Origin of the sequence: Salinimicrobium sp. 3283s, from assembly GCF_039602225.1 — a bacterium.
GTDB lineage: Bacteria > Bacteroidota > Bacteroidia > Flavobacteriales > Flavobacteriaceae > Salinimicrobium > Salinimicrobium profundisediminis.
Genome location: NZ_CP143631.1, coordinates 1,268,773 through 1,325,920, shown reverse-complemented (window position 1 = coordinate 1,325,920; position 57,148 = coordinate 1,268,773). Strand labels below are relative to the sequence as shown.

The window sequence follows — 57,148 nt, the reverse complement described above, 5'->3', positions numbered from 1 at the left end:
GCCAGTAATGCAAAATATATTTTTTTCATAGTTATTATCCTACAGATCCTTCCAGGGAGATCTCCAGTAATTTTTGAGCTTCAACCGCAAATTCCATTGGAAGTTTGTTTAGTACTTCTTTGCTAAATCCGTTTACAATAAGGGCTATCGCTTTTTCGGTATCAATTCCTCTCTGGTTACAGTAGAAAATCTGGTCTTCCCCTATTTTACTTGTTGTAGCCTCGTGTTCAACTTTTGCTGTCTTGTTCTTCGCTTCAATATATGGAAAGGTGTGGGCTCCACATTTATTCCCCATTAGCAAAGAGTCACACTGAGAGAAGTTTCGGGCATTTTCAGCCTTACTGTTTATCTGCACGAGTCCGCGGTAGCTGTTCTGGCTTCTTCCGGCCGAGATCCCTTTAGAAATAATTGTACTCCTGGTATTCTTTCCAATATGGATCATTTTAGTTCCTGTATCGGCCTGCTGAAAATCATTGGTAACCGCGATAGAGTAGAATTCTCCTACCGAATTATCTCCCTTCAGTATACAACTTGGGTATTTCCATGTCACAGCCGATCCGGTTTCTACTTGCGTCCAGCTTATCTTGGCGTTCTTTTCACAAATTCCGCGTTTGGTCACGAAGTTATAAACTCCACCTTTTCCTTCTTTATCCCCTGGATACCAGTTCTGCACGGTTGAGTACTTGATTTCGGCATCATCTAAAGCGATAAGCTCCACAACTGCAGCGTGCAATTGATTCTCATCCCTTGATGGCGCAGTACAACCTTCCAGGTAACTCACATAACTACCTTCATCGGCAACCACAAGAGTTCTTTCAAACTGCCCTGTTCCGGCCTGGTTTATTCTGAAGTAGGTAGACAATTCCATAGGGCACCGCACTCCTTTTGGAATATAACAGAAAGAACCATCACTAAATACTGCGGAATTCAATGCAGCATAGAAATTGTCTTTTTGAGGCACTACAGTACCAAGGTATTTTTTCACTAATTCGGGATGCTCCTGAATGGCTTCACTTATAGAACAAAATATGATCCCTTTTTCGGCCAGTGTTTTTTTGAAGGTCGTGGTTACAGAAACAGAATCCATTACCACATCTACTGCTACCCCTGCAAGTTTTTTCTGCTCATCAAGAGAGATTCCAAGCCTTTTAAAGGTATCCAGCAATTCGGGGTCAACTTCATCAAGACTGTCATATTTTGGCTTTTTTGAAGGCGCAGAATAATAAGAAATGTCCTGAAAGTTGGGTTTTTTATAATGCACATTAGCCCATTCTGGCTCGATCATTTCCTGCCAGGCCCTAAAAGCTTCAAGGCGCCAGTTGGTCATCCATTCCGGCTCATTTTTTTTGAGGGAGATTGCCCGCACAATGTCTTCATTGAGTCCCACAGGAAAAGTTTCAGATTCAATGTCGGTGTAGAATCCGTACTTATACTCTTTATTGTCGAGCTCCTTTTTTAAATCATCTTCTGTATATGCCATCTTTCTGAGTTCCTGGTTTAAGGTTTGAAGTTCAAGGTTCTACCCTTTGAACTTTGTTCCTTTTAATTCGCTTTTTTGCAGATAGTTAATAAAAGAGCTTATCTGCTTGCTCAATAAAATCAATTTAGTGTAGAGGAGGTCGAATTCCTCTTTGGGAAGGTAATTTCTGTCAAGAGCACGATGTAATTGAGATCGTGTTTCTCCACAAGAAGCTTTCGCTATGGCCAGAAATTGAATAAATTCTCTATTACCATTCCTTTCAAATCCTTCAGCAATGTTATCCATAACAGATCCTGAAGGGCCGTTCACTTGGTCGTAAAGTTTATAATCAGATTTCAGGTCGGAATTTTGTCTAATCTTAAAGATGTCATTGCATATACCGCGTGCACTTTTCCAAATCTCCAGATCTTCAAAATTCTTTACTGTGCCCATCAACCTTAAACTTTAAACCTTGAACTATGAACCTACAGCGAGAATGATTCTCCACATCCGCAAGTGCGCTGGGCATTGGGATTGTTGAATACGAATCCTTTACCGTTGAGGCCGCCCGAATATTCAAGGATAGTTCCCGCCAGGTACAACACGCTCTTTTTATCGACAACAATTTTAATATCGTTGTCTTCAAAAAGCTTGTCACCTTCTGCCTTTGAATGATCGAATTTAAGATCATAGGACAGGCCCGAACATCCACCGCTCTTCACGCCCACCCGAACAAAATCCTGCATGGCATCAAAACCTTCTTCCTGCATAAGGGCGGTTATTCTCTTTTTGGCGTTTTCACTTACCTTTATCATCGCTATAAAGATTAATTCTAAATTAAATGCAAATATAATACAAACAATAGGTTTTACCATGGCAAATGCTATCAGAAAAAAGAATTCGGGCATTGGCATCGGCTATTTGCCAAACTTCTCTAATTTCTTCGGGTTATTTGTGTAACTTTTTCATTTTCAGAATTGAAGAAAAAAATTTTTAATTCTTCACCTGCCAAAAATGGCTTTTTGAAGACATCTTTCTTTAAATGAACATTTAAGCCTTAATTTTGCCAAAACTCATTTAACAGGATTATGTTTGAAAACAGTAACGAAAGCAGAACAAGCCTTTCAGAATATGGTGAATTTGGACTTATTGATCACCTAACCCGAAACTTTGGGGTCACCCCCGAAAACACTATTAAAGGCATTGGGGATGATGCGGCAGTGCTCGATTTTAAAGATGAGAAAGTAGTGGTTACTACCGATTTTCTTGTGGAAGGTGTGCATTTTGACCTGGCTTACATGCCGCTGAAGCATTTAGGCTACAAGGCGGTAATGGTCAATTTGTCCGACTTGTATGCGATGAACGCAAAGGCCCGTCAAATAACCATTTCTATTGCTGTTTCTAATCGTTTTCCTGTAGAAGCTCTTGAAGAACTTTATTCGGGCATTGAGCTCGCGGCAAAACTCTACAAAGTAGACGTGGTGGGAGGGGATACTACTTCTTCAAATTCGGGGATGGTGATTAGCGTTACCGCGCTGGGTGCTGCAAAGGAAGAAGAGGTGGTGTACAGGAGTGGAGCCAAAGAAAATGATCTTTTGGTGGTTACAGGAGATCTTGGTGCCGCATATATGGGCTTGCAGGTACTCGAAAGGGAAAAGCAGGTCTTTAAAGTGAACCCTAATTCACAGCCCGATCTTGATCCTTATACTTACCTCATTGAACGCCAGCTTAAACCTGAAGCCCGTCAGGACATCCCGCCTTTGTTTAAAGCGCTTGACCTTCAGCCGACTTCAATGATAGATATTAGCGATGGTCTTTCTTCTGAAACCATTCATTTGTGTAAAAACTCCGGAACAGGAGTTAATTTATTTGAAGAGAAAATTCCGTTAGATCCGGCGGTGATTTCTGTATGTGAAGAATTTCAGCTAGACAGTACCACTATTGCTTTAAGTGGTGGCGAAGATTATGAGCTGCTGTTTACTATAGATCAAAAAGACTACGACAAGATTAAGGGGAATCCTAATTTTACGGTGATTGGGCATATGACTCAACAAAGTGAAGGTATGCATCTGGTTACCCGTGCCAACCAAAAGATAGCGTTGATTGCCCGGGGCTGGAATGCCATGAATAAAGAGGACTAAGAAGCCCTGGAAAGGTTTTTTTCAGTAAAAATTTTTCTCGAACGTCTGCGTTTGTGGATCTTTGCAATATAAGCGTTGGTTTCCCGGAATTTAGGAGTGAGTTTAGCAATAAAGCCGTGGGCGGTATCGGTCATTTCCAGTCCGCAACGGGTGCATTTGTACTCTTTGATATGATCGGTTATCCTTTGTGAAACCGTAAAGTTATGGCTAAAAACTGCGCATATCCAGGCATTGGGAGAAAACAAACGAGGGATTTTATTTTCCATTTATAGGGTTTTTCAGCGTAATTTCAAAGTAGGAATGTAATAAAACTTTCCTAAAAATCAGTTAAATACCTCAATTTTTCGATGAAATGCACAATTTCCTGAATTGTTCTCTATTCTCGATGTAAGAAAGATGGCCTCCCGAAAACTGGAAAAATTTGCAGCCACAGCCTTCGGCAAGATTTCTTAATTCAGAAATGTTAACCAGGGGATCTTCGCTGCCGGCTACGATTATTTTTTGTCCGCTGTAATTTTTAAGAACTTCAATTTTTTCTGAACGTATTTTCATGCCTTTTAGAGCTGCAGTGATCCCTTCTGTTGGAAAACCCATAGCTTTATCTTTGAGTTCGTCAATCTCTTCGGAAAATGATGCTGTATTGCGGGGTGATAACAGGTTGTTGATAGCCATTGTGATGTATGCCTTTTTATTTCGCTGTACCAGTTCAACAGAGCGGTCCCTGATCTCTTTTTTCTCTTCGCTATCGGCCTGCGGGGTTGAATTGAGTAGCATAAGATCCTGAACCATTTCAGGATGTTGCTCCAGGAATGCCAGGGCCACATAACCGCCCATAGAATGACCTATAATATTGCCCTTTTTGACACCTGTGGCTTGCAGTACGGCATAGACAGCTTCAGCCATCAATTCCATGCTGTGAACTTCAGAAATAACGCCCGATTTTCCATGCCCCGGCAGGTCAATGCAAATAATTCTGCCGTATTTCGAGAACCCGGGCAGGAAGTCTTCCCAGATTTCCGAAGATTCTAAAAATCCGTGCAGCAGTACAGTTGTTTCACCTTCTCCCACTATTGAATAATGGATCTCCGTTTCCTGAAATTTTATCTTCATCTTATTGAAGTTTATAGCTATTGGCGTTTAATTTATATATTTAAAAAGCCACGAATTCACTGGTTATCTGTGCATTCGTGGCTTTGAATCATAATTTGCAACGTGGGATTTTAAGAGTTCATGATCTCTTCAATCTCATCGGCTTCTATCGGGATGTTGCGCATAAGGTTGAAAGGTTCTCCTTTTTCCTGGATCACCACATCGTCTTCAAGACGAATTCCGAAGCCTTCATCTGGGATATAAATTCCGGGTTCTACGGTAAAGACCATGTTTGCCTGCATGGGCTCGTAAAGTAATCCGTAGTCATGCGTGTCAAGTCCGATATTATGAGAAGTACCGTGCATGAAGTATTTCTTGTATGCCGGCCATTCAGGATCTTCATTTTGAACATCGGCTTTGTCGAGTAACCCGAGGCCCAGTAATTCTGATGTCATGAGCTTGCCAACTTCCTTGTGGTATTCGGCCCAATCGGTGCCGGGAACAAGCATTTTAGTGGCATCGTTCTTCACGCGGTTTACGGCGTTGTAAACTTCTTTCTGGCGTTTGGTGTACCTTCCGGAAACCGGGATAGTCCTGGTAAGGTCGCTGGCATAATTGGCATATTCGGCACCTGTGTCCAGAAGAATCAGTTCCCCTTCTTTACACTGCTGGTTGTTTTCGATGTAGTGGAGCACATTAGCGTTATTTCCGCTGGCAATAATTGGGGTGTAGGCGAAACCTTTAGAGCGGTTGCGAATCATCTCGTGCCAGTATTCGGCTTCAATCTCATATTCCCAAACCCCCGGTTTTACGAAATTAAGCACCCTGCGGAAGGCTTTTTCAGTAATATCACAGGCCGTTTGCATCAGTTCAAGCTCAATAGGATCTTTAACCGAACGCAGCCGTTGCAGGATTGGGTTACTTTTTGCCACCTGGTGAGCAGGAAATTGCTGTTTACACCATTTTATAAACCTGGCTTCGCGGGTTTCTGTCTCCACATTTGCCCGGTAATGTTCGTTGGTATTGAAATACACAGTGTCACATTGGGTCATTACTTCAAAGAATACTTTTTCAAAATCTTTGAGCCAAAAGACATTTTTGATACCTGATACTTCAAAAGCCTTTTCTTTGGTAAGCTTCTCACCTTCCCACACTGCAATGTGATCATTGGTTTCGGTGAGGAAGAGCATTTCCCGGTGCTTTTCTGAAGGCGCATCGGGAAAAATCACAAGTATGCTTTTGTCCTGGTCTACCCCGCTAAGGTAGAAAAGGTCTCTGGCCTGCTGGAAGGGCATGGTGCTGTCTGCCCCAATTGGGTAAATGTCGTTGGAGTTGAAAACAGCAAGGCTTTTAGGTTGCATCTTTTCAGCAAAATTCTTCCTGTTTTTTATGAATAGTTTGCGGTCTATTTGGTGATATTTCATGGGTATTATTTAGTGTGTGCAACAAATTTAAAAAATTTAAACCGAGAAGCGGTCGAAAACACGGCCGACTCGTTGATTTGATCAATTCATTTTAGGTCCAAATTGCTTATAGTGTTAAAAAAACGTTTGAGTTCCTGTCGCTGTAGTAGGGTTTTGGGTGGTCATTCCTTTAAAGAACAATCTTTTGCAGCTTCTTTATATTTGTTCTAAATAAAGCGTAATTGGAGGTGAATGTTTGCTAATGAAGTGAAAGAGCGTATTTTTGCTTTTACTTTATTAAAAATAATCACATATTTTATGGCAAAATCTGCGCTATTAAAGTCATCGCTTGCTAAAAAGTACTGGATGGCTTTCACAGGCCTGTTTCTATGTTTATTCCTGGTGGGCCACCTTGCGGGAAACCTGCAGCTGTTGGCTACGGGAGAGGGTGCGAGAGATCAATTCAATGAATACGCGCTTTTTATGACCACCAATCCTATTGTTAGGGTGCTGTCTATAGTAACTTTTGCGAGTATACTTTTTCACGTCATTGATGGGATCGTTCTTACAGTAAATAACCGCAAAGCACGCCCTCAGGGTTACGCGAGCTTTAAACCGGCTACAAACTCAAAATGGTCTTCAAGAAACATGGGAGTTCTTGGAACAGTGATCCTTGCGTTCATCGTGATCCACTTAATCAACTTTTGGGGAGAAATGAAATTTGGAGGTTTGGATGACACTGTTTATCAAACTGCCAATGGGGAGACTGTGAAAGACCTTTACACGCTTACGATCAGGACCTTTCAGGATGCTGAAATGGGTCTTATCTGGGCTATCATTTACCTTATTTCCATGATTGCCATCGGTTTCCACCTTTATCACGGGTTTGGCAGCGGATTCCAGTCTTTGGGAGTAAATCACCCCAAGTACAACAATTTTGTGCGGAAGACCGGAGTGGCCTTTTCTATTATAGTGCCACTGTTGTTCGCTATCATTCCGTTTTACATCTATTTTGTACTCGAAAAAATATAAGCTATGGGAGTATTAGATTCTAAAGTACCACAGGGGCCGTTGGCCGATAAGTGGGTCAATCATAAAAATAAAATCAATCTTGTCAATCCCGCCAACAAACGGAATATTGACATCATTGTAGTTGGTACAGGTCTTGCCGGGGGTAGCGCAGCCGCTACTTTAGCAGAGCTGGGATATAACGTAAAGACATTTTGCTATCAGGATTCTCCACGCCGTGCGCACTCTATTGCCGCACAGGGAGGAATTAACGCAGCAAAGAACTATCAGGGAGATGGGGATTCAGATTACCGTCTTTTCTACGATACTGTTAAAGGAGGAGATTACCGTGCCCGGGAATCGAACGTTTATCGTTTGGCTGAAGTTTCCGGTAACATTATCGACCAGTGTGTAGCTCAGGGGGTTCCCTTTGCACGTGAATACGGTGGATTGCTCGATAACCGCTCTTTTGGTGGGGTACTGGTTTCCCGTACCTTTTACGCAAAAGGTCAAACTGGGCAGCAGTTACTTTTAGGGTGCTATTCGGCCATGAACCGTCAAATTAACCGCGGAAAAATTAAATCTTACACCCGTCATGAAATGCTTGATGTGGTGCTTGTAGATGGAAAAGCCCGTGGTATCATTGCCCGTGACCTGGTGACCGGCGAAATTGAAAGACACAGTGCACATGCTGTGGTAATTGCTTCAGGAGGATATGGTAACGTGTTTTATCTCTCTACCAATGCGATGGGAAGTAACGTTACTGCCGCCTGGAAAGTGCACAAAAAAGGAGCTTTCTTTGCCAACCCTTGTTTCACGCAAATCCACCCAACCTGTATTCCGGTTTCCGGAGATCATCAGTCTAAATTAACCCTAATGTCTGAATCCCTTCGGAATGATGGTAGGATATGGGTTCCGAAGAAACTGGAAGATGCAAAGGCCATTAGGGAAGGAAGGCTGAAGCCCACCCAACTGGCCGAAGAAGATCGCGATTACTACCTGGAAAGACGTTACCCTGCGTTTGGTAACCTGGTACCTCGTGATGTGGCTTCCAGAGCTGCAAAAGAGCGTTGTGATGCCGGGTTTGGAGTAAATAAAACAGGAGAAGCTGTTTACCTTGACTTTAGTGCTGCTTTTATGCGCTACGGAAGAGAGGCGGTTTCTACACAAAAAATAGAGAATGCTTCCGAAGAGCAGATACGGGAGCTTGGAAAAGCTGTGGTTGAAGCTAAATATGGAAACCTTTTCCAAATGTACGAGAAGATCGTAGACGAGAATCCGTACGAAACCCCAATGAAGATCTATCCTGCCGTTCACTATACCATGGGTGGTCTTTGGGTAGATTATAACTTACAAACTACAGTTCCCGGACTTTATGCTGCTGGGGAAGCCAACTTCTCCGATCACGGTGCTAACCGTCTTGGAGCTTCGGCTTTGATGCAGGGACTTGCCGATGGGTATTTTGTGCTTCCATACACCATGGGGGATTATCTCGCCAACGACATTAGAACCGGAAGAATCCCAACCGATTCTCCCGAGTTTGATGAAGCCGAGAGAAAGATCCGTGAGCAACTTGAGCGTTTCGTGAATACGAAAGGAACAAAGTCTGTTGACTATTTCCACAAGCGTCTTGGAAAGATCATGTGGGATAAAGTTGGTATGTCTAGAAATGCAACAGGATTGAAAGAGGCTATTTCAGAAATTAAAGCTTTGAGAGAAGAATTCTGGAAAGATGTACGTGTTCCGGGAATCGTTGACGGCATGAACCCCGAGCTTGAAAAAGCCGGAAGGGTAGCCGATTTCCTTGAGCTGGGAGAGCTTTTTGCCAAAGATGCACTTCACAGGGAAGAATCTTGCGGAGGTCACTTTAGGGAAGAATTCCAAACCGAAGAGGGGGAAGCCCTTCGTGATGATGAGAACTTTATGTATGTAGCCGCCTGGGAATACACGGGAGAACCTGCAGATGCAGTTTTACATAAAGAAGACCTGGTCTACGAAAATATTGAAGTTAAAACGAGAAGCTATAAATAATTTGAAAATTTGAAAATGAGGGAATTTGAAAATTAACTCATCATCAAATCTTCAAATCTTCAAATTAAAAATATGAATCTTACACTAAAAATATGGCGTCAAAAAGATGCCACTTCAAAAGGGGCAATCCAAACCTACCAATTGGGAGGCGTGGAACCCGATATGTCTTTTCTGGAGATGCTCGATGTTCTAAACCAGGAGTTGATTGACAAAGGAGAAGAGCCGGTGGTCTTTGATCACGATTGCCGTGAAGGGATCTGCGGAACCTGTAGCTTGCAAATCAATGGAGAACCTCATGGGCCAGACAGGGGTGTTACTACCTGCCAGTTGCACATGAGAATGTTCAAAGATGGAGATACCATCACTATTGAACCATTCCGTGCAAAGGCCTTTCCTGTGATCAAAGATTTGGTTGTAGACCGTTCTTCTTTTGAAAGAATTCAGCAGGCAGGAGGATATGTCTCTGTAAATACTTCAGGAAATACCCAGGATGCCAATTCTATTCCTGTTCCAAAAGACCAGGCAGATGCTGCATTCTATGCGGCAACCTGTATTGGGTGCGGGGCCTGTGTGGCAGCATGTAAAAATGCGAGTGCCATGTTATTCACTTCGGCCAAGGTAAGCCAGATGGCTTTATTGCCCCAGGGAGAAGTAGAGGCCGATCGTCGTGTACTGGCCATGGTAGAGCAAATGGACAAAGAAGGTTTTGGTAACTGTACCAATACCGGTGCCTGTGAAATAGAATGCCCAAAAGGGATCTCTCTTGAGAACATTGCCCGTATGAACAGGGAGTACTTGAGAGCCAGCGTAAAATAGCATTTTTGACACCTTATATTTCTGAAGATCCCGGGCTTTGCAGTTCGGGATTTTTTTTGGAACTTATTGAAAAAACTAATGGCAGGAGTCAGCAATATATCTTCCAAACTTCCGAAGCACGAAACCAGTATTTTTTCTGTGATGTCAAAAATGGCATTTGAACATGATGCTGTCAACCTCTCGCAGGGTTATCCCAATTTTGAAACCGACAGGCAGCTCAAAGAGCTTGTTTATAAAGCCATGCTCGATGGGTATAACCAATATGCGCCGCTTGCAGGAATTACGCCTCTCCGGGAACAGATTGCCGATAAGATCGAGAGCCTGCACGGCAAAAAGTATGATAAAAATACAGAGATTTCAGTAACCGATGGGGCCACCCAGGCTTTATTCCTTGCAATTACAGCCTTTGTAAACCCCGGAGATGAAGTTATAGTGCTTAAACCGGCTTATGATTCTTACGAACCTGCTATTAAGCTGAATGGTGGCATTCCCGTGCTGGTGCAGCTCGAAGGAAAAGAATATAAGCTCAATATTGGTAAGATCAAACAGAAGATCACTCCTAAGACCCGTATGCTCATTATCAATACGCCCCACAATCCCAGCGGAAATGTTTTCAGTAACGAAGAAATGCAACAGCTGGAAGCTCTTTTAGAGGGTACAGATATTATTCTTTTGAGTGATGAGGTCTATGAACATATTATTTTTGATGAAGCTAAACATTACAGTGCCTCAGCTTTTACTAACCTCTCAAAAAGGGCAATTATCTGTGCCTCTTTTGGAAAGACTTTTCACAACACCGGCTGGAAGATGGGATATTGCGTAGCACCCGAAGAACTTATGGCCGAAATATGGAAGGTGATGGAAGTTAATGTCTTCTGCGTACATCATCCTACCCAGAGAGCTTTCGCCGAGTACCTCAAAACTCCTCAACATTACCTCGGACTCAGAGATTTTTATCAGGAGAAAAGAGACAAATTTCTGCGCCTCATTAAAGACACGGCTTTTAAAGCTGTTCCTTCAAAAGGGACTTACTTTCAGCTTCTGGATTATTCAGAAATAACAAATGAGCCCGACGTGGATTTCTCCCGCAGGCTCATTAAGGAATTTGGTATTGCAAGTATTCCGGTTTCAGTGTTTAACAAAGGGAAACAAGATCACCGGCAGTTGAGGTTCTGCTTTGCCAAGACCGAAGGCACACTGGTAGAGGCAGCAGAAATCCTCAAAAAGGTCAAATAGTGCTTACTCTTCCTGGTGTTTTCTAAGGCTGTCGTTTATATAAGACCGCACAATTTCTGTAGTGACCCCAAAAACAACATGGGCAATTAGCTCATGTGCCTGTGTCTTAAAGGGCACTTTTTCGGGGCTCTCGTCAAGGCCCATAAGCGGCAGGCTTGTTTCATGGGTTGACGCCCATGTAGTGGCACCTAAAATTGCACCGTCAAGCATGTTCATCTCGTCTTTGTCTCTTTTTCCGTAGCCATAAATTGCACCCACGGTGGCTCCCAGGGGCAGGTTGACCAGTTGTTCCACAATGCCTTCATTTTCGAGCTTTATAGGAGAGCCTATAAGTTTTGTTGAGAACTTATCCATCACCTTGATCTGAGCCGATCGCTGGTCGATCTTTCGTACCTCGAGGAAGCGTTCTACGCCTGCTTTTACAGCAGTTCCTACAAGTCCGGCCACAAAACCCGCAAGGATTCCGCGTGAGGTGTTCGATGGGAATGAATCTTTTTCAAAAAATGATTGTAAACTCATAGCTTTAATTTTTTTCAATTTAAAACTATTCAACTTCGCCCGTCAATGCAACCATTTAACATGTATTTAGCAGGGAAAAAAGCATTTTTTATACCTTTACATATGGCAGAAATTTTAAACACCGCACTCCTTCAGGCGAACCTGGAATGGGAGAAAATCGAAGACAATAAAGCCCTTTTTGAGAGGAAAATAAAAGAACTTCCGCAGGAAACCGATCTTATAATCCTGCCCGAAATGTTCTCTACCGGCTTCTCTATGAATGCCGAAAATCTTGCTGAACCCGACAAAGGCCCCACCTTTAAGTGGATGCAAAAAATGGCTTCAGAAAAAGATGCAGCTGTTACCGGTAGCCTTATCATTTCTGACGGAGGCAATTTCTACAACCGCCTGTATTTTGTTTATCCTAATGGTGCTTCTCAAAAATATGATAAGCGGCATACCTTCACTCTGGCCAAAGAGGACGAAACTTATGCGTCTGGAAGTGAAAGGTTTATTGTTGAGTACAAAGGCTGGAAGATTTGTCCGCTGGTGTGTTACGACCTTCGTTTTCCCGTGTGGTCCCGCAATACCGAAGATTATGACTTACTTATTTATGTGGCCAACTGGCCTGCAGCCCGGGTTGTAGCCTGGGATGCTCTTTTAAAAGCCCGGGCCATTGAAAATATGAGCTACTGTATTGGTCTTAACCGGGTAGGCCGGGATGGGAGCGAACTTAATTACGTGGGGCACTCTGCTGTTTACAACTGCCTTGGAGAAAAGGTCTCTTCAAGCCTGCAGGAAACTGAATTTACAGAGCTTGTAAAGCTCAATAAGCAGGATTTAAAAGACATCCGTTCCCAGCTGAAGTTCTTACAGGACAGAGACCGTTTTACTATTACAGATCTGGAGGAGGAATAATTGCTACAGGACTGGCATCAAAGGTATAGTTGTCATCCCAGTTTGCCCTTACGTTTATAGGCTCGGGGTAATACACTACAGTTTCGGGCTGCTTCCTTTTTAAGAAGCTTCCTGTATCCCAAATGTTATTTTCATTGCGGTCGTAGATGAGCCTTAGCAGGTAATTTCCCGGTTTAAGGTTGTTGAAGTTGATCACATTAGTGCCGGTAGAATATTCTTCGGCGATGACTTCCCCTTTTTCTGTCGTGACCTGCACGATAACAGGAAAAGCTTCAACTCCTGTGAGGTTGATAATAAGATTTCCGCGATCGGCCAGGGCAGGTGTTCCTGTCTGGGCCGTGATGGTGTCGCTCTGCCTTCCGAAGAAATCTGTAAAAGCACCCGGCAGTGCCGTGAGTTGGTATTTTTGTTTTTCAGATTTTTCAAAAGAAAGTCTGTACACATTATTCCATCTGTCATAAGTTCCTGTGAAGGGCACCGCGATACTGTCGCTCCTGGTAAGGTTAATCAGGGAGTCTTTCACCTCTTCGAGGGGCACCGTGGGTATTATTTTTATATCTTCCTGAAAACCTAGCGTCGACTGGGGTTCTACACTAAAAAGCAAGGTGTCCCGTTTTGCCTTTCGCAGCCGGGCAATAACTGTGTCGCTCACCCGTGGGGTTTCCACAAGGAATTTTAACGTGTCGCGTTCTGCAAAAGGTTTGTACCAGTAATGCAGCGTATCGGTCACAGGATCTTTAGTGATCCTGTCTTCAAAATTGGTAGGTACATCAAATGGTGTAATTGAAATACTGTCGGCCACTACTAATCCTGTATATCCAAAAATAAGGTGCTGTTGAGCCTTTACCTGGGGCCTTTCAAATTTTCCTTCAAGTATTTCGGAAAACAGCGTAAGGTCGAATTCTTCATCTGTGGGAATCGTGATGTATTCATCTGCAAATGCCACCTTGTCTGTACGTGGTTCAAAAGTGTAATTGTTGTTCACATCGCGCATAGCCACCAGTTGATAAGTGCCCTGTTTAAGATTGTTTAGCTGAAAAGTGGTTGCACTGTCAAGGGTGTTGGTAACATATCGGGGCACCCGGGTGTAGATCACAGAATCTGAATAAGTAGAATCTACTTCATAAAGCATCACCGAGATAAATGGGTCGGGCGCCCGAAGAATTGCATCCTTCACGCTGCCTCGCAGGGAAAGGGAATCAATATAAGGCCCCGTAGAAAAGGCGTAGGTGAAAAAACTAAGCGGGTTAGACTCATTGTTGTCTGTAATGCTTCTTCCGAAGTTAATAGTATAGGTAGTGCGGGGTTCTAAAGTGTCATTAATTTTTATGCGGATAGATTTGCTGGCCGTTCCCAAAGGAGTGATCTCGGGCCGCGGATCCATTGGCGGCGAAATAATTATTTGTTGCTGCGGGTTTGACAGCTTAATGTATTCATTAAAATGTATCCTTATTTCATCGGAATTAAAACTGGTGGTAAAATTCTCCGGCTTTGCCCTCACATATCTGGGAGGCTCCATATCACGCGGGCCGCCATCGGGCGTACCTCTTTTTGCACAGGCCGCAAAGGCGATAATAATGGTAAGGATGAGCAGGAAGTTTACACCGGCACGTTTCATAAAACGAAATTTGTTACAAAGAAACAATTTATTCTTTTAATCCTGAAGCCGCTAATGCGTAACGGCCATGGTGGCTATGCTAATTCTCACATTGGGAACCTGGAGCAGTTTATGAGCACAGGCCTCAAGAGTGGCACCGGTGGTAACCAGGTCATCTACCAGCAGCACGTGGGCATTTTGAAGGGAAGAAGGGTTTTGTACAACCAGGGTTTCATCTATTGTGCCCCAGCGGGCAATCCTCTTTTTTATGGTTTGTGTTTCTGTGGAGGAGATCTTGAGTAGCAGGTCATCACGATAAGGGATTTCAAGTGATCTGGCAATTTCCCGGCCAAAACCCTCTACCTGGTTAAAGCCTCTTATTTTAAGTTTTTTGCGGTGGAGTGGTACAGGAATGACCATGGTAGTTTGCTGCCATTGCGGTAATTCCTTGAGTTCATTCCCCAGCCATGCACCCAAATAGGGGCCAATTTCTTCATGGCCGCGATACTTCAGGTTGTGAATAAGCTTTTGCACCACACCTTTCTTTTCAAATAACAGGAGGGAAGTGGCATTTTCAACAGGTATCCTTCCGTAGAAAATCTTTTCAACCACATTGTCTTTTTCCAGGTGATGATTGGTCACCGGTAAGCTGTGAAGGCAGGACGTACAGAGGATATACTCATTAGCCCGCAGGCCAGATTCACATCCATAACAGAGTTTGGGATAAAGAAGGTTAAGGAAATCGTGAAACATTTGTTAACAAATTGGTCTTAGCCTGATTAAAACTCCTAAATTTACAAAACTAAACCGTTAAAAATCATTTGTTATGTCAGACCAGAAGAGTAATAATGCCTTAAAGATCCTTACCGGGGTTTTGGCAGTCGCTTTGGTTGCACTGGGTATTTATACCATTAAATTTTATAATGACGAGAAAGAGAACCGGGAATTGTTACAGCAGGAAAAAGCTGTGATAGAAGGAGAGCTTAACGATTTAATTGTGAAATACGATGAGGCAATCGCTGAAAATGAAGGTCTTGATTCTGAGTTAAATGCAGCGAGAAACAGGATATTAGCCCTGCGCGATTCTGTACAGGTTATGGAAGCCAACCTGGCACTTATCTCACGCTACCGTCGTGAAGTGAGCAATCTTAAAGCCGAAAAGGAACAATTGTTTAGAGTGGTAGACAGTTTGAGCAATCAAAACCAGCGGCTTATTACTGAAATTGACAGTACCAATAACATGCTGCTGGAGAGAACAAGAATTTCTGATTCGCTTCAGGTTCAAACTCAGACTATGGCCTCAAAGATAGATAAGGCTGCTCAACTGAAGTTAAGTAACTTGAGAGGGGAAGGTGTTATTGAAAGAAACAGCGGCAGGCTGGTAGAGAATGACCGTACCCGAAGAGTAGATAAGATTAGGACCTGTTTCACCATTACGCCAAACACTCTGGCTGCGGCAGGAGATAAAAATATCTATGTGCAGGTGTACAATCCCAATAACGAACTGGTAGGAGATCAAATTGCCGTGCAGCATGACGGCGGGGTGATGGTTTATAGTGCTGCCACTAAAGTCTACTATGAAAATGAAGAACTTGATGTGTGCCTTTTAGCCAATACAAATCCAGATCGCCTAATTGAAGGTGCTTATAAAGTACTGGTTTATGAAGGTGCTAATTTGATAGGCGCTACAGGATTTAGTCTCAGGTAAAACAAAAAATTAATTAATCCTACCGCCCTGGCTTGAATCGGGGCGGTTTTTTTATTTTTGCTTTATGGCAAAACAAGAAGACCTTTTTAAAAATGTAATATCCCATGCCAAAGAGTATGGGTATATTTTTGCATCATCCGAAATTTACGACGGCCTTAGCGCAGTCTATGACTACGGTCAAAACGGAGCAGAACTAAAAAAGAATATCAGGGAATACTGGTGGAAAAGCATGGTGCAGCTGCACCAGGAAATAGTAGGCATTGATGCCGCTATTCTGATGCATCCTACCACCTGGAAGGCATCAGGCCACGTTGATGCTTTTAATGACCCTCTTATTGACAATAAAGATTCTAAGAAGCGATACCGGGCCGATGTTCTGGTTGAAGATCATGCTGAAAAAATTCTTCAGAAGGCACAAAAGGAGATCGAAAAAGCTCGCAAACGCTTTGGGGAAGCTTTTGATGAAGAGCAATTTGTCAATACAAACGACCGGGTACAGCGGTATTTATCTGAAAGAAAAGAAATCCTGGAACGTCTTGGCCGCTCCCTTACCAATGAAGATCTAAAGGATGTAAAAGCATTAATTGAAGAGCTGGACATTGCCGATCCTGAAACCGGATCCAGGAACTGGACCGATGTTAGGCAATTCAACCTTATGTTTGGCACCAAACTGGGAGCTTCTTCTGAAACGGCATCAAACCTCTACCTGAGACCTGAAACCGCTCAGGGAATTTTCGTAAACTTTTCTAATGTTCAGAAAACCGGAAGGATGAAAATTCCATTTGGAATTGCACAAACAGGAAAAGCCTTTAGAAATGAAATAGTCGCAAGGCAGTTCATTTTCAGGATGAGGGAATTCGAGCAAATGGAGATGCAGTATTTTGTAAGGCCGGGAGAAGAGCTTAAATGGTACGAGCACTGGAAAGAGGTGCGTCAAAAATGGCATTTTTCACTGGGTCTTGGGGAAGAGAACTATCGCTTCCACGATCATGATAAACTTGCCCATTACGCCAACGCCGCAACAGATATTGAATTTAATTTTCCATTTGGTTTCAAGGAACTTGAAGGTATACATTCCCGTACAGATTTTGACCTGAAAGCACATGAAGAATTCTCGGGGCGCAAGCTTCGTTTTTACGATCCTGAACTTAAGGAAAATTATGTGCCTTATGTGATAGAAACTTCAATAGGGCTTGACAGGATGTTCCTGGCTGTACTTTCGGCCTCCCTAAAAGAAGAAGAGCTAAAAGATGGCAGTTCACGTACTGTTCTTAAACTACCTGCAATACTTGCCCCCGTCAAGGCAGCTGTGTTGCCACTGGTGAAAAAAGACGGCTTGCCCGAGCTGGCACAGGAGATCATTGAAGACCTGAAGTGGGATTTCAATGTACAATATGATGAAAAAGATGCTATTGGGCGCAGGTACAGGCGGCAGGATGCTTCGGGTACACCGCTGTGTATTACCGTAGATCACGATTCTCTTGAAGATCGCACGGTGACAGTGAGGTACAGAGATAGCATGGAGCAAAAAAGGATTCCTATTGCTGAGATCTCCAAATTGATCTCAGAAGAGACCGACTTTAAACACTGGATGAAAAAGTAGCTTTTTTCCTATCTAAATATGAGTTAAAAAAAAGAGCAATTCTCTCCGAATTGTTCTTTTTTTTGTTTCTGCTCATCCTAAATCATTACATTTATTGGTCAAAGTTTGCTTTATGCTGAAAAATTATTTTTTTCTTTTTCTCGTTCTGTTCCTGGGGTTCCATGTTTCTGCCCAGGAGAAGGAACTATTAGGCCCAATCTCACAGGGAGTGGCAAAACCATCTTTTTCTGCGCCTCTTTCTGCCAAAGAACTAATCCCGGCCATAAGTGAAAGGAAGGAAGTAAACCCGAAGAACCGCACTGCTAACAGGGTGGTGCCGGGAAAAGGATATCCTAAAGGAGCAGACGCCGCTTTGCAGGAAAAGAAGGGAACTATCCCAGTGAAACAGGCAATCCTTTCTTTTGATGCCGCCAATCTTTTTCATACCCCTACAGATCCTACCGGAGCCGCCGGGCCAAACCACTACGTTAATGCTTACAATTCAGGTTTTTCAGTTTTTGACAAGCAGGGGAATGTACTTTTGCCGCCTACCGATATAGCTTCCCTGGGAGGGGAATTTTCAGGAGAAAGGCTGGGAGATCCCATTGTGCTTTATGATCAATTTGCCGATAGGTTCATTATCACGCAATTTGCCGGCTGCCCTTATAATCCTACCCAGGGTTGCCCGAATAAAGTTGATCCCACCAATGCACTGCTCGTGGCTATTTCGAGAGGCCCGGATCCTGTTAATGACGGATGGTACACTTACAGGTTTGCTACAGGTACTTTTCCCGATTATCCAAAATTCTTTGTTTGGAGTGATGGTTATTATGTCACTACAAATCAGGATTTGGATGACCCGGCAATTAGTGAAGTAGTATTTGTGCTGGAAAGGGAGAAAATGATAAGAGGAGAGGCAGCCAGACATGTGGGCTTTCCACTTCCGGGCGTGAGGAACAACGGCTTTTACAGTCCGGCAGCTTTTAATGCAACCGGTAGTGAACCGCCGCCACCGGGAAATATGCCGGTAATTTATTTTCAGGATGATTCCTGGATGGGAATTAATGTAGATCATCTTAAAATCTGGCTGGTCAATGTAGACTGGAATAACATAGGAAATTCAACCATAAGGGAAGCACAGGAAATAACACCTTCGGAAGGCCTCACTCCTTTTAAAAGCACTTTTGACGGGGGAGGCTTTTCCAATTTATCTCAACCTTTTAATAAACCCGAACTTGATGCCTTACAGGGCGCCCTGATGTATCCAACTTCATTCCGAAGGTTTGCCACTCATAATTCTGTAGTCTTTAACTTTGTGGTAGATGTAGATCCCGGCATTGCAGAACATGCAGGGATAAGGTGGTACGAACTTAGGCAGTATGGGGAAAACCAGGCGTGGGAAATATATCAGGAGGGAACTTATGCGCCCGATGATAGCGACCGCTGGTGTGGAAGCATGAATATTGATAAACATGGAAATATTGGAATGGGATTTACTTTAGTGAACGACAGTCCCGAATCGCCCATACTACCCACTTTAAAATTTACAGGAAGATATTTTAACGATCCGCTCAACAAAATGACGCTACAGGAGGTGACCCTTGTGGAAAGTACTTCAGCTAGTGAAAGTAATAGATATGGAGATTATGCCCATACCAGTATTGACCCTGTTGATAATGAAACATTTTGGTACAATGCAGAATATTTTCAGCCAGGCTCGCGTCTAAACAGGGTGGGCGTGTTTAAACTGGCGCCTCAATTTGCAAAAGATGTTGGGATAACTGCAATCACGTCTCCTGTTTCTTCAAGCCTTACCGCTAGCGAAGACCTCACTGTTACCATAAGGAACTTTGGAACTGAAGCCCAATCGAATTTCCCTGTGATTTTCCAGGTGAACGATGACGAGGTGGTAACGGAAACCTTCAGTGGTACCATTCCTTCAACAGAGCAGGCGGAATTTACTTTTTCAGAAAAAATAGACTTTTCCACTTCCGGAGAAACATACGATCTTTTTGTAAGTACAGCGCTGGAAGGGGATATGAACCCCGAAAATGATTCTTTAAAAGTTGAAATTACTAACCTGCCGCCCAATGATATTGGGGTCACACAAATTGTACATCCCGAAACCGGCTCCAACCTTGCCACTGAAAATATTACTGTAGTAATTGAGAATTTTGGAGGAGAAGCACAAACCGGTTTTGAAGTTGGTTATACGGTAAACGGCGGAACTCCAGTGACCGAAATCGTAAGCGAAACGCTGGAAGTAGATTCTCAGCTCACATATTCTTTCAATAATCCGTATGATTTTTCAGCAAACGGAAGGTACACTATAGTAGCGTCTACTTTTCTCGAAAACGACAGTGATACTGCCAACGATGCGACTGTGGAGACCATTGCTCAACTTGATTGTATTCCCCAGGGTTCTTCCTGTGCCTTTGGAGATGGTATTAACAGCTTTTATTTGGAAGAGATCGTCAATGAAAATATCTATTGTGACGACGGTTACAACAACTTTTTGGGTATTTCTACCAGACTGGACATCACCCGGGAAGTGCACCAGGTAGGAGTGGTGTCTAATAGCAGTAATGAATTTTCTATGTGGATAGATTTTAATGACAACGCCGTTTTTGAGCCTGAAGAGCAACTGGTGAGATCTGGTGACATAACTTCCTCTTCGGCTCCTACAGTATTTGAATTCTCACTTCCCGAAAATGCCACTTTGGGAGAGCATATTCTAAGGGCAAGAGCAGGAGACGTTAGCCCTGGTTACGATGGAAATCTTAATGACCCCTGTAATGTGATGCAATATGGTACTACCGAAGATTATACGGTGGTGCTGGTAGATGGGATCAAAGAATCTGAAATACAGCAGGGAGATTTTGTGATCACTTCTTCCGAAGAAGATATGTTCAGCCTCAATTTTACCACGCCATACCAACGCCCGCTGTGGGTAACCGTGCACGATATGTTGGGGCAAAAACTGGTGGAGGCCATGGTGAAAAAAGGTGCCACAGCCTACAGCTATTCTCTTGATATGTCTTACGCTGCATCGGGAGTTTATCTTGTGCGTATGGGAACGCGAGACGAGGGTAAAGTGAAACGCATTATTGTACAGTAGTTAAAAAAGTCTGACTTCATTCTTTCTAAAGGCCCTTTAAAAATGCTATTTTTGACAGCATAAAATGTAAAGAATGAAAATAATTTCCTACAACGTAAACGGAATTAGAGCTGCCATTAAAAAAGGGTTTATTGACTGGCTGGAATCAACTAACGCCGATGTGGTTTGCCTGCAGGAAATAAAGGCTACCCCAGAGCAGTTTGACCATGAACCTTTTGAGAATTTGGGGTACAAGTACAATTCCTGGTATCCGGCTGTAAAAAAAGGCTATAGCGGTGTTGCTATCTTGAGCAAGGAAGAGCCTAAAAATGTGGTTTTTGGCACCGGGATAGATTACATGGATTTTGAAGGTCGCAATGTGAGGGTAGATTTTGATGATGTTTCGGTAATGAGCCTGTATTTGCCATCGGGAACTAATATTGCTCGCCTCGACCATAAACTGCAGTATATGGCCGATTTTCAGAAGTATATTAATGAATTAAAGCAGGAAATTCCGAATCTCGTGATTTGTGGAGATTACAATATTTGTCATGAAGAAATAGATATTCACGATCCTGTACGGCTTAAAAATACCTCCGGATTTTTACCGGTAGAAAGGGAATGGATAGGCAATTTTATAAAGAGTGGGTTTGTAGATTCCTTCAGGCACTTTAATTCTGAACCCGGGCATTACTCGTGGTGGAGCTACCGTGCCGGTGCCCGTGGAAACAACAAAGGATGGAGAATTGACTATAACATGGTGAGCGAACCGCTAAAAGACAGGTTGAAGCGAGCCGTTATTTTACCCGATGCACAACATAGCGACCACTGTCCCGTTCTTCTTGAATTAGATTAAACCAAACCCCTATTTTATGAAAAAAAATCTCTTATTCGCTCTTTTGAGCAGCTCGGTTTTACTTTCTTCCTGTGTTTCTTCAAAAGTGTACAAAGACCTTGAAGACAGGCATGCGCAATTACAGGAAGATAACAGTGAACTTTCCAGGGAATTTGATGATCTGGAAGCCCGGTTCCGCCAAAACGAAAATGATCTTGCAGCTTTACAGGCACAATATGAACAAACTAAAGCTGAAAGAGACAGGTTACAGGAGGAGTACAATAGTACCAAAACAAGCTATGAGAAACTTAAAGCCTCTTATGATGCTCTTGAAGCAAACAGCTCTTCGGCCCTCGCAGAAAACTCCCGAAGAAATCGTGAGCTTTTAGCCGAGCTTGATGCTAAAGAAGAAGCTTTGCTTCAGGAAAAGAACAGGTTAGAAAAACTGCAGAAAGATCTTGCGGCCCGCTCTAAGCGTGTGGATGAACTGGAGAGTATGATCGCTGCAAAAGACGCCAAAATGAATGCTCTCAAAAATGCCATTTCCAAGGCGCTTGTGAATTTTGAAGGGAAAGGCCTTACCGTAGAGCAGAGAGATGGGAAAGTATATGTTTCTATGGAAAATAAACTCCTGTTCAACTCCGGTAGCTGGGCCGTGGGAGCAGAGGGAAGAAAGGCGGTACAACAACTGGCTTCTGTACTGGCTGAAAATCCCGATATCGCTGTTCTTATCGAAGGGCACACAGATAATGTTCCTTACAAAGGGAGTGGCCAGCTTACCAATAACTGGGACCTTTCTACAAAACGTGCTACGGCTATAGTTGAGCTTTTACTGGAGAATTCAGGGATCAATGCTGAAAACCTTACCGCTGCCGGAAGGGGAGAATACGCGCCTGTAGCTTCAAATGACACTGCCGAAGGCCGTGCAAAGAACCGCAGGATTGAGGTGATCCTCACTCCGAAGCTTGATGAAATTAACAGGCTGCTCCAGGAGCCGGAATTCGAATAATTAAACTTTTTACAATGGTGACGCCAGGCTTTTATGGATGAAGAAATTTTCATCTTTAAGCCTGGTGTGATACCAGTCGGTCGTTTCCCCAAGAAACTGTAGTGTGTCATTTGTGTTGGCGCGGCTGCCAATTTCAGCTTTAGTTGAAGGCCCTTTTCTCAGGTTAGCCGTACCGGTTGCCCGCAGGAATGTCTTATTAAACTTCGGAATAAATTCGTTGGGAGGCGAGGGTTTAAAAACGTAGGGTAATGGATCCTGTGCGCCTCTATAGCCTTTATAAATGCCGAAATGCAGGTGCGGCGGAGTGGTGCGTGCATTGCCCGTATTACCTACTAGACCCAGGGTGTCACCCACTTTTACCCGCATTCCGGGACGGGCAATAATGCTGTCCAAATGTGCATAATACAGGGAATTTCCCCGCTTGGTATCGCGCAGCCAGACTTGTTTTCCGCCCAGGCCTTTGTTCCCGGTTGAAGATACTCTGCCCGAAGTGGCTGCAACCACAGGCGTACCCCTGGGGGCAAAAATGTCAATTCCTTCATGGCTTCTTCGGCCTCCGTCTCTCGTGGCGCCCCACATACTCTGTACTGCGGTGTTGCCTCTATTGGCTACCGGAAAGGAATAAACAGGCTCTGTAAATATCTTTATTGAAAATGCTGAAGTGGAATTGATTTCAGGCTGAAGCAGGATCTTATATATTCCGGGTTGTTCTGTTTCAAACTGAATTTCAGTGTCTCCAAAATCGGCCGATTTCACGTGCTCGTAACTCGCTACCGAATCTGTTTTCTGCCGGTATAGATCTATAAAGACAAGTGGGTTCAGGGAATCTGTTTGTACCTGTGTGCGCAGCTGCTCTCCTGGATTCAGGGAAATATTGTAGGTGTAGATTTGATTTTTCGGGGCTGTAAACTTGCCTGCTTCAAAATAAGGGGGCGTAACAGTTATACTGTCAAAAAGGGCATTTTCGAAAGTCTTTTTCCACTGGCCATAGGCCGCCGGGTCACTGTCAAAATCCCGCTCATACTGTTCTCTTGCTGTTGGTGTGGTAAATAAATCCCTGGCTTTGTTCATTTTTGAACAGGAGATTACCAGGGAAAATAAAGCCAGTAGCGCTGTAAAATGTGTTACAAAGTTCCTCACGCCCTTAAAATGCAGAAACTGTGCCATGCAAAAGTCTAAAGAGCCGGGGTGAAAATGCCATTTTTGACACCTTAGGTTTTCAGAAGAAAAGCTTCATGATCTTATTTGTCTGCCGGTCGTTCCCCACCATGTAGGGATGACTTCCGGTAACTTCAAACTTATTTTTCAGGTAGAAATTGAGGCCACGATGGTTATGCTCCCAAACTCCCAGCCATAAATACCTCATTTTTCGCTGAATGGCCATTTCTATCACGTTATCCAGGATCTTCTGTCCTATTTTTTGATTCTGAAACTCCTTCCTGATATAAATCCGCTCCAGTTCCATAGCGTCTTCGTCTTTAAATTCGGTTTGAGCGTCACCTAAATTGATCTTGAAGTAACCCGCGGTTTCGCCCTCCAGTTATACAAAGTAAAACTCTGAAAGCGGGTTGTGTAGTTCGGTTTTGAGCTGCTCTTCGTTAAAAGCACTATCGAGATAGGCCTGGAGATCTTCAGCATTGTTCTGGTCTCCAAAGGCATCGGTAAAGGTGCTTCGGCTTAACGCTTTTAGCTCCTGAAGATGTGCTGAAGAAAGCTTCTCAAAAATGACATTTTTGGGTGGCATAGTTAAGTTTTTCAGCAAAAGATAAGACTTTTTTATCCGAAGAGAAAGCTCACAACATCTTCCACTTTTGAAGCTTTTTGAATTTTTATTCCGAAGTTACTCTTCGGAAATTTATTTTGGGAAGAAACCACGATACTGCTGAAGCCCAGTTTTTCGGCTTCAAGAATGCGTTGCTCGACCCTGGTTACCGGCCTAACTTCGCCTGCCAGACCAATTTCGGCTGCAAAGCTGATGTCTTTGGGCACGGCAATATCTTCGTTTGAAGAGAGAATTGCGGCAACTACAGCTAGATCGAGTGCAGGGTCATCAACTGAAATTCCGCCGGTAATATTCAGGAAGACGTCTTTAGCACCCAGCCTGAAACCTGCCCTTTTCTCGAGAACCGCCAGCAACATATTGAGCCGCTTGGCATTGTAGCCTGTCGCTGAACGTTGCGGAGTGCCATAAACCGCCGAACTCACCAGCGCCTGCACTTCTATCATCAAAGGCCGCATGCCTTCAAGAGTGGCAGCAATAGCGGTGCCGCTCAGGTCTTCTTCATTTTTGGAAATAAGGATTTCAGAAGGATTACTCACTTCCCTAAGACCATTCCCCTGCATTTCATAAATTCCCAGTTCATTGGTGGAGCCAAAACGGTTTTTATGCGCTCTTAAAATCCTGTAAACGTGATTGCGATCGCCTTCAAACTGTAGCACCGTGTCAACCATGTGCTCAAGGACTTTTGGCCCCGCAATGCTTCCTTCTTTGGTGATATGGCCAATAAGAATAACCGGTGTAGCCGTTTCTTTCGCAAATTTTATAAGCTCGGCAGTGCATTCGCGAATTTGGGAAATGCTACCGGGGCCGCTTTCAATGTAATCGGTTTGAAGGGTTTGAATGGAATCAATGATGACGATTTCGGGCTGCAGCTTTTCTATTTGCTGAAAAATGTTTTGGGTCTTTGTTTCTGTAAGAATGAAGCAGTTGTCGGAATCTGGGTTAATACGTTGCGCCCGAAGCTTAATTTGCTGCTGACTCTCTTCGCCAGAAACGTACAGGGTTTTGTATGATAAATTAAGGGAGATTTGAAGCAGCAGCGTACTTTTTCCTATTCCGGGTTCCCCGCCCAAAAGGGTAAGAGATCCGGGAACTATGCCGCCGCCCAGCACCCTGTCCAGTTCCTGATTATTGGTTTTGAGCCGCTCTTCTTTAGATACCTCAATTTCAGAAATCCGCAGCGGTTTTGCTATTTTTCGAACCCCTGGCGCAGCTTCACTACTCCAGGATTTTTTTTCGGTTTTTTGTACTACTTCTTCAACCAGAGTATTCCACTCGCGACAGGAATTGCACTGGCCCTGCCACTTGCTGTGTTGTGCACCACAGTTTTGGCAGTAATACAGGGTCTTCGATTTAGCCATTGATGAGTTGCTTCAAATGAGCTGCTAATAACCGAAATCTTGTTTAATTAGGTCGGCTTTTTTCAGCATAAAATCCACCGTAATAAAGGCCACTTCTTCTTTCCCATAAGCACTTTGGTAAGTTTTCATAGCTTTTTTAGGTCGGCCATTGGCTTCATAAGATCGGGCGAGGTAATAATTGGCCAGCGCCATGTTGGGATATTGTTTTTGGGCGAGTTCACCGAGTTTTTCCAGTTCATCCCACTGCTCACGGTACTCTAAAGCCTTACCAATAGCGAGATAATCATTTATCCTTACGGGCTTTTGAATACCAAAATTTCCTTCAATAAGGTTGTATTTTTCAAGAAGATATTCGAAAGCTGAACCTTCAAGGGCGATCACCTTATCGTAGTCTTCGAGGCTTATAGGCTTATATGTTTGAAAAATGTGCTCCAGGGCCCGTGGTAGTGCATTTGCAATTAATGTGTAATGATTGGCAGCTTCAAAACTCTCAAAATCGTAATGCAGATTCTTATTTTCTATCACAGCCAGTTGTTGATCAAAGGCGGTCACCTGTTTTTTGAGATCGGGGACGTCATTGGAGCCTGTTGCGAGGTAGTACCAGCAAGGCGCTTCGGCTTTTGAAAGAGATTGTGCGATCCTGTTGCTCATTTCGGGAGCCAAATCAGGGCTTAAATTGATGTAAGCCTTGAAGATTGGATTAGGTTTGAAGAGGTAGTAGTTGATGAAATTTGAAGTAATGTCATGCCCTGCAATTGCCGTAAACCTCGAAGTGCGGTAGTTGTTGTCAATAAAAGGGAGCAGTTCCATGCCTAAAAATTCAAAGAACTGGGCGCCTTTTTTCTCGGGAAGAAAATTCCTGGGGTCGTAAGAGCAGTCATGATGCCTGCTTCGCACCTGGTTAACGCCTACTACGATGGTTTCAGGTATTTCATCCCAGTAAGAATAGTAATCGACGTTCCCTGCCATAGGTTCGAAAAGATAGTCTCCGTCAAGAACTATGATCACCGGGTAAATTTTATCGGTATTCTGGTCGTAATTGCGGGGTAACTGAATTTTAAGTTCCCTTTGTTCTCCAAGTTTTGAAGAATTAATGGTCTTGTAAATGGTTTGTGAAAAACTTAACTGGACTATTAAAAACAGGCAGGCTAAAATGTATAATTTCTTCATATGCAGTAGGTTTGTTTCCTAAGGCAATATAAAATTTTATTTCTTTTGGTTGTAAATTGGAAGAAATAAGAAGGAAAGTCCGCCGAGAATAACTACCATAAGGGTTTGTGATCCCCACATGATCCATCCAAAGGCTTCCCCGGCCTGTTGATTGATCCCAAAAAGAAGCAGGACAGCACCCATTGCTATGGGGTAAACCCCTATCCCTCCATTAGTTGTGGTAATAGCAAAGGAGCCGGCAATAAAGGCAGCCATGAAGCCGGCCAGAGACAGCGAATTGGTTTCGGGAATAGCGTATTTGATGACGTAGAACATCAACAGGTACATGATCCAGATAAAGAGGGTGTGAAATAGGAATTTTTTTTTCTTTTTCATCCTAACAATACTGCGCATTCCTTCAAGTAATCCCCGTGCAAAATCTCTTATTTTGATCATTAAAGGGTGATTAGAGCGCCGCACCAGGTTGAGAAAAAAGACACCAATAATGATAAGCACAAGCAGTATCCCCATAGAGAGGAAAGGGTTGATGTTGTTGTTTTCGAAATAATTGATAAGGTTTTCGGTTTGAATGAGGAAGCCGAAGGTGGTGATGAGCAGCACCATTGCCAAATCGGCTATTCTTTCTGAAACTATGGTTCCAAAAGCTTTATCAAAAGGAACATTTTCATAGGTAGAAATAGTTGCCCCACGCAATACTTCACCAGATCTTGGTACACCCAGATTTGCGAGATAACCTCCCATTACAGCCATAAAACTGTTGGCCAGCCGGGGCTTGTATCCTAAAGGTTCCAGAAGATACTTCCAGCGGTAGGCACGGGAAAGGTGAGATAGTATTCCGCAGAAAACACTTAAAAAAACCCATTTTAGGTCGGCAAGGAGAATGTTGTTCCATAGTTCCTGCCGCTCCAGGGGAGTTGCGCTGCTAAGGGAATACCATATCAAAAAGATACCCAGTAACAGGGGAAGAAAAGTTTTCGATAACCTGAAAATTTTTTTCTTCAAGAGTTAATTGAGGAGATTGGTTTCTTCGTTAGGGAATACGAGAGAGGGCTTAAAACTTTTAGCTTCTTCAATATCCATAATAGCATAGGTGATAAGAATAAGGATATCTCCTTTTGCTACTTTGCGGGCCGCAGCACCGTTAAGGGTGATCTCGCCACTGTTACGGGGCCCCGGAATTGCATAGGTTTCAAGTCTTTCACCGTTGTTATTGTTAACGATTTGCACTTTTTCACCTTCAATGATATTGGCTGCGTCCATAAGATCTTCATCAATAGTAATACTGCCAATGTAGTTAAGATCTGCACCGGTTACTTTTACGCGATGAATTTTTGATTTTACAACGTGGATTTGCATACTGCTAATTTAAAGCTATATTATCAATTAACCTGATGTCGCCAGAATAGGCGGCAATAAAGGCGCGATACTTCTTTGTCATATCTTCTTCCTGTACACTCAACAGGTTGTCTGCATTGGCTATTTCAAAATATTCCAGAAGCAGGCCGGGTTGAGATTCGAACTGGTTAGACACCCAGGTGGTAATCTCTTTAGCACTTTTTGTGCCAAAATCCTCCTTCACTTTTTGCAGAATCTCGTAAATGAATGCAGCCTTTTGTCGTTCGCCGGCGCTTAACCTTTCATTGCGGGAACTTCGGGCCAATCCGTTCTTTTCCCGGTAGATAGGGCAGCCTATCACTTCAACATTCAATCCCTGTTTTTCTACCAGTTTCTTTATAATTTGTAATTGCTGGTAGTCTTTTTCTCCAAAAAAGGCTTTATCGGGCTCTACCATTTCAAATAACCTTTTAACGATGGTTCCTACCCCGTTAAAATGGCCACTCCTGTACTTTCCTTCCATTTGATATTCCAGCCCGTCAAAGGAAAATTCTTCCGAAGAAATGCTGTCGCCATACATTTCGGATGCTGTGGGGGAAAAGACAATTACATCATCGCTCAACTGTTTTATGAGCTCCACATCCTTCTCGAGTGTGCGCGGATATTTTTGAAGATCCTCGGGGTTATTAAATTGCGTGGGATTGACAAAAATACTTACAACTACCTTATCACAAGTAGAAAGGGCCTGTTCAATTAGAGAGAGGTGACCCTCGTGTAATGCTCCCATGGTGGGAACAAAACCTATACTGTGCCGGTCATTTTTTAAGGCTCTAACCAGCTTCCTGAGAGCTTCCTTCTCCTTTAAAATCTGCATCTTATTCCAAAATTAAGGGCCTGCAAACTTAATATAATACTGGCAATCTGCATAAAATTTTGTATTTTTGCGTGTTTTTATTTTACAACAGCATTAAAGTGATCCTATGAAAGATAAGAGGATATTGTACGTATCATCTGAAGTTATTCCCTACTTGCCCGAAACCGAAATTTCATCTATGTCTTTTGAAGCCCCCCGAATGGTTAACAACCAGGGAGGTCAAATTCGCATATTTATGCCCCGGTTTGGGAACATCAATGAGAGAAGGCATCAGCTTCATGAGGTCATTAGACTTTCTGGAATGAACCTGGTTATCAACGACCTTGATATGCCACTAATTATTAAAGTAGCATCTATTCCCAAAGAGAGAATGCAGGTGTACTTTATAGACAACGAAGATTATTTTAAAAGAAAGGCTACACTTACAGATGAAGAGGGGAACCTTTTTCCCGATAATGATGAAAGAGCCATTTTCTTCGCGAAAGGAGTGATTGAAACTGTTAAAAAACTCAACTGGTCACCAGATGTTATACATGTGAATGGATGGTTGTCTTCCTTGCTGCCACTATATCTTCGCAACTATTATGGCAACGAGCCTTTGTTCAATGAAGCAAAAATTGTGACCTCTGTATACAATCAGGACTTTGATGGAACGTTAGATAATCAAATGTATAAGAAAGTATTATTTGATGGTCTTGAAAACGAACAGGTGAAACACCTTAAGAAACCCTCTTACGTGAATATAATGAAAACAGCCGTAGATAATTCTGATGCTGTTGTTATCGCCGGAGATAATATTCCCGATGAGTTAAAGAAATATTTGAGTAAACTTAACAAGCCGGTATTAGGTTATAAGAACCGCGAAGAATTTGCCCAGGCTTATCAGGAATTTTATACCACAAAGGTGCTATCATAATTAGAAAAAAAATCAATGAATTTAAAGAATATAATGTTGAAAACAACAACAGTTTTGGCTGTTGTTTTTTTGTTTGGAGCTTGTGAAGATGATTTTCAAACTCTTGGGAGTGATGTAATTGGAGAACCCGGTTTTGATGCCAGTGTCTATGACGAAACATTGATCTCTGCACATTCTTACGATCTTCCTCCTGTACAAACCAACAGTTTGCCTCTTAACCTTCTTGGGGTTTATACCGATAATGTTTTTGGAACACAGGAAGCAAGCGTGCTGTCTAACCTCGAACTTAGCTCATTGGATCCTTCTTTTGGGACCGATCCTGTGGTTGACAGTGTGGTGCTTACTATTCCTTATCTTTCTCATGAAGTACTTAAGAATGACAAGGTGGAATATGTTCTCGATTCTGTTTACGGAAGCACCCCCATCAGGCTCTCAGTTTACGAATCTGGTTACTTTCTGAATAATTACGATCCCGACACAAATTTTGAGCAAACCCAGAAGTATTATTCCAATCTGGAGCCAAAGATCATGAACAACATCAATCCGGAGCCAATTTACGAGAGGGATAATTTTATTCCTTCTTCCAAAGGCTATTTGGAGTATAGTGTTGATGCTATGGGGGTTGCAGATACTGTGGTTATGGCTCCGGCTTTAAGGTTGAAGCTGAAAAACGATTTCTTCCAGAAGAAGATTCTTGACAAGGCAGGTAGTTCAGTTTTGCTTAATCAGGATAACTTCAGGAACTACTTTAGGGGGCTTTATTTAAAAGCTGATAAAGTAGGCGCCGGTGGTACGATGATGCTACTTAATCTACTTGATTCAGATGCCGGAATTACTATTTACTACAAGACAAAAATAGTTGATGGGAATGATTCCGACGATGATGGAGACAGGGAGGAACTTATTGAAGGAAGAAGAGCTTTTAGTTTAGACTTTGGCGGAGTGCGCGTAAATACTTTTCAGCAGGAAGCGTCACAGTATGACGACCAGAATCTCTACCTTAAAGGTGGGGAAGGTTCTATGGCGGTCATAGACCTTTTCTCTGGCCCCGATGCTAATAACGATGGGGTTTCAGATGAACTTGAAGCGCTAAGGGAGAATAACTGGCTCATAAATGAAGCACATCTCGAATTCTTTGTGAATAGAGATTACATTAGCGATGTAGATGAGGCCGAGAGGGTCTATCTTTATGATTTAAAGAATAATACTATATTGGCCGATTATATTTTGGATGCAAACGGGCAGCCAAACGGCATGGCTTCAGTTTCAAACCGTCGCCATCTCGAACCATTAGAAAGAGATGAAGATGGGAAAGGAATAAGTTACAAGATCAGGATTACCCGATATGTAGATCAGCTTTTAAATCAGGATTCTACAAATGTTAAGCTGGGGCTGGTAGTAACACAAAATGTAAATTTAATTTCGACATACAAAGTATTGCCTTCGGCTAATCCTGAAGTGGATAGAGTTCCGGGGGGTGCTTTAATAACACCAGAGGCTACTGTTCTTTATGGCCCGGATGCACAGAATGAGGATAAGCGCCTCAAGCTGAAGATTTATTATACAGAACCAAAGAATTAGAATATGTGTGGGATAGTAGGATATATTGGTCACAGAGAAGCATATCCAATTGTATTAAAAGGACTTCAAAGACTGGAGTACAGGGGGTATGATAGTGCGGGGATAGCACTGTATGATGATAAAAATTTAAAAGTAAGTAAAACCAAGGGAAAGGTGGCCGATCTTAAGGCGAAGATGGAGAGTGAACTCGATAGTACTTCGGGTACACTTGGCATTGGTCACACCAGGTGGGCAACTCACGGTGTACCTAATGATGTCAATTCCCATCCTCATCTTTCAAATTCCGGAGATCTTGTGATCATCCATAACGGGATTATTGAAAATTATGAGAGTCTTAAAAAAGAATTGACCAAGCGCGGATACAAATTTGAGTCTGATACCGATACCGAAGTTTTGGTGAATCTTATTGAAGATGTTATTGCCAAAGAAGGCGTCAAGCTTGGTAAAGCTGTGCAAATTGCACTTAACCAAACTGTGGGGGCTTATGCCATAGCTGTTTTTGACAAGAAGAAGCCCAATGAAATTGTGGTGGCTCGTTTAGGAAGTCCGCTTGCGATTGGCGTTGGGAAAGATGAGTATTTCATAGCTTCAGATGCCTCTCCGTTTATTGAATTTACCAATAATGCAATTTACCTTGAAGACGGTGAAATGGCTGTGGTAAGACGCGACAAAGGAGTAAAGGTGAGAAAGATCCATGATGATTCCCTGGTCGATCCTTATATTCAGGAGTTGCAGCTCAACCTGGAGCAGATCGAAAAGAACAATTTCGATCACTTTATGCTCAAGGAGATCTATGAGCAACCCAATGCAATAAAAGATACCTACCGCGGAAGGTTGCATGCAGAAGAAGGTATTATTCGCATGGCCGGGATAGATGATAATCTTGAACGTTTTCTCAATGCACGCCGAATTATTATTGTGGCTTGTGGTACCTCGTGGCATGCAGGGCTGGTAGCCGAGTACATTTTTGAAGACCTCGCGCGCATTCCTGTTGAAGTAGAATATGCTTCAGAATTTAGATACCGTAATCCCATTATCAATTCAGATGATGTTGTGATCGCTATTTCCCAAAGTGGGGAAACAGCCGATACTATGGCGGCTATTAAGCTTGCCAAAGAGAAAGGAGCTTTTGTGTTTGGGGTTTGTAACGTGGTTGGATCTTCCATTTCAAGAGAGACCAACGCGGGTGCTTATACTCACGCAGGTCCCGAAATTGGTGTGGCTTCAACAAAGGCTTTTACTACACAAATCACCGTACTTACCTTGATCGCTTTAAAGCTTGCTAAGGCAAAAGGAAGTATGTCGAATACCGATTTCCATATACATCTGCAGGAGCTCGAAACTATTCCTCAAAAAATAGAGATCGCGCTACAGGGGAATGATCATATAAAAGAAGTTGCTTTCAAGTACAAAGATGCGCGCAACTGCCTGTATCTTGGACGTGGGTTTAACTTCCCCGTTGCTTTGGAAGGAGCTTTAAAACTTAAGGAGATCTCCTATATTCATGCTGAAGGTTATCCTGCTGCCGAAATGAAACACGGCCCTATTGCCCTTATTGATGAAGAGATGCCTGTAGTGGTGATCGCTACCCGAAAAGGACATTATGAAAAGGTGGTAAGCAATATTCAGGAAATAAAATCCAGACAGGGTAAAATAATCGGGATAGTTACTGAAGGAGATACCAGTGTACGTGATCTTGCCGATTACGTGATCGAAGTACCCGATACTATCGAATCACTTACACCACTTATTACCACAATCCCGTTGCAGTTACTTTCTTATCACATCGCAGTAATGCTGGGTAAGAACGTAGACCAGCCAAGAAACCTTGCAAAATCGGTTACAGTAGAATAAAATTTTATTGCTGAAGTTTTTTCTGAAAGTCCGCAACTCTTGCGGACTTTCTTTCTTTAACACCTTCCAAAAATGACATTTTTGGAAGATGTTTTTACTTCGGAAAGATCCAGATAGCGCTTTAGTGAAAAAGTTATTATTTCTCTTAGAGACTTTTATACAAAAAAACTATCTTTGCAGCCTGAAAAAGACAACGGCTTTTTATGAAGATTTAAAAGTTGTTACTGGTTCTTTTTTAGGTATTTATAAAAACTCAATATTAAAGGAATAGATAATGTCTAAAGTTACAGGTAAAGTTGCACAGGTTATCGGCCCTGTTGTTGACGTTAAGTTTGACACAGAGAATGCTGAATTGCCAAGGATCTATGATTCACTTGAAATTACCAGGAAAGATGGATCTGTATTGGTTCTTGAGGTTCAATCTCACATTGGAGAAGATACAGTAAGAACAGTTTCTATGGATTCTACCGATGGTTTGAGCCGGGGGGTTGAGGTGCTTGCAACTGGAGCGCCTATCCAAATGCCAATTGGCAAGGAAGTTTTTGGCCGTTTGTTCAACGTGATTGGTGATGCTATTGACGGACTTGGTAATATACCTAAAGCCGCAGAGAAAGGGTTGCCAATTCACAGAGAGGCTCCAAAATTTGAAGATCTATCTGTTTCTACTGAAGTTTTATTTACCGGGATCAAGGTTATTGACCTTATTGAGCCTTACGCAAAAGGAGGTAAAATTGGCCTTTTTGGAGGTGCAGGGGTTGGTAAGACAGTACTTATCCAGGAGTTGATCAACAACATTGCAAAAGGTCACGGTGGTCTTTCGGTATTCGCCGGGGTGGGTGAAAGAACCAGAGAAGGAAATGACCTTTTGAGAGAGATGCTTGAATCTGGAATTATTAGATATGGAGAAGACTTTATGCATTCTATGGAAGAAGGCGGATGGGATCTTCAAAAAGTAGATAAAAATGCACTTTTAGATTCTAAAGCTACTTTCGTGTTCGGGCAAATGAACGAACCTCCAGGGGCACGTGCTCGTGTGGCTCTTTCTGGTCTTACCATTGCTGAATACTTCCGTGATGGAGCAGGAGAAGGACAGGGGAAAGACGTACTTTTCTTCGTAGATAACATCTTCCGATTCACCCAGGCTGGTTCTGAGGTGTCTGCACTTCTTGGACGTATGCCATCTGCGGTAGGGTACCAGCCTACACTTGCAACCGAGATGGGTGCGATGCAGGAGCGTATTACTTCTACCAAAAATGGATCTATTACCTCTGTACAGGCGGTTTACGTGCCTGCAGATGACTTGACAGACCCGGCACCGGCTACGACCTTTGCCCACCTTGATGCAACAACTGTACTTTCACGTAAGATTGCCGAGCTTGGTATCTACCCTGCGGTAGATCCTCTTGACTCTACTTCACGTATCCTTACAGCTGATATTCTTGGTGCCGATCATTATAATTGTGCTCAGAGAGTAAAAGAGTTACTACAGCGATATAAAGAACTTCAGGATATCATTGCCATTCTTGGTATGGAAGAACTTTCTGAAGAAGATAAACTGGCCGTGTCACGCGCAAGAAGGGTGCAGCGTTTCCTTTCTCAGCCGTTCCACGTAGCCGAGCAGTTTACAGGTCTTAAAGGAGTACTTGTAGACATTAAAGACACCATCAAAGGATTCAACATGATCATGGATGGAGAGCTTGATCACCTGCCCGAAGCTGCCTTTAACCTTAAAGGTACTATCGAAGAGGCTATCGAAGCCGGTGAGAAAATGTTAGCTGAAGCATAAGCGGAGAAATCCCAATACACAAATTCCAAATTCCAAAAGAACAAGCTCTTGGAATTTGGGATTTGAAATTTGTAATTTAGATAATTATGTATTTAGAAATAGTTACTCCTGAAGCCGTTTTGCTTAGTGCAGAAGTTGATTCTGTGAGTGTACCGGGGGTTGAGGGGCAGTTCCAAATGTTGAACAATCACGCTCCCATAGTTTCGGTGCTTTCCAAAGGAGAGATCAAAGTTTTTACACATTCTCATCCGGTAAATTCTGAAGATCTTGCCAAAAGCTTCAAAAGAGATGCAACTGACAGTAAGATTCTGATCCTTTCAGTGGAAGGTGGAGTGGTTGAGATGAAAGACAATAAAGTTATTGTCCTGGCTGATTAAGCTGAAATAAAATATTTAAAAAACCCGTTGTGAAAGCAACGGGTTTTTTGTTTGTAAAAAAATAAAAACTCTGCTAAAGTATGCCGCTCCTCTGGAGCTCAATTTCCCAAAAGCTCTTGATTTGCTATAAATATGTCGCTCCTCCGGAGCTTTGAAGCATCCTTTGGCTAAAGCCGGAATGAAAATTTTTCATATGCTGCAGATGGTGTGCCGCTCCTCCGGAGCTTAGGAGAATGGTATGCCGTTCCTCTGAAGTTCCTTTTTTAAAGGATGTTCTTCTAGGAATATTTCGCTCCTCCGGAGCTTTTTCTGAGCCTTGGAGAGGCGGCATATTTATAGGAGAAGAGCAATGCGCTAAAAAATGAGCTCCAGAGGAGCGAAATATTGTCTTGAAAGACAATGATTACGTGAATTCCCACGGGCTTAAGCCCATGGAAAAGAAAGTTCTTAAAAATGGGCTTTAGCCCAAGCATCTTTCAGCAGCGCCAAAGCCAAAGGTTAATAGCTAAAAGCCCACGGCTTTTCCTATTTCCCCGACAACCACGCCTTTCTGGCTTTTACAGCTTTTGAAGAAGCATTCTTATCTATTGAGATCTCAAAGCCAGGATCAGCTTCTAAAGTGACAGTTTTATGCATCTTTTTTCCGAAGCGTTCAATTTCCAATTTTAGCTGGTCTCCCGGTTTATACTGCCCGAATTCATCTTCCCAGGAGCTATCTGCTTTGGGAGTGGTGCCATTTACAGATAAAATCCGGTCGCCAATATCGAGTCCGGCCTTGTAGGCTGGAGCATTCTTCTTCGGATTGCTGTTTATGTAAAATCCTTCATCATCCTTTTGAACTGAAGCTCCAAAAAAGGCATTTTTGGAATCTCTTTTTAGAAGGAGTCCAACTTCAGTAAGTAGTTGTTCATAATTTGGCATTTCGCTTTTGTAGATGTACTTTCCGAAGTAATCTTCAGCAAAATCACTTCCTGCGTATGCGGCAAGAACATCCTGTAGATCTTCCAGCTCATACGGAATTTCAGGTTCGCCGTATTTTTCCCAAACCAGTTGCATAAAAGCATCAAGATTTTGCCCTTTTTGACGCAGCTGTAAATCTAGTGCCAGGCCGAGCATGCTTCCGTAGGAATAGTAGGAGATAAAAGTATTTTCACGATTTACAGGATCAATGGAAGCAGCTGCATCTACAAACGGCGCCTGATAGCTCATCTCTACCGGGTTAAAATATGCTCGTGCAGGAGAATTCCAAACGTAATTGAAGGTGCCGTTGAGGCCTTTGGCATAAGCTTCAGGAGTAATTATTCCTGCGCGGGTAAGGGTGAGCCCGGTGTAGTAGCTGGTGAATCCTTCGGCAAACCATAGGAGGCCGCTCATGTTAGCTTCAGTAAAATCGAAAGGTTCAAGAGATTCGGGCCGTATCCTTTCCACATTCCATGCGTGAAAGAACTCGTGTGCTACGGTGCCAATATTGCCATCCATACCGCCTTCGGCCAGGCTTGATGTACTGGTTAAAACTGTGCTGTTCCTGTGTTCCATACCGTCGCCAGAAACCTGTGGCATATAACAGGCCAGGAAAGTATATTTTTTGAAGTCAAATTCTGGTAACTCTCCAAAAATGGCTTTTTGCTGTCTTACTATTTCTTTGGTCTTTTCCCAGTATTCATCAAATTCCTGAGAAGTACCGGGGTGGTGCAGTGTAAATCTTACCACCTGCCCGTCAATTTCAAATTCCCTGCTGTCAAAATTGCTGATTTCAGTAGGGCTGTCCATGAAGTAATAAAGATCTGGGGCGTAATATGTATTGCCGTCAATTTGCTTCAGCTGGGTTGCGATCTTCCAATCAGGAAATTGTTGGGTGTCAAAAATGACTTCTACAGGCCTTTGCTTCAGGGATTCTGAATACATAAAAGTGGCGGGAATATTAAGGTGCGCGTGGGTTTGGTCAATTTGGGTATAAGTTCCATCGGCGCGGTTTCCGAAGAGAATATATTCAAGATTTACAAGTCCGTCGTGACCTGTAACAATCCAGGAGTAGGGATCGGGTCTTAAAATCTCCAGTTGTTCCCCTTTCGAGTTTGTTGCCTTTACCTCGTATACATTTTTTGCGAACTCGTGCAGGGCGTAGCGGCCGGGAGAGGTGCGGCTCATTTGCACGGTCAGACTATCCTGCTCAAGATCGGGAAATGAAATTTTAATGTTGGCCTCGTGGTGTTCTGCATTTTCAAAGGAAATACGGTAGGTGTTTTTCTGGGCAAAACATACGGAAGTTACAAGGAGAAAAAGGATAAGGATACGCATAGAAAAAATTTTGCCTGAAAATAGAAAAATTTGGGGAGACTGCTGCTCCTGAAGGAATTATCTATAGCTTGAGCAGCAGCAGATCTTTTGTAGTTTGAAAGTGTCTGAGTTTCAGAAAGAAAATTTCTGCTGCAGAAGCTGTTGTAGTTCCCCCAAATTAAATAAAAGACAACTTCGTCCACATTTTTTGTATATAAATCTCACAATTTTTTGAAATTCGGTAGTCGTAAAAAGCGTCAATGGGTTTAAATCCTCAGTTTTTCCTGCTATATTTGTCTTTCCAGTTATTTGAACGTTCCCTATGCTTTCAGCTATACTTTTAGGTTTTATCTTTTCCATTTTCCTGGTCTTTGCCGGAAAATTTTTCAAAGGTAAACTTGCTGTACTTTCATCACTCGTTCCGCTGGTGTTGTTCCTGTACTTTCTTTCGTTTATTCCACAGGTAGCCAATGGCGAGGTGATAAGGGCCAATTACGAGTGGGTGCCAAGTTTGGGGCTCAATCTCGACTTTGCTCTCGATGGGCTTTCCCTGCTGTTTTCCCTTTTAATTACAGGAATTGGTTTCCTGGTTTTTGCCTATACCGCGGCCTACTTAAAGGGACATGATTACCTGGACAGGTTTTACGGGTATCTAGGTATGTTTATGGGTGCCATGCTGGGCCTTGTTCTGAGCGACAACCTGCTCTCTATGTTTATCTTTTGGGAGTTGACAAGTATAAGTTCCTTTTTTCTTATTGGGTTTAATAATACAAGTGAAGCCTCACGAAAATCGGCTGTGCTTGCTCTGGCCATAACAGGATCTGGAGGGTTTCTTTTGCTGGCCGGGGCGCTATTGCTGGGAGGCGTGGCAGGAACTTACAGTATAAGTGAGATGGTGGGACTTAGCGACAGCATTGTTCAAAGCGAATCTTACCTCTGGATTGTCCTTCTCATTTTTGGGGCAGCTTTTACAAAATCGGCACAGTTTCCATTCCATTTTTGGCTTCCGGGAGCTATGAAAGCGCCAACTCCGGTATCTACTTACCTGCATTCGGCTACCATGGTCAAGGCAGGGATTTATCTTTTGTTGAGATTTACACCAGTATTGGGAGGAGAGGATATTTGGAATACCACGCTTATTACCGTGGGAGGAATTACCATGTTCTATGCTGCCGTGCACACCCTTTTCAGGACCGATCTTAAAGGAGTTTTGGCTTATTCTACCATTGCGGTTCTGGGGCTCCTGGTCTTTCTTATTGGGTTGGGAACAGAATATGCTTTGACGGCTGCGGCTGTTTATATCATTGTTCATGCGCTCTATAAAGCCACTTTATTCCTGGTAACAGGTATTATTGATCACGAAACAGGAACCCGGGATGTCACTCGTCTTGCCGGATTGCGAAAAGTGATGTTCCCTGTTGCAATTGCAGGTTTTCTGGCTGCACTGTCCAGTGCGGGAATGCCGCCTTTTGTTGGGTTTATAGGAAAAGACCTGGTTTATGAATCTACACTTCATATGGGTTCATGGGGCATAGTGCTTACTGTTTTAGCTATAGCGACAAATATCCTTGTGCTTTATGCAGGTTTTGTTGCCGGAATAAAACCTTTTACGGGTAAACTTCCTGAAAGTTTTTCAAAAGTGCACCTGCCAAGTTTTCTCATGTGGCTTCCCCCGGTGATACTTGCTGTGCTTGGACTGGTTGTGGGTATTTTTCCCGGCCTCATAGACGGGCCAATGGTTCAGCCTGTAGTAAATGCAGTGGGAATAGATGATTCTGAGCTGCATCTCAAGTTGTGGCACGGTTTCAACACCGTATTAGGATTAAGTGCTCTTACCCTGGGAGTGGGGTTTCTCCTGTACTTTCTTGTAAAACCATCTAAATCCAAAGAAAAAGGTGTAGCGCAATTTGACTTTATTGCACCTCTTACTCTGGTAAACAACTTCGGAAATAGTTTCAGGACTTTTTCAAACTGGTGGACGCGCATCTTCCAAAATGGTTTTCTGCGGAATTACGTTTCCACAATCATACTGTTCCTGGTGGTACTGGTAGGATACTCTCTTTTTTCTGACCATGACGGGATACCTATAGATTTCTCTTCCTTTTCAAGAATGACCTATTATGAGATGATCATCATGGGAATCATGTTCCTGGCAATACTTTTTGTGGTAGGGGCGAGATCAAGATTAACAGCCGTGGTAGCTATGGGGGTTGTGGGTTATGCTATATGCCTTATGTTTGTGATATACAGCGCACCCGACCTTGCCATGACGCAATTCTCTATTGATACGCTTACGGTAATATTATTTGTTTTGGTACTTTCGAGTCTGCCGAAGTATCTTTCAATTTCAGATTATAAGATGAAAGCCATAGACGGGGTACTCTCAGTTTCTTTTGGTATTCTTATTACACTCATCGCTCTTGAAGTCCTGGGGGAACCGGTGAACAAAGAAGTGAGTAATTTCTATGCAGATAATGCCTATGTCATGGCAAAAGGGAAGAATGTGGTCAACGTTATCCTGGTAGACTTTAGAGGGGTTGATACGTTAATGGAAATATCGGTGCTTACCATAGCAGCCATAGGAGTATTCAGTCTGCTTAAGCTCAGGTTAAGAAGAGATGACAGGGAACTAAAAGATTAAAACATGAAGACAATTATACTACGTACCGCTTCCAATTATATGTTGCCGTTGCTTCTTGTGTTCTCGGTATTCATACTGCTTAGAGGTCATTACCTGCCGGGTGGAGGCTTTGTGGGCGGTTTGATTGCTTCTATTGCCTTTGTACTGCATGCTTTTGCAAACGGACTTGGAGATACACGGCAGTTGATAAGATTTCATCCGGGTTTTTTAATGCCTACAGGGTTGACCGTATCTTTTTTAAGTGGTGTTTCTCCCATCATCTTTGCAGGAAAACCCCTTATGACCGGTTTATGGTATCCTCATCATTTACCCATAGTGGGAAATTTAGGATCGGCCCTGTTTTTTGATATTGGCGTTTACCTGGTAGTACTGGGAGTGACCTTAACCATTATATTCACTATATCTGAATCTGTATAACCTATGGAAGTACTTTTAGCGATCATGGTGGGTACGCTGTATGCTTCGGGCATCTATATGATTCTTAGGCGCAGTTTAGTGAAGCTTATTATTGGCATTATCCTTTTAGGAAATGGAGCAAACCTGCTTATTTTCCTTCTTGGGCGCATAGCCAAAGGTTCACCGCCTATCATCCCCGGAGATTCAAAAGTTTTTCTTGAAGCCTATTCCGATCCGCTTCCGCAGGCACTTATACTTACAGCTATTGTCATCAGTTTTGGTTTGCAGTCATTTGCTATTGTGCTTGTAAAAAGAGCCCATAAAGTGGTGAAGACCGATGATCTTGATGAAATGAACGCAACAGACGAATACTCATGATCGAACAGTTAGTTATTTATCCCCTTATAACACAAATGCTCCTGGCAATTGTGCTCATGTTCTTTTGGAGCCGAATTAGGTGGCAAAGAGTGGTAAGCATATTGGGAAGCCTAATAAACCTGGGAGTGGCCATATGGTTGTTTGTTACAGTGTGGCAGGGAGGAACACTTTCTATACAGGCAGGAAACTGGGAGGCGCCATTCGGTATAACTTTTGTGGCCGATACTTTTGCAGCAACCCTTGTCTTGCTTACTGCTATTGCAGGTGTTGCAGTGTCCAGCTTCTCGGCCGGCTCTGTCATCCCGGCCCGTTTAAAATTCGGGTTTTTCCCTATTTTTCATTTTCTGTTGCTGGGGTTAAACGGTGCTTTTCTTACGGGTGATATCTTTAACCTCTATGTGTGGTTTGAGATTATCATTATCACCTCCTTTGTCTTGCTGACAATTGGTGGCGAGAAGGCACAGCTTGAAGGGGCTGTAAAATATTTTACACTTAACATCCTGGCTTCAATTGTATTTCTTACTGCCATAGCAGTTCTGTACGGACTCACAGGAAGCCTTAACATGGCCGATCTTGCATCAAAAGTTGCAGCAGTAGAGAATCGTACTCTTGTGCAGGTAAATGCATTATTGTTCTTAGTTGGCTTCGGAATTAAATCGGCACTGTTTCCGCTTTACTTCTGGCTGCCGGCCTCTTATCACACCCCGCCATCGGCTGTTTCTGCCATTTTTGGGGGCTTACTAACCAAAGTAGGGGTATACGCTTTAATAAGGGTGTTTACGCTCATTTTTGAAGTAGACCCATTCCTGCAGAATGTTCTGCTCGCTGTAGCCGTTCTTACGCTCTTTAGTGGTGCTGTAGGTGCAATTGTTCAGAATAACATCCGGAAGATATTTTCATACCTGGTGATTTGCCATATAGGGTACATGATAGCCGGTCTGGGAATGATGACCGAAATGGCCATAGCAGGAGCTATTTTTTACCTTATTCACGATATCATGGTGAAAACAAACCTGTTTATGATGAGTGGGGTGATCTACAAGATCAAGGCAAACCACAACATCAGGAAACTGGGAGATTTTTACGCCGATCATCCAAAGTTAAGCCTGCTATTTGCAATACCGCTGTTTTCACTGGTGGGGATTCCGCCTTTATCAGGTTTCTGGCCCAAACTTTCTTTGATTTCTGAAGGATGGTTCACAGAGAATTTTATAGTGATAGGAGCTATAATTTTTGCCAGCTTTATAACCCTGGTTGTAATTATTAAGCTGTGGGGAGAAGTGTTTTGGAAGACAGGAGAGAAATTGCCTGAAGTGCGGAATTTTCCGTACTTTAATAAGTTAACGAATATTAAGAAGACTCAAATGCTGGCGCCAATTATTCTCCTTTCTATTGTAAGTCTTTATCTTGGATTTGGGGCAGGGAATATTCAAAATCTGGCTGAAAGGATTGCATTTGAACTTATGGACAATCAGGAATATATTAATACGGTACTAAGTAAATAAAAGAAGATGAAAAACCGGTTTTTAGCAAATTTACTCCTCACATTTATCTGGGTGGCGCTTACCGGAAGCTTTACTATTGCCAATATTTTATTCGGATTTATCCTCAGTTATTTTGTGCTTTTTATCATCACCCGGGGCAGCGGCCGTGCCAGGTATTTTAAGCTGGTACCAAAACTTATAGGCTTTTTCTTTTACTTTCTTTACCAGCTGGTAAAAGCAAATGTACAGGTGGCATGGGAAGTAGGCACACCAAAGCTGCATATGACGCCCGGTATTGTGGGAGTGCCTCTTGACGTACAGTCTGATGCGCAAATCACCCTATTGGCCAATATGATCACGCTTACTCCGGGAACGCTTAGCCTTGATGTTTCTGAAGATAAAAAGGTGCTGTACGTTTATTCCATGTATATCACAAACAGGGAAGAATTCATCAGGGAAATCAAGAACGGATTTGAAAAACGCATTTTAGAGATCTCTTCATGACATTAGACGATTATTTATACTATATAATCCTGCCGGCATTATCTATTGCGATCTTGCTGGTTTTCTTCAGGTTCTTTAAAGGGCCCACAATCTCCGACAGGGTAGTGGCAGTAGACCTGTTGGTAACCATGGGAATTGGTGTTATAGCCGTGTACAGCATCCTATCTCATCAACCCACTTTTTTAGATATCGCATTAATCTTGGCCCTTATTGGATTTTTGGCTACGGTGGCGTACTCTTTTTATATTCAAAAACGTAAAGACAGGGACAAATGATAGTAGATACAAGTATAGGAATTATAGCAACCCTGGGAACTCTTTTTGTACTGCTGGCCGGTGTTGGAATTTTGCGAATGCCCGATACCTATCTTAGAATGGCAGTGACCACCAAAGCAGCAACTTTAGGTATAGGGTTGATCTTACTGGCTGCAGCCGTCTACTTTAATGACCTCTCAACAACCACCCGCGTTTTGGCAGTTATAATTTTTATTCTGTTAACTGCTCCTGTTGGGGCACATCTTATAGGCAAGGCTTCTTACATTAAAGGGAATAAACTCTGGGAAAAGACCATTATGGATGATCTGGAAGGCAAATACAGGAAAACTGGTAAAAACATTAGCCTGCCCCGAAACATGGATCATGACAAAGAAAAACATTAGTCATCTATCTTCTCTTCCTCTTCATGGCCAAAGACCTTTGATATAAAACGGTCTACCGGGTTAAAGACTACATTGACAAATACAATTACTGCAACCAGTAGAAAAAGTTCTTTAAACTTTCCAATAGCAGCAAGGCATCCGGCCCCGGCGCTACACCAAACGGTTGCAGCTGTGGTGAGGCCCCTTACAATTGTGCCTTTGTGCAAAATTACCCCGGCTCCAATAAAGCCAATACCTGTCACCACCTGCCCAATTACCCTTGTGGTATCAACATAATCATCCCCGGCAAAACTAAGGGAAGTAAGAACAAAAACTGCAGCTCCCAGGGAAACCAAAGCATTGGTTTTTAAACCTGCGTTCTTGTTGTGAATTTCCCGCTCAATACCAATAAACAATCCTGCGAGCAGGGCCGCCCCAATTCTTAATCCGAAGTCCAGTAGCTCCATTTTATATTGTTAACTTAGCTTCTAATGCCTAAGTTAACATTAAAAATACACAGTTTCAATTCAAAGGGGATAATTCAGGCTTAACAGAAGTTCTAAAAATGGTATTATGAGAGAAGAATTTTCAAACGTTGCTGTTTTTCAATATTCGGCGGAAGCCCAGATCCTTAAAGGTCGGTTAGAGGCTGAAGGGATCCAGACTTTCATGATAGATAACCACACCATAGACACAGATCCGCTGGTGAGCAACGCCATTGGCGGGGTGAAGCTAAGGGTTCGCAAAGAAGACCGGGAAGAGGCTCTTCGGGTGCTTTCCGCTGTTAGTAAATACTCTGTTGATGATGAGGGCAGGCAAATTAGCTGCCCGTATTGTAACAGCTCAAAAGTTGAAATCTTTACCAGTGTAAAAAGTGTTAAATCCTTCTTCTTTTTTTGCCTCTCATTTCTGGTAATTGCCCTGCCTCTCTACATGAAAAGAAATTACCACTGCACAAATTGTAAACATGAATTTAAGCTGAAGTGACCTGGATAGTTAATTGAATTACTTATAATTTCTTTTTTTTCAGCTTTAAACAAAACAAGCTATTATTTGCTGATTTAAAATTTCTTTCCACCATTTTTTCTTCGGAAGTATTGTTGAAACCTTCCGCAGAAAGCTACAGAACATGAGGTTTTTAAAATATTCCTGAAGCTGAAAATTTTTTACGTTGCCAATCCAATTTTTGTACTTTAGAAAGAAAATCAGTTGCTTATGATGCATCCAGATACAGAAGTGCGTTTTATTAATGAGGTCATTGGCTATGGGGTAGTGGCCAAAAAATTTATTCCAAAAGGAACCATTACCTGGGTGCAGGATCCGCTAGATCGGGTGTTTACTGGCGGCGAGGTAGAACGTATGCACCCACGCATACAGGAGCAGGTGGATAAATATTCCTTCCGGAATAATAAAGGGGAATATGTGCTTTGCTGGGATCTAGCCAAGTACGTGAACCATAGCTTCAACGCCAATTGCCTTTCTTCGGCTTACGATTTTGAGGTTGCCGTTCGGGATATTCAGCCAGGAGAACAACTGACCGATGATTACGGATATCTGAACATTTCTGAACCCTTTAAAGCGGTAGATGAAGGTACTGGTCGTGATACTGTTTATCCCGATGATCTTTTGAAGTATCACGAGGAATGGGACCGGCAGCTCCAGGATGCTTTTGAGAATTTTGAACAGGTTGAGCAGCCACTGAAACAATTAATTTCTTCTAATGTGCTTGAAAAGCTCAAGACGAAGCTTTCACAAAATGAACCTCTCGATTCTATTTTGAACTTGTATTACAGGGAAAAATAGGTGGCTGAGGTTCCGGTAATTTAGGTTTGGCCAGGAACGTTGATCTCAAATATTACAAGGACAGCTTTTATTAGAAATGAGAGAAAGTTCCCAATTTTGACCTTTTAAACAGGGGCTTTTGATTATTTTTGATCAGGTAACTATTTTATGGCAACTAAATTTAACCGGAGCGGTGAGAAGAGCCTTGAAATGGATAATTATTGCTGCCCGGCAGAAGACGAATAATGTAGGCCCTTCATTAAACAGGAAATAGGGAAAGATGAAAGAGAGACTTGAATTAGCTGAAATCCCAAGAGAAAAAAAGATCTCCAAAAAAGACTTTTTAGAGAGGTATGTAAAACCGCAAAAGCCGGTGGTTATAGAGCAGCTAATAGAAAACTGGCCAGCTTATACCAAATGGAATCTCGAATACATCAGGGAGGTGGCAGGAGATAAAACCGTGCCTCTTTTTGATGGTAAAAAGACTATTTCTTCAAAATATAAGTTTAATGAGCCTCATCTTCATATGAAGATGAGCGAGTACATTGATCTTATCAAAAAAGGTCCCACCAGCTATCGGATTTTTCTTTATCATTTGCTGCGCGAAGTTCCTGGGCTTCAAAAGGATTTTAGTTTTCCTAAAATAGGGCTACGCATCCTAAAGCAGATCCCTATGCTGTTCTTTGGAGGGGAGAATTCCAAAGTCTTTATGCATTACGACATAGACTATGCTAATATTCTGCATTTCCATTTTCATGGAAGGAAACGCTGTATTCTCTTTCCCCCTTCAGAAACAAAATATCTTTATAAAGTGCCTCATGCCCTTATTACACGCGAAGATATCGACTTCATGAACCCCGATTTTGATCAATTCCCTGCGCTTCGGAAAGCAAAAGGAATGGTAACCGAGCTTAGGCATGGAGAAACACTTTACATGCCCGAAGGCTATTGGCATCAAATGACTTATCTCACCCCGGGTTTTTCTATGAGCCTGCGTGCAGCACCAAGAAATATTGAAAACCTGAGTAAAGCACTATATAACCTGTTTTTTATGCGACATTTTGATAATGCGATGCGCAGGTGGAAAGGCCAGAAATGGATAGATTACAAGAACGAACAGGCTGTTAAAAGAACGAACAAACGGGCAGAAACCTTTTAAAAAGGGCAAATCCGGCTCTCATTTTTGAAACTTATGCCTGTATAAGGTCTTCTGTAACTTCATAGACCAGGGAGCTTTCGTAACCTTTCCGGATGAGGTAATCACCCAGCTTTTTCTTTAGTTTGAACTTATCTTCTTCAGAAAGAAGATTGAGTTTTTTCTTTGCAAGCTCATAGAGTGTGGTTTTGTAAACACTTTCCTCAATCTCGGTCATGGCCAGTTTTATAATGGGAGAAGAGATGTCCCTGGCTTTTAGCTCCTGCTGAATCTTATATCGCCCCCATTTTTTTATCCGGAATTTACCCCGTACAAAACTGCGGGCAAAACGCTCTTCATTGAGAAAATCTTCCTGCATCAGTTTTATGATGATCTCTTCACGGGCTGCAGGGATCATGCGCATTTCAAGAAGCTTATCTTCAACCTCTTTCTGTGACCTGTCGCGATAAGCGCAGTATTGCATCAGCTTAAGAGTGGCTTCTTTTACGGTGTATGATTTTCCAGAGGAGTCTGCTTTCATTCAAACAAAGGTAAAATTTAATATCTCAATACTATGAACAAAAAAAACGCCTCCCAAATAAATGAAAGGCGTTTCTTTTTGTTATTGAATCACTTCCCCGGCATTGTCGTGAAAGTGGTATTCAAGATACGTGTAAGCATCTCTTGGTACTATTTTAACCCACTTTTTATGGTCGAAGAACCATTTGGAGCGGGGTGATGGAAAACCTTTGGTTAAAAAGGCTGCTATAAAAGGATGTGCACTTAGAGTGATCTTTTTATAGTCTTTCTTTAGAAGCTTTTGCAAATCCTGGTTGATCCTGTTGACCAAAACGATGGGAGCTTCAATTTCTTCCCCGTTTTTATTGGGGTTTTCCTCCCTGGTTTTGATGTTCATTTCGGGTCTAACCCGTTGTCTTGTAATTTGTACAAGTCCAAACTTACTGGGGGGCAAAATCTTATGTTTTGCGCGGTCGTCACTCATCTCCTCTTTAAGATGATCGTACAAAGCTTTCCTGTTCTCAGCTTTGTTCATGTCTATGAAGTCAACTACAATGATCCCTCCCATGTCGCGAAGGCGCAGTTGTCGGGCTATTTCGGTAGCACTAATAAGGTTAACCTCAAGTGCGGTGTCTTCCTGGTTTTTTGATTTGTTGGAGCGGTTTCCGCTATTCACGTCAATAACGTGCATGGCTTCGGTGTGCTCAATGACCAGGTATGCCCCTTTGTTCATAGAAACGGTGCGGCCAAAAGTAGTTTTGATTTGTCTTTCGATCCCAAATTTTTCGAAGATGGGAATATTTGAGTCGTACAATTTTACAATGGATTCTTTCTTTGGAGCAATTTCGCTCACATAATCTTTAATTTGGGTGTACAAGGTTTCATCGTCTACACAAATAGAGGTAAATGAATCATTAAAGACATCTCTAAGAATAGAAGATGCCCTGTTCAATTCTCCCAATACTTTTGAGGGATGAGGTGCTTTGTACAGCTTTTTACACATTCCTGTCCAACGACTCATTAAATTCTGAAGGTCGTTGTCCAGTTCTGCTACTTTTCTGCCTTCTGCTACGGTACGTACAATAATTCCAAAGCCTTTAGGTCTAATACTTTTTACAAGTCGTTTTAGGCGGTCCTTTTCTTCTTTGCTTTCTATTTTTTGAGAAACAGAAACGCGATTGGAAAAAGGAACCAGTACGATGTAACGGCCCGGAAGGGAAAGTTCAGAACTTATTCTTGGGCCTTTGGTTGATATTGGCTCTTTTACTACCTGTACCAGTAGCGATTGATTTGATTTTAAGACATCTGCAATGCTTCCGTCCTTATCAATATCTTTTTCTAAAGGAAAATCCTTAAGGGAATAATCCTTTAATTTACCTGTGCTTACACGTTTTATGAACTTCAGCAAAGAAAGTACCTGCGGGCCAAGGTCATGATAATGCAAGAATGCATCTTTTGTATAGCCTACATTTACGAAGCCGGCGTTTAAGCCGGGGACAGTTTTTCGCACTTTTGCGAGAAAAATATCTCCCACCGCAAAATTACTGTCGTCTTCTTCCTTGTTGAGTTCTATTAGTTTTCCATCTTTTAATAAGGCAAAATCTACAGCAGAGGAACCGGTTCTAATAATTAACTCTTTGTTCACTCTAAATTGATTTTATTCCGCATGTGGCGGATGGATTAAACAATAAAATTCACAGGGTTTTTAAAAATCCTGAGGAAATTCAAGCTCAGAGAACCTAAATTTGAATTTCGATTTCAAAGAACGTTTTAAACAAAAAAAGTAGTATGAAAACTACTTCTTTTTCTTGTGGCGGTTAGCTCTTGCTCTTTTTTTACGCTTGTGCGTAGCTACCTTATGTCTTTTTCTCTTTTTACCACTTGGCATAGTGTGACTTTTTAATTAATTAAATTTATTTTGTTTCTGCCTACGGGCAGGGAATTACTTTACCTCAACGTTAGATTTCACGCCTTCAACAAATACTTTGGCAGGTTTAAAAGCCGGAATATTATGTGCAGGAATCTTTATAGTGGTATTCTTGGAAATATTTCTTCCGGTTTTTTCGGCTCTTGTTTTGATGATAAAGCTTCCAAATCCTCTTAGGTAAACGTTGTCACCAGCCTCTAGTGAAGTTTTCACCTCCTCCATAAAGGTTTCCACAGTAGCCTGAACATCTCCTTTCTCCATTCCTAGTTTCTCGGAGATTTTTGCCACGATATCTGCTTTCGTCATTTTCGTATAATTTATTAATAGGGTTTGTAAATTTTCGAGGGGCAAATATATGAATTAAATCCGCAACTTTTTAATCCTAACCCATTAAATAGTAAGAGAATAAAGAATTATTATTGCACTTAAGAAATTTGATTGATGTCTTTCGATAAGGAGCTGATAAACTGGTATTTAGATAATAAAAGGGATCTGCCATGGCGCAGAACTAAAGACCCTTATCAAATCTGGCTTAGTGAAATAATTCTTCAGCAAACCCGGGTTGAACAGGGAAAACCTTACTATTTTAAGTTCTTAAAAGCTTATCCCAACGTTTTGGCTTTAGCTAATGCTTCGGAAGAAGAAGTGCTAAAACTTTGGCAGGGGCTTGGCTATTACTCCCGGGCCAGGAATTTACATTTTACTGCAAAATATATAGCTTTTGATCTCGGCGGAAGCTTTCCTGCTTCCTATAAAGAACTGGTAAAGTTAAAAGGAGTGGGTGATTATACCGCGGCTGCAATAGCTTCAATTTGTTATGAAGAACCACAGGCAGCAGTAGACGGTAATGTTTACAGGGTTTTGGCCCGTATTTTTGGTATTGATACTCCTACAAATTCTAGCCAGGGGATCAAAGAATTCCGGCAGCTGGCTCAAAAGCTTATTAATAAGGACGAGCCTGCAAATTTCAATCAGGCGTTGATAGAATTTGGATCAGAACAGTGTAAGCCGCGCAGGCCGCTTTGTGGTTCCTGCCCTTTTGTTACAACATGTGTGGCTTTCAATCAGGATCGTATAGGCGAACTGCCCGTAAAGCTAAAGAAGCAAAAGATTAAAAAAAGGCATTTTAATTATCTCGTCTATATTTCAGAAGAAGGGAAGACTATTATGAACCAACGTCGCGGAAAAGGTATTTGGGAAGGACTTTACGAATTTCCGCTGGTAGAAACTGCTTCCGAAGCACAACTTGAAAACCTCGTGGCCGATGTTCCTGCGGAATATTCAGTAATAAATAAGGAGCCGGTGCTCTACAACGACCTGCCGGTGGTGCACAAACTCTCTCATCAACATATTTACACCAAATTCTGGATAGTAAAGTGTGATGAGCTGCCCAAAGAAGCGCTCTCTCTGGCCGAAGTAAATAAATTACCCGTCCCGGTTTTAATAGAAAATTTTATTGATACCTTTGATTTTTAAGCTCTTTAAAAAAGAACTTCTCAAAAATGACATTTTTGGAAGGTGATTGAAGAGTAATTTGCTATTTTTAAAATTGTAACTTAAACAACAAACCATGACCGGAACCTTAAATAAAGTAATGCTTATTGGCCACACGGGAGACGATGTGAAAATGCACTATTTTGAAGGAGGTGGATCTATTGGGCGTTTTCCTTTGGCGACCAATGAGGTCTATACCAATAAAACTACAGGTCAAAAGGTTGAAAATACCGAATGGCACAATGTTGTGGTGCGAAATAAAGCTGCCGAGATCTGTGAGAAATACCTTAAAAAAGGCGATAAGGTCTATATTGAGGGAAGAATCAAGACCAGAAAATGGCAGGACGATAAAGGGATTGAAAGATATTCTACCGAAATACAGTGTACAGATTTCACCTTTTTAACACCCAAAGATGCTGCAGCGCCTGGCAGTGGAGGTAATCAAAGTGACGGTTATGGGCAGTCTCAGCAACAGCAGGGGCAACAGTACAACCAGCCGCGACAGGATACACCTTCAACCAGTCAGTCACAGAGTTTTACACAGGAGGACGAGGATGATCTTCCGTTCTAAGTCTAATTAAAAGTTACACATTTGGATCCCGATCCTGACAGTTTTATACCTCTTTTTGTTGATAACCTTCCGCAGCTATTAGGTGTTGTTACGGCAATGCTTTTGCTGGTTTGCTCTGCCCTAATTTCGGGTGCCGAGGTAGCAATGTTCTCGCTAACGCCAGCCGATTTTGAGGTGGAAGAGTCTAAGAGGAGCGTAAAAGAACAGATTGTTATAAGCCTGCTCGATAAACCGAAAAAATTGCTGGCCACCATCCTGGTTGCTAACAACATGATTAATATTGCTATTATCCTGTTGTTTGATAACCTTACCGATGCAGCCTTTGAAAATATTGACACGGTCTTTATGGGAGTAGATCTTCAGTTTCTCCTGGAAGTTGTGGTAGTAACTTTCCTCATCCTGCTTTTTGGAGAAATTTTGCCCAAAGTTTACGCCAGCCGCAATAAAGTAGCTTTTTCGCACTTTATGGCTTACCCTCTTAACGTGCTCGATAAATTATTCTCCCCCTTAAGTATTCCTATGAGGGCGGTTACTATCGGCATACATCAAAGACTGGGAAATAAGAGCCATGGGCTTAGCGTTGATCAGTTATCACAGGCCCTGGAGCTAACCAGTCAGCATGATACCACCAAGGAGGAGCAAAAGATCTTACGTGGAATTGTCTCTTTCGGGAACACCGATACCAAACAGGTAATGCGGCCGCGAATGGATATTTTTGCACTTAACGAAACTCAGGATTATAGTGAGATTATTCCGGAGATCATAGAAAATGGATATTCCCGTATTCCTGTATATAAGGAGAACATAGATAATGTTACAGGTATTTTATATGTAAAAGACCTTCTGCCTTTTCTCGAAGAGGAGCATTACGAATGGACTTCCTTGCTAAGAGAGCCTTATTTTGTGCCCGAAAATAAAAAGCTGGACGACCTTTTAAATGATTTCAAAATTAAAAAGAATCACCTGGCCATTGTGGTAGATGAATATGGCGGTACCAGCGGACTTATTTCTCTTGAAGATATTATTGAAGAAATTGTAGGGGATATAAGTGATGAATTTGATGATGAAGATCTTATCTTTTCAAAATTAGATGAAAATAACTACGTTTTTGAAGGAAAGACTCCGCTGAAGGATTTTTATAGGGTCATAAAACTAGATAATCCGGAATTATTTGAAGAGAATAAAGGGGAGGCCGAAACACTTGCCGGCTTTCTGCTTGAAATTTCAGGAAGTTTCCCCCGAAAGAACGATGTAATACTGTTTGACGGTTATAGTTTTACGGTTGAAGCTGTAGACAAGAAGCGGATAAAACAAATTAAAGTGAGTATCACCGGAGAATGAAAAGGATAATTTTTTTGACATTTTTGGCAGGTTTGGTCTCATGTGGCAATGAAGTGCAGCCAAAACCTAATGCCTACCTGGCCTTAGAATATCCCGCGGCTAAGTATGTTTTCTATTCAAATGACGGGTGTCCTTACGGTTTTGAGAAAAATTCTATAGCTGTAGTGCAGCCTTCACGGGTAGGGAAGGAGTGTTGGTTAAACCTGGAATATCCGCATTTAAAAGGTACTATCTTCATCACATATCAGTCGGTAGAGAACAATCTCGATTACCTGCTTACTGATGCCCAAAAATTGCCTTTGCGGCACACTATCAAAGCCGATGCTATCGAGGGGTCAGTATATAGTAACAATTATCACAACACCTACGGTATGTTCTATCAGGTTTTGGGAGATGCAGCGTCGCAGGCCCAGTTCTACCTCACCGATAGTACCAGTCATTTCCTTACAGGCTCAGTGTATTTTGAGGCTCAGCCAAACTTTGATTCTATCTTACCCGCCGCAGCTTACCTGAAGAAGGATATAAGGCACCTTATGGAAACTGTGAAATGGCAATCAAATAGCAGTGACTAATTTCTTGCTGTAGTTTCTTACTTTTGGCAGCTTAAAATTTAATATGCCCAGGAGTAGCCTTAAATGGATTTATCTTTGCCTGCTTGCTCTGGTTTGGGGCAGCTCTTTTATTCTTATCAAAAAGGGGCTGGTGGGTCTTACTGCCTTACAGGTTGGTTCCCTACGCACCGTCTTTGCTGCACTGTTTCTTACCCTTATTGGGCTTGGATCACTAAAACACATAAAGGGAAAGCAATGGATGTGGATTGGCATTTCGGGCTTTTGTGGAACATTTTTTCCGGCTTATCTGTTTTCTTTTGCTGAAACCGAGATAGACAGTGCTATTGTTTCCATTCTCAATTCCACAACTCCGTTGCTCTCCATGCTGATTGGGATCGTTCTCTTTGAAGCAGCTTTTGTGAAAAAGAAGTTTCTGGGAGTAATGGTTGGGCTGGCGGGAACCACAGCTTTGATTTGGAGTGGTGCTACGGTTAATCCCGATCAAAATTACTGGTATTCCCTGTTGGTGATTCTGGCGTCATTGTTCTACGGGTTTAATGCTAATATCATTAAGAAACACCTTCAAAATCTACCTGCCCTTGCCATTACTACGGGTAATTTTATGGTTATTGCCATACCCGCTCTCATTGTTCTCGCCAGTACAGGATTCTTTTCGGCAGAAACCCTTTCTGCGCCAAATGTGCCTATGAGTTTAGTGTATATAGGTATACTCGGGGTAGTGGGTACAGGTGCTGCTTTAATAGTATTTAACAAGCTTATTCAAATCTCAGATCCGGTTTTCTCAACCTCGGTAACCTATCTCGTACCTATAGTGGCTGTGGGTTGGGGCGTACTTGACGGGGAGGAATTTAGCTTTGTTCAGATCTTCTCGGGGGTGATTATTATAGCAGGAGTTCTTATCGTAAATAGCAGGAAAAAAATAAGTTAGGATGTATTTGGATGTATTTTAACTATTTCTTAACTTTACGTTGCTATTGAATTTCTAATCCCTATATGAAATGAAAAAGAGAATGTTTTTTGGTTTTGCATGCTTTGTTGGGTTTTCTCTTTTGATTGCCTGGCAGTTTGCAGTCGCCGAACTTGCTGATCTTCAGAAAAAAGATGATACGATCAAAAAAGAGAAGACAGAATTGGTTTCGTCTCAACCTGAGACAGTATTATTCGTCTAGTTAACCTCTCCATCTTTTTTATTCTGAAAAAGGATTGTTAAAAATGCCTTTTTTGGAGCAGGTTTATCTTTATGGATTGTTAAAAATAAAGCCGGTACTAATAGTACCGGCTTTTAGGTTTGAATTTATCTTGTTTTTTATTCAAAGTCTGCGTCAGTCACGTCTTCATTAACTTTAACATCACTTACCTGGAAGGTAAGAGTCATTGCTCCCATGGTTTGAGATAGATGAAAAGGAAATTTAACCCCTTCTACTTCCCTGTAATCACTATAGGTGATAGGAATAGTCATGGTTTGTGGCCCCTGCTTCATGGTTTTCACTTGCTTGACCTTTAGCCCGCTGTCTTTACTGTAGTAGTTAGTGGTGGTTTCATCCATTTTAACTGCATAGGCTTCTTGTCCATCTACGTCTTCTATCCCCTCTAAAGTGGCATTTTCGGCAATCATTTCAGGGAAGGGGTGGGCTTCAGCTTTTGCGGCAACTACCTGCTCTTCGGTGTAGGGTATCTTTTGTCCCTGCGCAGCAACAAAACCTGTAGCTCCATTAAATATCTGTTTTTGTACAACATTTCCTCCCATAGAGATCACAGTAGATGATTTTCCGGAAGAAGTAACTTTTGTCTCAAGATCCATTTTTTGACCCTGAATCTCTGCTTGTGCAATCATGTAAACAGATTCAATATCATTAACGGCATCTTTTCCACCAACGGCTTGAATGTATTTATCAAATACTTTTGCAGCTGTCATTGACGGATCTACCTTTTTGTTGTAGTCTGGTTTTTCGATGGCGTTGGCATATTTGTCAAAATACTTTACAGGAATATCCTTTCCATTGTAAGTGAGGTTTTCGAGAGGTTCGGCTACTTCGCTTCCTTTCCCAACAACTACGATCCTTGCATTGTCTGCCAGGTAGTATTTTTTAGCTACTCTCTGGATATCTTCAGCGGTTACAGCGTTTATCTTTTTTAGATACCTCTGGTAGAAATCCTGCGGAAGGTTATCTGTTTCGATGTTTAAGGCGTACTGGGCTATTGTAGATGGTCTCTCAAGAGCAAGAACAAAGTCTCCGGTGTATTTTGCCTTAGCGTTTTCCAATTCTTCAGCAGAAACTTTTTCGTTCCTTATTCTGTGTAATTCATCAAGGAAAGCAACAACGGCAGAATCGGTTACTGCATTACGCACACTTGCGCTTGCAACAAAACGGGCCACATATTTGTCATCTCCCGTGCTGGAGTATGCTCCATAAGTGTAGCCTTTGTCTTCTCTAAGGTTAAGGAAAAGCCTGGCTTCTCCACCGCCACCAAGAATCTTATTGGCGATAAGGACAGGGAAATAGTCCGGATCTCCTTTTTGTAGCTGGATAGTGTTAGTTACCTGTACTTCACTTTGAACCGCATTTGGAAAATCGACAAAGTTCACCTGAGTTTCAGGAACGTTTTTCACATCCTGCAGGGTGTTTTTTGGAAGTTCGCTTTTCTTCCAGCTGGCAAAGTTCTTTTCAACAAGCTTCTTAACTTCAGGAGTCTTTACATCTCCAATTACCACCAGGTAAGCATTCTGTGGTACGTAATAGTTCTTGTAGTAGTCCTGGATATCTGCAAGAGTCAAGGCTTCAATAGATTCTTTGGTAGAGAACTCTCCGTAAGGGTGGTTCTTTCCGTAGCTAAGGGCAGAACTAATTCTGCGGGCATTTGAAGCCACATCTTTTTCTGAAGCTTTTATGTTTTCAAGAGCTCTTTCTTTTTCAGTTTCAAATTGCTCCTGTGTAAAGTTCGGGTTCAGGGCTCCTTTGCTCATCAACTCCAATACTCTGGGGAAGTATTTTGAAAGCGTATTAGCTGAAGCACCACGTGAAAAGAAATTCACGCTTGCTCCCAGGTAGTCTATCTCCTCATTGAATTTATCTTTTGGGATATCTTTTGTTCCTTCTCCCAGTACAGAGCCCATGAGTTCAGAAACTCCTGCCTTGTCTCCTTCAGCATGTGGAGGGTTATCCATAGTGAGGGTCATAGAGACACGGGGCAATTTATGGTTTTCAACAACCAGTACTTTTAATCCATTCTTGAGGGTAAAAGTTTCAGGTGTGCCCAGGTTGATCTCTGGTGCAGGTCCTGCTTTTGGTTGTTGACTTCTGTCAATTTGTTGAGCCTGAATCGCTGTTGTAGCAAGAAATAATACTGCTAAGGCTAATATTTTGTTCTTCATCTTGTGATTAAATTTTATTGTTCAGATTCCTTCGGAAGGTATTCCAATTTCAATCTTTGATTCTCGTTGAGGTACTTTTTGGCTACGTCTCTAATTTCTTCACGGGTAATAGATCTATAGATGTCTATCTCCTCATTAATAAGGTCGGTATTTCCATAAAGTTGCTGGTAAGTGGCCAGGGAGCTGGCAATACCAGCTACACTGCTGTTTGAGTTCACATATCTGTTCTCAAATTTATTCTGAAGTTTCTCGTACTCTCTCTGGCTGATCAATTCTGTCTGAAGTTTTTCAATTTCTTCATCAACTTCAGCAACAAGGGTGTCAAGTTTAGTTTCTCCAAGAGGAAGACCAAAAACAACATACTGCCCGTAATCTTCCTGGGCAATGTTAAAGGCTCCAATTTGGAGAGCTTGTTTTTGATCGTCTACCAGTTTTTTGTAAAGGCGGGAAGATTTTCCGTCAGAAAGTACAGAAGAGATCATATCGAGTACATAAGCATCGCGCTCTTTCATAGAAGGCGTTCTCCAGGCAAGTACAATAGCCGGGATCTGGATGTTTGGATCGTGATATTTGGCTTCGATTTCTTGGGTAATGGGCTCTTCAACAAAGCTTTCTTTTACTACAGGCGCTCCTTTTTCAATAGGACCAAAATAGTC

57 protein-coding genes (2 of these 57 running past the window's edge) are annotated in these 57,148 nt (G+C 42.3%); 32 read left to right on the top strand and 25 right to left on the bottom strand.

Going from position 1 to position 57,148, the window contains the following annotated elements:
• The 4 genes in view from VS868_RS05900 to VS868_RS05885 are tightly spaced (at most 39 nt apart) and all read right to left on the bottom strand, a layout consistent with a single transcriptional unit that may run on beyond the window.
• Positions 1-29, bottom strand: the 5' end (the start) of a protein-coding gene (locus VS868_RS05900; protein WP_266070045.1) for a hypothetical protein. 382 nt of this gene lie to the left of the window's left edge; 29 of the gene's 411 nt are visible here — the first part of the coding sequence; its start codon is at positions 27-29; the stop codon falls past the left edge of the window.
• Between the two features lie 5 nt (positions 30-34).
• Positions 35-1,480 (bottom strand): Fe-S cluster assembly protein SufB, encoded by a 1,446-nt coding sequence (sufB, locus tag VS868_RS05895; RefSeq protein WP_266070044.1) that lies wholly within the window; start codon positions 1,478-1,480, stop codon positions 35-37.
• Between the two features lie 39 nt (positions 1,481-1,519).
• Positions 1,520-1,912, bottom strand: coding sequence for a four helix bundle protein (locus VS868_RS05890; RefSeq protein ID WP_345599513.1), 393 nt, complete (start codon positions 1,910-1,912; stop codon positions 1,520-1,522).
• 32 nt (positions 1,913-1,944) lie between these two features.
• Entirely contained in the window at positions 1,945-2,274 is a 330-nt protein-coding gene (locus VS868_RS05885) for an iron-sulfur cluster assembly accessory protein (protein WP_345599512.1), read from the bottom strand.
• A gap of 273 nt (positions 2,275-2,547) precedes the next feature.
• Between VS868_RS05885 and thiL the strand changes: the two genes are divergently transcribed.
• Positions 2,548-3,600, top strand: coding sequence for a thiamine-phosphate kinase (gene thiL, locus VS868_RS05880; protein WP_345599511.1), 1,053 nt, complete (start codon positions 2,548-2,550; stop codon positions 3,598-3,600).
• On the opposite strand, the gene VS868_RS05875 is transcribed toward thiL, so the two are convergent.
• The 3 genes from VS868_RS05875 to VS868_RS05865 form a co-directional block, all read right to left on the bottom strand.
• The gene (locus VS868_RS05875; protein WP_345599510.1) at positions 3,597-3,866 is read right to left on the bottom strand and encodes a hypothetical protein; all 270 of its coding nucleotides are present in this window, start codon (positions 3,864-3,866) and stop codon (positions 3,597-3,599) included. The two genes, thiL and VS868_RS05875, sit on opposite strands and share 4 nt — an antisense overlap.
• A gap of 70 nt (positions 3,867-3,936) precedes the next feature.
• A complete protein-coding gene (locus VS868_RS05870) occupies positions 3,937-4,710 on the bottom strand; it encodes an alpha/beta hydrolase (protein WP_266070040.1) in 774 nt (257 codons plus the stop codon).
• A 110-nt stretch (positions 4,711-4,820) separates the two neighbouring features.
• The gene (locus VS868_RS05865; RefSeq protein WP_345599509.1) at positions 4,821-6,113 is read right to left on the bottom strand and encodes an aminopeptidase P family protein; all 1,293 of its coding nucleotides are present in this window, start codon (positions 6,111-6,113) and stop codon (positions 4,821-4,823) included.
• A gap of 297 nt (positions 6,114-6,410) precedes the next feature.
• Here VS868_RS05865 and VS868_RS05860 point away from each other — a divergent pair, with 297 nt between their 5' ends.
• From VS868_RS05860 to VS868_RS05845, 4 genes are all read left to right on the top strand, one after another.
• The gene (locus VS868_RS05860) at positions 6,411-7,124 is read left to right on the top strand and encodes a succinate dehydrogenase cytochrome b subunit (protein WP_266070038.1); all 714 of its coding nucleotides are present in this window, start codon (positions 6,411-6,413) and stop codon (positions 7,122-7,124) included.
• Positions 7,125-7,127: 3 nt separating this feature from the next.
• Positions 7,128-9,131, top strand: coding sequence for a fumarate reductase/succinate dehydrogenase flavoprotein subunit (locus VS868_RS05855; RefSeq protein ID WP_345599507.1), 2,004 nt, complete (start codon positions 7,128-7,130; stop codon positions 9,129-9,131).
• Positions 9,132-9,203: 72 nt separating this feature from the next.
• On the top strand, positions 9,204-9,947 hold the full coding sequence (locus VS868_RS05850) for a succinate dehydrogenase/fumarate reductase iron-sulfur subunit (protein WP_345599506.1): 744 nt from the start codon (positions 9,204-9,206) through the stop codon (positions 9,945-9,947).
• A 78-nt stretch (positions 9,948-10,025) separates the two neighbouring features.
• Entirely contained in the window at positions 10,026-11,183 is a 1,158-nt protein-coding gene (locus VS868_RS05845; RefSeq protein WP_345599505.1) for a methionine aminotransferase, read from the top strand.
• 3 nt (positions 11,184-11,186) lie between these two features.
• On the opposite strand, the gene VS868_RS05840 is transcribed toward VS868_RS05845, so the two are convergent.
• Positions 11,187-11,702 carry a DUF1440 domain-containing protein gene (locus VS868_RS05840; protein WP_345599504.1) on the bottom strand — a complete coding sequence of 172 codons (516 nt, stop codon included), beginning with the start codon at positions 11,700-11,702 and terminating at the stop codon, positions 11,187-11,189.
• 102 nt (positions 11,703-11,804) lie between these two features.
• Here VS868_RS05840 and VS868_RS05835 point away from each other — a divergent pair, with 102 nt between their 5' ends.
• Positions 11,805-12,599 (top strand): amidohydrolase, encoded by a 795-nt coding sequence (locus VS868_RS05835; RefSeq protein ID WP_345599503.1) that lies wholly within the window; start codon positions 11,805-11,807, stop codon positions 12,597-12,599.
• Here the strand turns inward: VS868_RS05835 and VS868_RS05830 are convergent.
• Both VS868_RS05830 and VS868_RS05825 read right to left on the bottom strand, forming a co-directional pair.
• A complete protein-coding gene (locus VS868_RS05830) occupies positions 12,577-14,217 on the bottom strand; it encodes an Ig-like domain-containing protein (RefSeq protein WP_345599502.1) in 1,641 nt (546 codons plus the stop codon). The genes VS868_RS05835 and VS868_RS05830 overlap by 23 nt on opposite strands.
• 51 nt (positions 14,218-14,268) lie before the next feature.
• Positions 14,269-14,949, bottom strand: coding sequence for a phosphoribosyltransferase family protein (locus tag VS868_RS05825; protein WP_266070031.1), 681 nt, complete (start codon positions 14,947-14,949; stop codon positions 14,269-14,271).
• Positions 14,950-15,022: 73 nt separating this feature from the next.
• On the opposite strand from VS868_RS05825, the gene VS868_RS05820 reads away from it, so the two are divergent.
• The 5 genes from VS868_RS05820 to VS868_RS05800 all read left to right on the top strand — a co-directional run bounded on the left by VS868_RS05820 (position 15,023) and on the right by VS868_RS05800 (position 22,427).
• Positions 15,023-15,904, top strand: a complete 882-nt coding sequence (locus VS868_RS05820) for a hypothetical protein (RefSeq protein ID WP_266070030.1) — start codon at positions 15,023-15,025, stop codon at positions 15,902-15,904.
• Positions 15,905-15,968: 64 nt separating this feature from the next.
• On the top strand, positions 15,969-17,507 hold the full coding sequence (locus VS868_RS05815; protein WP_345599501.1) for a glycine--tRNA ligase: 1,539 nt from the start codon (positions 15,969-15,971) through the stop codon (positions 17,505-17,507).
• Between the two features lie 112 nt (positions 17,508-17,619).
• Positions 17,620-20,604 (top strand): T9SS type A sorting domain-containing protein, encoded by a 2,985-nt coding sequence (locus VS868_RS05810; protein ID WP_266070028.1) that lies wholly within the window; start codon positions 17,620-17,622, stop codon positions 20,602-20,604.
• Positions 20,605-20,677: 73 nt separating this feature from the next.
• Positions 20,678-21,439, top strand: coding sequence for an exodeoxyribonuclease III (locus tag VS868_RS05805; RefSeq protein WP_266070027.1), 762 nt, complete (start codon positions 20,678-20,680; stop codon positions 21,437-21,439).
• 16 nt (positions 21,440-21,455) lie between these two features.
• Positions 21,456-22,427, top strand: coding sequence for an OmpA family protein (locus tag VS868_RS05800; protein WP_266070025.1), 972 nt, complete (start codon positions 21,456-21,458; stop codon positions 22,425-22,427).
• Between the two features lie 9 nt (positions 22,428-22,436).
• Here VS868_RS05800 and VS868_RS05795 read toward each other — a convergent pair whose 3' ends face one another.
• Genes VS868_RS05795 through panC form a run of 8 tightly spaced genes read right to left on the bottom strand, consistent with a single transcriptional unit; the run spans position 22,437 to position 28,947 of the window.
• Positions 22,437-23,594, bottom strand: coding sequence for a M23 family metallopeptidase (locus VS868_RS05795; protein ID WP_345599500.1), 1,158 nt, complete (start codon positions 23,592-23,594; stop codon positions 22,437-22,439).
• A gap of 52 nt (positions 23,595-23,646) precedes the next feature.
• Positions 23,647-23,967 carry a GNAT family N-acetyltransferase gene (locus VS868_RS05790; protein ID WP_266070093.1) on the bottom strand — a complete coding sequence of 107 codons (321 nt, stop codon included), beginning with the start codon at positions 23,965-23,967 and terminating at the stop codon, positions 23,647-23,649.
• The gene (locus VS868_RS05785; RefSeq protein WP_266070023.1) at positions 23,968-24,171 is read right to left on the bottom strand and encodes a hypothetical protein; all 204 of its coding nucleotides are present in this window, start codon (positions 24,169-24,171) and stop codon (positions 23,968-23,970) included.
• Between the two features lie 32 nt (positions 24,172-24,203).
• On the bottom strand, positions 24,204-25,568 hold the full coding sequence (radA, locus tag VS868_RS05780) for a DNA repair protein RadA (protein ID WP_345599499.1): 1,365 nt from the start codon (positions 25,566-25,568) through the stop codon (positions 24,204-24,206).
• A 24-nt stretch (positions 25,569-25,592) separates the two neighbouring features.
• Positions 25,593-26,738 carry an alpha/beta hydrolase-fold protein gene (locus VS868_RS05775; protein ID WP_345599498.1) on the bottom strand — a complete coding sequence of 382 codons (1,146 nt, stop codon included), beginning with the start codon at positions 26,736-26,738 and terminating at the stop codon, positions 25,593-25,595.
• A 36-nt stretch (positions 26,739-26,774) separates the two neighbouring features.
• A complete protein-coding gene (locus VS868_RS05770) occupies positions 26,775-27,740 on the bottom strand; it encodes a lysylphosphatidylglycerol synthase transmembrane domain-containing protein (protein ID WP_345599497.1) in 966 nt (321 codons plus the stop codon).
• A 3-nt stretch (positions 27,741-27,743) separates the two neighbouring features.
• A complete protein-coding gene (gene panD / locus VS868_RS05765; RefSeq protein ID WP_266070019.1) occupies positions 27,744-28,094 on the bottom strand; it encodes an aspartate 1-decarboxylase in 351 nt (116 codons plus the stop codon).
• A gap of 4 nt (positions 28,095-28,098) precedes the next feature.
• Positions 28,099-28,947 (bottom strand): pantoate--beta-alanine ligase, encoded by an 849-nt coding sequence (panC, locus tag VS868_RS05760; RefSeq protein ID WP_345599496.1) that lies wholly within the window; start codon positions 28,945-28,947, stop codon positions 28,099-28,101.
• Positions 28,948-29,053: 106 nt separating this feature from the next.
• Between panC and VS868_RS05755 the strand changes: the two genes are divergently transcribed.
• The 5 genes from VS868_RS05755 to VS868_RS05735 all read left to right on the top strand — a co-directional run bounded on the left by VS868_RS05755 (position 29,054) and on the right by VS868_RS05735 (position 35,461).
• Positions 29,054-29,863 (top strand): glycogen/starch synthase, encoded by an 810-nt coding sequence (locus VS868_RS05755; RefSeq protein ID WP_266070017.1) that lies wholly within the window; start codon positions 29,054-29,056, stop codon positions 29,861-29,863.
• 33 nt (positions 29,864-29,896) lie between these two features.
• Positions 29,897-31,444, top strand: a complete 1,548-nt coding sequence (locus VS868_RS05750; protein ID WP_345599495.1) for a DUF4270 domain-containing protein — start codon at positions 29,897-29,899, stop codon at positions 31,442-31,444.
• Between the two features lie 3 nt (positions 31,445-31,447).
• Entirely contained in the window at positions 31,448-33,298 is a 1,851-nt protein-coding gene (gene glmS, locus VS868_RS05745; protein WP_345599493.1) for a glutamine--fructose-6-phosphate transaminase (isomerizing), read from the top strand.
• Between the two features lie 274 nt (positions 33,299-33,572).
• Positions 33,573-35,084, top strand: coding sequence for a F0F1 ATP synthase subunit beta (atpD, locus tag VS868_RS05740; RefSeq protein WP_345599492.1), 1,512 nt, complete (start codon positions 33,573-33,575; stop codon positions 35,082-35,084).
• An 86-nt stretch (positions 35,085-35,170) separates the two neighbouring features.
• Positions 35,171-35,461: a F0F1 ATP synthase subunit epsilon gene (locus VS868_RS05735; RefSeq protein ID WP_345599491.1), complete on the top strand. Its 291-nt coding sequence runs from the start codon at positions 35,171-35,173 to the stop codon at positions 35,459-35,461.
• Positions 35,462-35,986: 525 nt separating this feature from the next.
• Here VS868_RS05735 and VS868_RS05730 read toward each other — a convergent pair.
• Positions 35,987-37,759 carry a PDZ domain-containing protein gene (locus tag VS868_RS05730; protein ID WP_345599490.1) on the bottom strand — a complete coding sequence of 591 codons (1,773 nt, stop codon included), beginning with the start codon at positions 37,757-37,759 and terminating at the stop codon, positions 35,987-35,989.
• A 301-nt stretch (positions 37,760-38,060) separates the two neighbouring features.
• Here VS868_RS05730 and VS868_RS05725 point away from each other — a divergent pair, with 301 nt between their 5' ends.
• Genes VS868_RS05725 through mnhG form a run of 7 tightly spaced genes read left to right on the top strand, consistent with a single transcriptional unit; the run spans position 38,061 to position 43,799 of the window.
• Positions 38,061-40,379 carry a putative monovalent cation/H+ antiporter subunit A gene (locus VS868_RS05725; RefSeq protein WP_345599489.1) on the top strand — a complete coding sequence of 773 codons (2,319 nt, stop codon included), beginning with the start codon at positions 38,061-38,063 and terminating at the stop codon, positions 40,377-40,379.
• A 3-nt stretch (positions 40,380-40,382) separates the two neighbouring features.
• Positions 40,383-40,796, top strand: a complete 414-nt coding sequence (locus tag VS868_RS05720; RefSeq protein ID WP_266070009.1) for a Na+/H+ antiporter subunit B — start codon at positions 40,383-40,385, stop codon at positions 40,794-40,796.
• A 3-nt stretch (positions 40,797-40,799) separates the two neighbouring features.
• A complete protein-coding gene (locus VS868_RS05715) occupies positions 40,800-41,153 on the top strand; it encodes a Na+/H+ antiporter subunit C (protein WP_266070008.1) in 354 nt (117 codons plus the stop codon).
• Complete coding sequence (locus VS868_RS05710) at positions 41,150-42,658, top strand: proton-conducting transporter membrane subunit (protein ID WP_345599488.1); 1,509 nt, start codon at positions 41,150-41,152, stop codon at positions 42,656-42,658. Before VS868_RS05715 ends, VS868_RS05710 begins: the two co-directional genes overlap by 4 nt.
• Positions 42,659-42,664: 6 nt before the next feature.
• Entirely contained in the window at positions 42,665-43,141 is a 477-nt protein-coding gene (locus tag VS868_RS05705) for a Na+/H+ antiporter subunit E (RefSeq protein ID WP_266070006.1), read from the top strand.
• Positions 43,138-43,416, top strand: coding sequence for a cation:proton antiporter (locus VS868_RS05700; RefSeq protein ID WP_266070005.1), 279 nt, complete (start codon positions 43,138-43,140; stop codon positions 43,414-43,416). The genes VS868_RS05705 and VS868_RS05700 overlap by 4 nt, the downstream gene beginning before the upstream one ends.
• Positions 43,413-43,799: a monovalent cation/H(+) antiporter subunit G gene (mnhG, locus tag VS868_RS05695; protein WP_345599486.1), complete on the top strand. Its 387-nt coding sequence runs from the start codon at positions 43,413-43,415 to the stop codon at positions 43,797-43,799. The genes VS868_RS05700 and mnhG overlap by 4 nt, the downstream gene beginning before the upstream one ends.
• Here the strand turns inward: mnhG and VS868_RS05690 are convergent.
• Entirely contained in the window at positions 43,796-44,245 is a 450-nt protein-coding gene (locus tag VS868_RS05690) for an MgtC/SapB family protein (RefSeq protein WP_266070004.1), read from the bottom strand. The two genes, mnhG and VS868_RS05690, sit on opposite strands and share 4 nt — an antisense overlap.
• 106 nt (positions 44,246-44,351) lie before the next feature.
• Here VS868_RS05690 and VS868_RS05685 point away from each other — a divergent pair, with 106 nt between their 5' ends.
• From VS868_RS05685 to VS868_RS05675, 3 genes are all read left to right on the top strand, one after another.
• A complete protein-coding gene (locus VS868_RS05685) occupies positions 44,352-44,765 on the top strand; it encodes a DUF2007 domain-containing protein (RefSeq protein ID WP_345599485.1) in 414 nt (137 codons plus the stop codon).
• A 228-nt stretch (positions 44,766-44,993) separates the two neighbouring features.
• Positions 44,994-45,581 carry an SET domain-containing protein gene (locus tag VS868_RS05680; protein ID WP_345599484.1) on the top strand — a complete coding sequence of 196 codons (588 nt, stop codon included), beginning with the start codon at positions 44,994-44,996 and terminating at the stop codon, positions 45,579-45,581.
• Positions 45,582-45,840: 259 nt separating this feature from the next.
• The gene (locus VS868_RS05675) at positions 45,841-46,719 is read left to right on the top strand and encodes a cupin-like domain-containing protein (protein ID WP_345599483.1); all 879 of its coding nucleotides are present in this window, start codon (positions 45,841-45,843) and stop codon (positions 46,717-46,719) included.
• A gap of 31 nt (positions 46,720-46,750) precedes the next feature.
• On the opposite strand, the gene VS868_RS05670 is transcribed toward VS868_RS05675, so the two are convergent.
• The 3 genes from VS868_RS05670 to VS868_RS05660 form a co-directional block, all read right to left on the bottom strand.
• Complete coding sequence (locus VS868_RS05670) at positions 46,751-47,236, bottom strand: regulatory protein RecX (protein WP_345599482.1); 486 nt, start codon at positions 47,234-47,236, stop codon at positions 46,751-46,753.
• Positions 47,237-47,317: 81 nt separating this feature from the next.
• Positions 47,318-48,859: a ribonuclease E/G gene (locus tag VS868_RS05665; RefSeq protein ID WP_266069999.1), complete on the bottom strand. Its 1,542-nt coding sequence runs from the start codon at positions 48,857-48,859 to the stop codon at positions 47,318-47,320.
• A 297-nt stretch (positions 48,860-49,156) separates the two neighbouring features.
• Complete coding sequence (locus tag VS868_RS05660; RefSeq protein WP_262507439.1) at positions 49,157-49,462, bottom strand: HU family DNA-binding protein; 306 nt, start codon at positions 49,460-49,462, stop codon at positions 49,157-49,159.
• 120 nt (positions 49,463-49,582) lie between these two features.
• On the opposite strand from VS868_RS05660, the gene mutY reads away from it, so the two are divergent.
• The 6 genes from mutY (at position 49,583) to VS868_RS05630 (ending at position 54,288) form a co-directional block, all read left to right on the top strand.
• A complete protein-coding gene (gene mutY / locus VS868_RS05655; protein WP_345599481.1) occupies positions 49,583-50,617 on the top strand; it encodes an A/G-specific adenine glycosylase in 1,035 nt (344 codons plus the stop codon).
• Between the two features lie 94 nt (positions 50,618-50,711).
• Entirely contained in the window at positions 50,712-51,206 is a 495-nt protein-coding gene (ssb, locus tag VS868_RS05650) for a single-stranded DNA-binding protein (RefSeq protein WP_266069997.1), read from the top strand.
• 21 nt (positions 51,207-51,227) lie between these two features.
• Positions 51,228-52,547 (top strand): gliding motility-associated protein GldE, encoded by a 1,320-nt coding sequence (locus VS868_RS05645; RefSeq protein WP_345599480.1) that lies wholly within the window; start codon positions 51,228-51,230, stop codon positions 52,545-52,547.
• On the top strand, positions 52,544-53,119 hold the full coding sequence (gldD, locus tag VS868_RS05640) for a gliding motility lipoprotein GldD (RefSeq protein WP_345599479.1): 576 nt from the start codon (positions 52,544-52,546) through the stop codon (positions 53,117-53,119). The genes VS868_RS05645 and gldD overlap by 4 nt, the downstream gene beginning before the upstream one ends.
• Positions 53,120-53,162: 43 nt before the next feature.
• A complete protein-coding gene (locus VS868_RS05635) occupies positions 53,163-54,047 on the top strand; it encodes a DMT family transporter (protein WP_345599478.1) in 885 nt (294 codons plus the stop codon).
• A gap of 70 nt (positions 54,048-54,117) precedes the next feature.
• On the top strand, positions 54,118-54,288 hold the full coding sequence (locus VS868_RS05630; RefSeq protein ID WP_266069993.1) for a hypothetical protein: 171 nt from the start codon (positions 54,118-54,120) through the stop codon (positions 54,286-54,288).
• A 137-nt stretch (positions 54,289-54,425) separates the two neighbouring features.
• Here the strand turns inward: VS868_RS05630 and VS868_RS05625 are convergent, their stop codons facing one another.
• Both VS868_RS05625 and VS868_RS05620 read right to left on the bottom strand, forming a co-directional pair.
• Positions 54,426-56,492, bottom strand: a complete 2,067-nt coding sequence (locus VS868_RS05625; protein ID WP_345599477.1) for a pitrilysin family protein — start codon at positions 56,490-56,492, stop codon at positions 54,426-54,428.
• 14 nt (positions 56,493-56,506) lie between these two features.
• Positions 56,507-57,148 carry the 3' portion of a pitrilysin family protein gene (locus tag VS868_RS05620; RefSeq protein WP_345599476.1) on the bottom strand. Its footprint extends 678 nt past the window's final position, so only the last 642 of its 1,320 coding nucleotides appear in the window; its start codon lies beyond the right edge, outside the window; its stop codon occupies positions 56,507-56,509.

Excerpts from the sequence above, each read along its gene's own strand:
- sufB (WP_266070044.1), bottom strand. The coding sequence starts at position 1,480 with ATGGCATATACAGAAGATGATTTAAAAAAGGAGCTCGACAATAAAGAG.
- VS868_RS05890 (WP_345599513.1), bottom strand. The coding sequence starts at position 1,912 with ATGGGCACAGTAAAGAATTTTGAAGATCTGGAGATTTGGAAAAGTGCA.
- VS868_RS05885 (WP_345599512.1), bottom strand. The coding sequence starts at position 2,274 with ATGATAAAGGTAAGTGAAAACGCCAAAAAGAGAATAACCGCCCTTATG.
- thiL (WP_345599511.1), top strand. The coding sequence starts at position 2,548 with ATGTTTGAAAACAGTAACGAAAGCAGAACAAGCCTTTCAGAATATGGT.
- VS868_RS05875 (WP_345599510.1), bottom strand. The coding sequence starts at position 3,866 with ATGGAAAATAAAATCCCTCGTTTGTTTTCTCCCAATGCCTGGATATGC.
- VS868_RS05870 (WP_266070040.1), bottom strand. The coding sequence starts at position 4,710 with ATGAAGATAAAATTTCAGGAAACGGAGATCCATTATTCAATAGTGGGA.
- VS868_RS05865 (WP_345599509.1), bottom strand. The coding sequence starts at position 6,113 with ATGAAATATCACCAAATAGACCGCAAACTATTCATAAAAAACAGGAAG.
- VS868_RS05860 (WP_266070038.1), top strand. The coding sequence starts at position 6,411 with ATGGCAAAATCTGCGCTATTAAAGTCATCGCTTGCTAAAAAGTACTGG.
- VS868_RS05855 (WP_345599507.1), top strand. The coding sequence starts at position 7,128 with ATGGGAGTATTAGATTCTAAAGTACCACAGGGGCCGTTGGCCGATAAG.
- VS868_RS05850 (WP_345599506.1), top strand. The coding sequence starts at position 9,204 with ATGAATCTTACACTAAAAATATGGCGTCAAAAAGATGCCACTTCAAAA.
- VS868_RS05845 (WP_345599505.1), top strand. The coding sequence starts at position 10,026 with ATGGCAGGAGTCAGCAATATATCTTCCAAACTTCCGAAGCACGAAACC.
- VS868_RS05840 (WP_345599504.1), bottom strand. The coding sequence starts at position 11,702 with ATGAGTTTACAATCATTTTTTGAAAAAGATTCATTCCCATCGAACACC.
- VS868_RS05835 (WP_345599503.1), top strand. The coding sequence starts at position 11,805 with ATGGCAGAAATTTTAAACACCGCACTCCTTCAGGCGAACCTGGAATGG.
- VS868_RS05830 (WP_345599502.1), bottom strand. The coding sequence starts at position 14,217 with ATGAAACGTGCCGGTGTAAACTTCCTGCTCATCCTTACCATTATTATC.
- VS868_RS05825 (WP_266070031.1), bottom strand. The coding sequence starts at position 14,949 with ATGTTTCACGATTTCCTTAACCTTCTTTATCCCAAACTCTGTTATGGA.
- VS868_RS05820 (WP_266070030.1), top strand. The coding sequence starts at position 15,023 with ATGTCAGACCAGAAGAGTAATAATGCCTTAAAGATCCTTACCGGGGTT.
- VS868_RS05815 (WP_345599501.1), top strand. The coding sequence starts at position 15,969 with ATGGCAAAACAAGAAGACCTTTTTAAAAATGTAATATCCCATGCCAAA.
- VS868_RS05810 (WP_266070028.1), top strand. The coding sequence starts at position 17,620 with ATGCTGAAAAATTATTTTTTTCTTTTTCTCGTTCTGTTCCTGGGGTTC.
- VS868_RS05805 (WP_266070027.1), top strand. The coding sequence starts at position 20,678 with ATGAAAATAATTTCCTACAACGTAAACGGAATTAGAGCTGCCATTAAA.
- VS868_RS05800 (WP_266070025.1), top strand. The coding sequence starts at position 21,456 with ATGAAAAAAAATCTCTTATTCGCTCTTTTGAGCAGCTCGGTTTTACTT.
- VS868_RS05795 (WP_345599500.1), bottom strand. The coding sequence starts at position 23,594 with ATGGCACAGTTTCTGCATTTTAAGGGCGTGAGGAACTTTGTAACACAT.
- VS868_RS05785 (WP_266070023.1), bottom strand. The coding sequence starts at position 24,171 with ATGCCACCCAAAAATGTCATTTTTGAGAAGCTTTCTTCAGCACATCTT.
- radA (WP_345599499.1), bottom strand. The coding sequence starts at position 25,568 with ATGGCTAAATCGAAGACCCTGTATTACTGCCAAAACTGTGGTGCACAA.
- VS868_RS05775 (WP_345599498.1), bottom strand. The coding sequence starts at position 26,738 with ATGAAGAAATTATACATTTTAGCCTGCCTGTTTTTAATAGTCCAGTTA.
- panD (WP_266070019.1), bottom strand. The coding sequence starts at position 28,094 with ATGCAAATCCACGTTGTAAAATCAAAAATTCATCGCGTAAAAGTAACC.
- panC (WP_345599496.1), bottom strand. The coding sequence starts at position 28,947 with ATGCAGATTTTAAAGGAGAAGGAAGCTCTCAGGAAGCTGGTTAGAGCC.
- VS868_RS05755 (WP_266070017.1), top strand. The coding sequence starts at position 29,054 with ATGAAAGATAAGAGGATATTGTACGTATCATCTGAAGTTATTCCCTAC.
- VS868_RS05750 (WP_345599495.1), top strand. The coding sequence starts at position 29,897 with ATGTTGAAAACAACAACAGTTTTGGCTGTTGTTTTTTTGTTTGGAGCT.
- glmS (WP_345599493.1), top strand. The coding sequence starts at position 31,448 with ATGTGTGGGATAGTAGGATATATTGGTCACAGAGAAGCATATCCAATT.
- atpD (WP_345599492.1), top strand. The coding sequence starts at position 33,573 with ATGTCTAAAGTTACAGGTAAAGTTGCACAGGTTATCGGCCCTGTTGTT.
- VS868_RS05735 (WP_345599491.1), top strand. The coding sequence starts at position 35,171 with ATGTATTTAGAAATAGTTACTCCTGAAGCCGTTTTGCTTAGTGCAGAA.
- VS868_RS05730 (WP_345599490.1), bottom strand. The coding sequence starts at position 37,759 with ATGCGTATCCTTATCCTTTTTCTCCTTGTAACTTCCGTATGTTTTGCC.
- VS868_RS05725 (WP_345599489.1), top strand. The coding sequence starts at position 38,061 with ATGCTTTCAGCTATACTTTTAGGTTTTATCTTTTCCATTTTCCTGGTC.
- VS868_RS05720 (WP_266070009.1), top strand. The coding sequence starts at position 40,383 with ATGAAGACAATTATACTACGTACCGCTTCCAATTATATGTTGCCGTTG.
- VS868_RS05715 (WP_266070008.1), top strand. The coding sequence starts at position 40,800 with ATGGAAGTACTTTTAGCGATCATGGTGGGTACGCTGTATGCTTCGGGC.
- VS868_RS05710 (WP_345599488.1), top strand. The coding sequence starts at position 41,150 with ATGATCGAACAGTTAGTTATTTATCCCCTTATAACACAAATGCTCCTG.
- VS868_RS05705 (WP_266070006.1), top strand. The coding sequence starts at position 42,665 with ATGAAAAACCGGTTTTTAGCAAATTTACTCCTCACATTTATCTGGGTG.
- VS868_RS05700 (WP_266070005.1), top strand. The coding sequence starts at position 43,138 with ATGACATTAGACGATTATTTATACTATATAATCCTGCCGGCATTATCT.
- mnhG (WP_345599486.1), top strand. The coding sequence starts at position 43,413 with ATGATAGTAGATACAAGTATAGGAATTATAGCAACCCTGGGAACTCTT.
- VS868_RS05690 (WP_266070004.1), bottom strand. The coding sequence starts at position 44,245 with ATGGAGCTACTGGACTTCGGATTAAGAATTGGGGCGGCCCTGCTCGCA.
- VS868_RS05685 (WP_345599485.1), top strand. The coding sequence starts at position 44,352 with ATGAGAGAAGAATTTTCAAACGTTGCTGTTTTTCAATATTCGGCGGAA.
- VS868_RS05680 (WP_345599484.1), top strand. The coding sequence starts at position 44,994 with ATGATGCATCCAGATACAGAAGTGCGTTTTATTAATGAGGTCATTGGC.
- VS868_RS05675 (WP_345599483.1), top strand. The coding sequence starts at position 45,841 with ATGAAAGAGAGACTTGAATTAGCTGAAATCCCAAGAGAAAAAAAGATC.
- VS868_RS05670 (WP_345599482.1), bottom strand. The coding sequence starts at position 47,236 with ATGAAAGCAGACTCCTCTGGAAAATCATACACCGTAAAAGAAGCCACT.
- mutY (WP_345599481.1), top strand. The coding sequence starts at position 49,583 with ATGTCTTTCGATAAGGAGCTGATAAACTGGTATTTAGATAATAAAAGG.
- ssb (WP_266069997.1), top strand. The coding sequence starts at position 50,712 with ATGACCGGAACCTTAAATAAAGTAATGCTTATTGGCCACACGGGAGAC.
- gldD (WP_345599479.1), top strand. The coding sequence starts at position 52,544 with ATGAAAAGGATAATTTTTTTGACATTTTTGGCAGGTTTGGTCTCATGT.
- VS868_RS05635 (WP_345599478.1), top strand. The coding sequence starts at position 53,163 with ATGCCCAGGAGTAGCCTTAAATGGATTTATCTTTGCCTGCTTGCTCTG.
- VS868_RS05630 (WP_266069993.1), top strand. The coding sequence starts at position 54,118 with ATGAAAAAGAGAATGTTTTTTGGTTTTGCATGCTTTGTTGGGTTTTCT.
- VS868_RS05625 (WP_345599477.1), bottom strand. The coding sequence starts at position 56,492 with ATGAAGAACAAAATATTAGCCTTAGCAGTATTATTTCTTGCTACAACA.